Source organism: Corynebacterium urealyticum DSM 7109 (assembly GCF_000069945.1).
In the GTDB taxonomy this organism is placed as follows: domain Bacteria; phylum Actinomycetota; class Actinomycetes; order Mycobacteriales; family Mycobacteriaceae; genus Corynebacterium; species Corynebacterium urealyticum.
Genome location: NC_010545.1, coordinates 1,036,734 through 1,094,404 on the forward strand (window position 1 = coordinate 1,036,734; position 57,671 = coordinate 1,094,404).

The 57,671-nt window shown below is 62.7% G+C and carries 53 protein-coding genes (2 of these 53 cut by a window edge); 33 read left to right on the forward strand and 20 right to left on the reverse strand.

All coding sequences use genetic code 11. The features are described from left to right. The 6 genes from CU_RS04335 to CU_RS04360 all read left to right on the forward strand — a co-directional run. Window positions 1–2,137: the 3' portion of a DNA translocase FtsK gene (locus tag CU_RS04335; protein ID WP_012360113.1), read on the forward strand. The gene continues 1,172 nt to the left of window position 1, outside the view; the window shows 2,137 of its 3,309 coding nt (coding positions 1,173–3,309); its start codon lies beyond the left edge, outside the window; it ends in the stop codon at window positions 2,135–2,137. Window positions 2,138–2,380: 243 nt separating this feature from the next. Then, window positions 2,381–3,496, forward strand: coding sequence for a TerC family protein (locus tag CU_RS04340; RefSeq protein ID WP_012360114.1), 1,116 nt, complete (start codon window positions 2,381–2,383; stop codon window positions 3,494–3,496). A 10-nt stretch (window positions 3,497–3,506) separates the two neighbouring features. Then, window positions 3,507–4,121 carry a CDP-diacylglycerol--glycerol-3-phosphate 3-phosphatidyltransferase gene (gene pgsA / locus CU_RS04345; RefSeq protein ID WP_012360115.1) on the forward strand — a complete coding sequence of 205 codons (615 nt, stop codon included), beginning with the start codon at window positions 3,507–3,509 and terminating at the stop codon, window positions 4,119–4,121. 21 nt (window positions 4,122–4,142) lie between these two features. Further along, a complete protein-coding gene (locus CU_RS04350; protein WP_012360116.1) occupies window positions 4,143–4,679 on the forward strand; it encodes a CinA family protein in 537 nt (178 codons plus the stop codon). 166 nt (window positions 4,680–4,845) lie between these two features. After that, the gene (locus CU_RS04355; RefSeq protein WP_231837780.1) at window positions 4,846–5,142 is read left to right on the forward strand and encodes a helix-turn-helix domain-containing protein; all 297 of its coding nucleotides are present in this window, start codon (window positions 4,846–4,848) and stop codon (window positions 5,140–5,142) included. Window positions 5,143–5,249: 107 nt separating this feature from the next. Then, window positions 5,250–6,116 carry a PspA/IM30 family protein gene (locus tag CU_RS04360; RefSeq protein WP_012360118.1) on the forward strand — a complete coding sequence of 289 codons (867 nt, stop codon included), beginning with the start codon at window positions 5,250–5,252 and terminating at the stop codon, window positions 6,114–6,116. Window positions 6,117–6,136: 20 nt separating this feature from the next. Here the strand turns inward: CU_RS04360 and CU_RS04365 are convergent, their stop codons facing one another. Genes CU_RS04365 through CU_RS04375 form a run of 3 tightly spaced genes read right to left on the reverse strand, consistent with a single transcriptional unit; the run spans window position 6,137 to window position 8,115 of the window. After that, the gene (locus CU_RS04365) at window positions 6,137–6,772 is read right to left on the reverse strand and encodes an energy-coupling factor transporter transmembrane component T family protein (RefSeq protein WP_012360119.1); all 636 of its coding nucleotides are present in this window, start codon (window positions 6,770–6,772) and stop codon (window positions 6,137–6,139) included. Further along, on the reverse strand, window positions 6,760–7,467 hold the full coding sequence (locus CU_RS04370) for an energy-coupling factor ABC transporter ATP-binding protein (RefSeq protein ID WP_012360120.1): 708 nt from the start codon (window positions 7,465–7,467) through the stop codon (window positions 6,760–6,762). Before CU_RS04370 ends, CU_RS04365 begins: the two co-directional genes overlap by 13 nt. 15 nt (window positions 7,468–7,482) lie before the next feature. Then, window positions 7,483–8,115: a biotin transporter BioY gene (locus tag CU_RS04375; protein WP_012360121.1), complete on the reverse strand. Its 633-nt coding sequence runs from the start codon at window positions 8,113–8,115 to the stop codon at window positions 7,483–7,485. A gap of 43 nt (window positions 8,116–8,158) precedes the next feature. On the opposite strand from CU_RS04375, the gene CU_RS04380 reads away from it, so the two are divergent. The 5 genes from CU_RS04380 to CU_RS04400 all read left to right on the forward strand — a co-directional run bounded on the left by CU_RS04380 (window position 8,159) and on the right by CU_RS04400 (window position 12,923). Further along, window positions 8,159–8,365, forward strand: a complete 207-nt coding sequence (locus CU_RS04380) for a DUF3046 domain-containing protein (RefSeq protein WP_012360122.1) — start codon at window positions 8,159–8,161, stop codon at window positions 8,363–8,365. A 410-nt stretch (window positions 8,366–8,775) separates the two neighbouring features. Further along, a complete protein-coding gene (recA, locus tag CU_RS04385) occupies window positions 8,776–9,891 on the forward strand; it encodes a recombinase RecA (RefSeq protein ID WP_012360123.1) in 1,116 nt (371 codons plus the stop codon). A gap of 8 nt (window positions 9,892–9,899) precedes the next feature. Continuing rightward, complete coding sequence (gene recX / locus CU_RS04390) at window positions 9,900–10,541, forward strand: recombination regulator RecX (RefSeq protein ID WP_012360124.1); 642 nt, start codon at window positions 9,900–9,902, stop codon at window positions 10,539–10,541. Between the two features lie 11 nt (window positions 10,542–10,552). Further along, a complete protein-coding gene (gene miaB, locus CU_RS04395) occupies window positions 10,553–12,175 on the forward strand; it encodes a tRNA (N6-isopentenyl adenosine(37)-C2)-methylthiotransferase MiaB (protein WP_012360125.1) in 1,623 nt (540 codons plus the stop codon). After that, entirely contained in the window at window positions 12,168–12,923 is a 756-nt protein-coding gene (locus tag CU_RS04400) for an Rv2732c family membrane protein (RefSeq protein WP_012360126.1), read from the forward strand. The genes miaB and CU_RS04400 overlap by 8 nt, the downstream gene beginning before the upstream one ends. 67 nt (window positions 12,924–12,990) lie before the next feature. Here CU_RS04400 and CU_RS04405 read toward each other — a convergent pair whose 3' ends face one another. Continuing rightward, on the reverse strand, window positions 12,991–14,373 hold the full coding sequence (locus CU_RS04405) for a DUF349 domain-containing protein (protein WP_012360127.1): 1,383 nt from the start codon (window positions 14,371–14,373) through the stop codon (window positions 12,991–12,993). Window positions 14,374–14,514: 141 nt separating this feature from the next. Between CU_RS04405 and miaA the strand changes: the two genes are divergently transcribed. Continuing rightward, window positions 14,515–15,507, forward strand: a complete 993-nt coding sequence (gene miaA, locus CU_RS04410; RefSeq protein ID WP_012360128.1) for a tRNA (adenosine(37)-N6)-dimethylallyltransferase MiaA — start codon at window positions 14,515–14,517, stop codon at window positions 15,505–15,507. On the opposite strand, the gene CU_RS04415 is transcribed toward miaA, so the two are convergent. Beyond that, the gene (locus tag CU_RS04415; protein ID WP_012360129.1) at window positions 15,504–16,415 is read right to left on the reverse strand and encodes a hypothetical protein; all 912 of its coding nucleotides are present in this window, start codon (window positions 16,413–16,415) and stop codon (window positions 15,504–15,506) included. The two genes, miaA and CU_RS04415, sit on opposite strands and share 4 nt — an antisense overlap. A 91-nt stretch (window positions 16,416–16,506) precedes the next feature. On the opposite strand from CU_RS04415, the gene hflX reads away from it, so the two are divergent. Both hflX and CU_RS04425 read left to right on the forward strand, forming a co-directional pair. Next, the gene (hflX, locus tag CU_RS04420) at window positions 16,507–18,027 is read left to right on the forward strand and encodes a GTPase HflX (RefSeq protein WP_012360130.1); all 1,521 of its coding nucleotides are present in this window, start codon (window positions 16,507–16,509) and stop codon (window positions 18,025–18,027) included. A gap of 63 nt (window positions 18,028–18,090) precedes the next feature. Then, entirely contained in the window at window positions 18,091–19,470 is a 1,380-nt protein-coding gene (locus CU_RS04425) for a uracil-xanthine permease family protein (protein WP_012360131.1), read from the forward strand. Between the two features lie 144 nt (window positions 19,471–19,614). On the opposite strand, the gene CU_RS04430 is transcribed toward CU_RS04425, so the two are convergent. Next, entirely contained in the window at window positions 19,615–20,415 is an 801-nt protein-coding gene (locus CU_RS04430) for a DeoR/GlpR family DNA-binding transcription regulator (RefSeq protein WP_012360132.1), read from the reverse strand. Window positions 20,416–20,448: 33 nt separating this feature from the next. Next, window positions 20,449–21,240 (reverse strand): transcriptional repressor LexA, encoded by a 792-nt coding sequence (gene lexA, locus CU_RS04435; RefSeq protein WP_173362343.1) that lies wholly within the window; start codon window positions 21,238–21,240, stop codon window positions 20,449–20,451. A 589-nt stretch (window positions 21,241–21,829) separates the two neighbouring features. On the opposite strand from lexA, the gene CU_RS10925 reads away from it, so the two are divergent. Beyond that, the gene (locus tag CU_RS10925) at window positions 21,830–21,985 is read left to right on the forward strand and encodes a hypothetical protein (RefSeq protein ID WP_231837760.1); all 156 of its coding nucleotides are present in this window, start codon (window positions 21,830–21,832) and stop codon (window positions 21,983–21,985) included. Window positions 21,986–22,113: 128 nt separating this feature from the next. Then, the gene (nrdR, locus tag CU_RS04445) at window positions 22,114–22,587 is read left to right on the forward strand and encodes a transcriptional regulator NrdR (protein ID WP_012360135.1); all 474 of its coding nucleotides are present in this window, start codon (window positions 22,114–22,116) and stop codon (window positions 22,585–22,587) included. Window positions 22,588–22,641: 54 nt separating this feature from the next. Here nrdR and hrpA read toward each other — a convergent pair whose 3' ends face one another. Next, on the reverse strand, window positions 22,642–26,754 hold the full coding sequence (gene hrpA / locus CU_RS04450; RefSeq protein ID WP_012360136.1) for an ATP-dependent RNA helicase HrpA: 4,113 nt from the start codon (window positions 26,752–26,754) through the stop codon (window positions 22,642–22,644). A gap of 130 nt (window positions 26,755–26,884) precedes the next feature. Between hrpA and CU_RS04455 the strand changes: the two genes are divergently transcribed. Beyond that, window positions 26,885–27,853, forward strand: a complete 969-nt coding sequence (locus CU_RS04455) for a hydrogen peroxide-inducible genes activator (RefSeq protein WP_012360137.1) — start codon at window positions 26,885–26,887, stop codon at window positions 27,851–27,853. Here CU_RS04455 and CU_RS04460 read toward each other — a convergent pair. Continuing rightward, window positions 27,837–30,395 carry a DEAD/DEAH box helicase gene (locus CU_RS04460; RefSeq protein WP_012360138.1) on the reverse strand — a complete coding sequence of 853 codons (2,559 nt, stop codon included), beginning with the start codon at window positions 30,393–30,395 and terminating at the stop codon, window positions 27,837–27,839. The two genes, CU_RS04455 and CU_RS04460, sit on opposite strands and share 17 nt — an antisense overlap. Continuing rightward, window positions 30,395–31,429: a PAC2 family protein gene (locus CU_RS04465; protein WP_012360139.1), complete on the reverse strand. Its 1,035-nt coding sequence runs from the start codon at window positions 31,427–31,429 to the stop codon at window positions 30,395–30,397. Before CU_RS04465 ends, CU_RS04460 begins: the two co-directional genes overlap by 1 nt. Before the next feature lie 212 nt (window positions 31,430–31,641). On the opposite strand from CU_RS04465, the gene CU_RS04470 reads away from it, so the two are divergent. Further along, window positions 31,642–32,958, forward strand: a complete 1,317-nt coding sequence (locus CU_RS04470) for a DUF4192 domain-containing protein (protein WP_262368135.1) — start codon at window positions 31,642–31,644, stop codon at window positions 32,956–32,958. On the opposite strand, the gene galE is transcribed toward CU_RS04470, so the two are convergent. The 6 genes from galE to CU_RS04500 all read right to left on the reverse strand — a co-directional run bounded on the left by galE (window position 32,955) and on the right by CU_RS04500 (window position 38,838). Continuing rightward, on the reverse strand, window positions 32,955–33,971 hold the full coding sequence (gene galE / locus CU_RS04475) for a UDP-glucose 4-epimerase GalE (RefSeq protein ID WP_050816643.1): 1,017 nt from the start codon (window positions 33,969–33,971) through the stop codon (window positions 32,955–32,957). The genes CU_RS04470 and galE overlap by 4 nt on opposite strands. A gap of 63 nt (window positions 33,972–34,034) precedes the next feature. Continuing rightward, complete coding sequence (locus CU_RS04480) at window positions 34,035–34,754, reverse strand: metal-dependent transcriptional regulator (protein ID WP_012360142.1); 720 nt, start codon at window positions 34,752–34,754, stop codon at window positions 34,035–34,037. Between the two features lie 91 nt (window positions 34,755–34,845). Beyond that, window positions 34,846–35,868 (reverse strand): sigma-70 family RNA polymerase sigma factor, encoded by a 1,023-nt coding sequence (locus CU_RS04485; protein ID WP_012360143.1) that lies wholly within the window; start codon window positions 35,866–35,868, stop codon window positions 34,846–34,848. Window positions 35,869–36,042: 174 nt separating this feature from the next. Beyond that, window positions 36,043–36,510 (reverse strand): D-aminoacyl-tRNA deacylase, encoded by a 468-nt coding sequence (dtd, locus tag CU_RS04490; RefSeq protein WP_012360144.1) that lies wholly within the window; start codon window positions 36,508–36,510, stop codon window positions 36,043–36,045. Window positions 36,511–36,520: 10 nt separating this feature from the next. After that, window positions 36,521–38,218 carry a DUF7782 domain-containing protein gene (locus tag CU_RS04495; RefSeq protein WP_231837761.1) on the reverse strand — a complete coding sequence of 566 codons (1,698 nt, stop codon included), beginning with the start codon at window positions 38,216–38,218 and terminating at the stop codon, window positions 36,521–36,523. 149 nt (window positions 38,219–38,367) lie between these two features. Next, on the reverse strand, window positions 38,368–38,838 hold the full coding sequence (locus tag CU_RS04500) for a DUF3099 domain-containing protein (RefSeq protein WP_012360146.1): 471 nt from the start codon (window positions 38,836–38,838) through the stop codon (window positions 38,368–38,370). 60 nt (window positions 38,839–38,898) lie between these two features. Between CU_RS04500 and CU_RS04505 the strand changes: the two genes are divergently transcribed. From CU_RS04505 to CU_RS04515, 3 genes are all read left to right on the forward strand, one after another. Further along, window positions 38,899–39,141 carry a DUF3039 domain-containing protein gene (locus CU_RS04505; protein WP_012360147.1) on the forward strand — a complete coding sequence of 81 codons (243 nt, stop codon included), beginning with the start codon at window positions 38,899–38,901 and terminating at the stop codon, window positions 39,139–39,141. Window positions 39,142–39,153: 12 nt separating this feature from the next. Beyond that, window positions 39,154–40,890 carry a DEAD/DEAH box helicase gene (locus tag CU_RS04510; RefSeq protein WP_012360148.1) on the forward strand — a complete coding sequence of 579 codons (1,737 nt, stop codon included), beginning with the start codon at window positions 39,154–39,156 and terminating at the stop codon, window positions 40,888–40,890. A 79-nt stretch (window positions 40,891–40,969) separates the two neighbouring features. Then, a complete protein-coding gene (locus CU_RS04515; RefSeq protein ID WP_231837762.1) occupies window positions 40,970–41,329 on the forward strand; it encodes a DUF308 domain-containing protein in 360 nt (119 codons plus the stop codon). Window positions 41,330–41,466: 137 nt separating this feature from the next. On the opposite strand, the gene CU_RS04520 is transcribed toward CU_RS04515, so the two are convergent. Further along, the gene (locus CU_RS04520; RefSeq protein WP_012360150.1) at window positions 41,467–43,104 is read right to left on the reverse strand and encodes an RNA polymerase sigma factor; all 1,638 of its coding nucleotides are present in this window, start codon (window positions 43,102–43,104) and stop codon (window positions 41,467–41,469) included. Window positions 43,105–43,456: 352 nt separating this feature from the next. Next, a complete protein-coding gene (locus CU_RS04525; protein ID WP_012360151.1) occupies window positions 43,457–44,362 on the reverse strand; it encodes an ROK family protein in 906 nt (301 codons plus the stop codon). Between the two features lie 8 nt (window positions 44,363–44,370). Between CU_RS04525 and CU_RS04530 the strand changes: the two genes are divergently transcribed. Next, window positions 44,371–45,408 (forward strand): inositol monophosphatase family protein, encoded by a 1,038-nt coding sequence (locus CU_RS04530; protein WP_012360152.1) that lies wholly within the window; start codon window positions 44,371–44,373, stop codon window positions 45,406–45,408. A 185-nt stretch (window positions 45,409–45,593) separates the two neighbouring features. Beyond that, window positions 45,594–45,893: a DUF4193 domain-containing protein gene (locus CU_RS04535; protein WP_012360153.1), complete on the forward strand. Its 300-nt coding sequence runs from the start codon at window positions 45,594–45,596 to the stop codon at window positions 45,891–45,893. Window positions 45,894–45,959: 66 nt separating this feature from the next. On the opposite strand, the gene CU_RS04540 is transcribed toward CU_RS04535, so the two are convergent. Then, window positions 45,960–46,484: a DUF3093 domain-containing protein gene (locus tag CU_RS04540; RefSeq protein WP_012360154.1), complete on the reverse strand. Its 525-nt coding sequence runs from the start codon at window positions 46,482–46,484 to the stop codon at window positions 45,960–45,962. Window positions 46,485–46,705: 221 nt separating this feature from the next. Between CU_RS04540 and dut the strand changes: the two genes are divergently transcribed. The 8 genes from dut to CU_RS04580 all read left to right on the forward strand — a co-directional run bounded on the left by dut (window position 46,706) and on the right by CU_RS04580 (window position 55,471). Next, window positions 46,706–47,155, forward strand: coding sequence for a dUTP diphosphatase (gene dut / locus CU_RS04545; RefSeq protein WP_012360155.1), 450 nt, complete (start codon window positions 46,706–46,708; stop codon window positions 47,153–47,155). Between the two features lie 116 nt (window positions 47,156–47,271). Beyond that, a complete protein-coding gene (locus tag CU_RS04550) occupies window positions 47,272–48,018 on the forward strand; it encodes a DUF3710 domain-containing protein (RefSeq protein WP_012360156.1) in 747 nt (248 codons plus the stop codon). Next, window positions 48,011–49,261: a class I SAM-dependent RNA methyltransferase gene (locus tag CU_RS04555; protein ID WP_012360157.1), complete on the forward strand. Its 1,251-nt coding sequence runs from the start codon at window positions 48,011–48,013 to the stop codon at window positions 49,259–49,261. Before CU_RS04550 ends, CU_RS04555 begins: the two co-directional genes overlap by 8 nt. A gap of 70 nt (window positions 49,262–49,331) precedes the next feature. Continuing rightward, entirely contained in the window at window positions 49,332–51,221 is a 1,890-nt protein-coding gene (dxs, locus tag CU_RS04560) for a 1-deoxy-D-xylulose-5-phosphate synthase (protein ID WP_173362311.1), read from the forward strand. 284 nt (window positions 51,222–51,505) lie between these two features. Next, a complete protein-coding gene (locus CU_RS04565; RefSeq protein ID WP_231837764.1) occupies window positions 51,506–52,465 on the forward strand; it encodes a siderophore ABC transporter substrate-binding protein in 960 nt (319 codons plus the stop codon). 87 nt (window positions 52,466–52,552) lie between these two features. Continuing rightward, window positions 52,553–53,698 (forward strand): iron chelate uptake ABC transporter family permease subunit, encoded by a 1,146-nt coding sequence (locus tag CU_RS04570; protein ID WP_012360160.1) that lies wholly within the window; start codon window positions 52,553–52,555, stop codon window positions 53,696–53,698. 22 nt (window positions 53,699–53,720) lie between these two features. Then, the gene (locus tag CU_RS04575) at window positions 53,721–54,719 is read left to right on the forward strand and encodes an iron chelate uptake ABC transporter family permease subunit (RefSeq protein WP_012360161.1); all 999 of its coding nucleotides are present in this window, start codon (window positions 53,721–53,723) and stop codon (window positions 54,717–54,719) included. Further along, window positions 54,716–55,471 carry an iron ABC transporter ATP-binding protein gene (locus CU_RS04580; RefSeq protein WP_012360162.1) on the forward strand — a complete coding sequence of 252 codons (756 nt, stop codon included), beginning with the start codon at window positions 54,716–54,718 and terminating at the stop codon, window positions 55,469–55,471. The genes CU_RS04575 and CU_RS04580 overlap by 4 nt, the downstream gene beginning before the upstream one ends. 114 nt (window positions 55,472–55,585) lie before the next feature. Here CU_RS04580 and CU_RS04585 read toward each other — a convergent pair whose 3' ends face one another. Next, complete coding sequence (locus tag CU_RS04585; protein ID WP_392389734.1) at window positions 55,586–56,254, reverse strand: DUF3000 domain-containing protein; 669 nt, start codon at window positions 56,252–56,254, stop codon at window positions 55,586–55,588. 116 nt (window positions 56,255–56,370) lie between these two features. Between CU_RS04585 and hemE the strand changes: the two genes are divergently transcribed. Both hemE and hemG read left to right on the forward strand, forming a co-directional pair. Next, window positions 56,371–57,492 carry a uroporphyrinogen decarboxylase gene (hemE, locus tag CU_RS04590; protein WP_012360164.1) on the forward strand — a complete coding sequence of 374 codons (1,122 nt, stop codon included), beginning with the start codon at window positions 56,371–56,373 and terminating at the stop codon, window positions 57,490–57,492. Beyond that, window positions 57,489–57,671, forward strand: partial view of a protoporphyrinogen oxidase gene (gene hemG, locus CU_RS04595; protein WP_012360165.1) — the 5' portion only. It continues 1,221 nt past the right edge of the window; only the first 183 of its 1,404 coding nucleotides appear in the window; its start codon is at window positions 57,489–57,491; the stop codon falls past the right edge of the window. The genes hemE and hemG overlap by 4 nt, the downstream gene beginning before the upstream one ends.

The following is a 57,671-nucleotide window of genomic DNA, read 5'->3' on the forward strand; positions in this document are numbered from 1 at the left end:
CCCGGTGGAGGAGGAGCCTGCGCGGCCTGCCCGTCGTGCCCGTCGCCGCAATGCCCCGGCTCCACGAGCAGCCGCGCCACGGCAGCCGGAGCCACGTGCCGTCGACGACGTCGATGAGCCGCTCCCGCTTGTCTCCGATACCGATGAGACCGCGGTGCTCGACGTGGCCACTAGTCCGGAACAATCGACGCCGAGCCGCCAGGCTGCACGGACCCAGCAGCGCTCCGCGATCCCCACGCCGCGTGAGGATTCCCCGCAGGCTGAGCCTGCTACCCGACGGGACCGGGCAGAAGAGCCCGCTACCCGGCGACAGGCCGAGGAGCGCGCCGCAGGAGACAAGGCTGTCAACCAGACCCGCGAGGCCATGCGCCAGGCTATCGTCGCTCGCTCCGGCATCGATGCTGCCGCACTCGCCGCTGACAAGGCCGAAGGGCAGAACGAGAACGGGGACGCCACTGCGTCGGGGGCGTCTTCGTCCCCAGCCACGCAGCATGGAGCGGAAGGCCGCTACGTCCTGCCGTCCACCGAACTGCTGATCCCGGGCGAGCCGGCGAAGGAGCGCAGCGACGCCAACGACCGGATGATCGACGCGATCACGGAGGTCTTCGAGGAATTCAACGTCGACGCCCACGTCACCGGTTTCCAGCGAGGCCCGACGGTCACCCGCTACGAGATCGAGCTCGGCCCCGGCGTGAAGGTCTCTAAGATTACGAATCTGCAGTCCAACCTCGCCTACGCGGTGGCCACGGATAACGTCCGGCTGCTGACCCCGATCCCGGGCAAGTCCGCCGTCGGCATCGAGGTGCCGAACTCCGACCGCGAGATGGTTCGCCTCGGCGACGTGCTGGGCTCCGCGGACGTCGTGGCGAACCAGGACCCGATGCTCATCGGCCTCGGCAAGAACATCGAGGGCGACTTCGTGGGGCACTCCTTGCAGAAGATGCCACACCTGCTGGTTGCCGGTTCCACCGGCTCCGGTAAGTCCGCGTTCGTGAACTCTATGCTGGTCTCCCTGCTCACCCGCGCCACACCAGAGGACGTCCGCCTCATTCTCATCGACCCGAAGATGGTGGAGCTGACGCCATACGAGGGCATCCCGCACCTCATCACTCCGATCATCACCCAGCCGAAGAAGGCAGCCGCCGCGCTGACCTGGCTGGTGGAGGAGATGGAGCAGCGGTACATGGACATGAAGGCCACCCGCGTGCGTCACATCAAGGACTTCAACCGCAAGGTCAAGTCCGGGGAGATCACCACCCCGCTGGGCTCGGAGCGCGAATACCGCCCGTACCCGTACATCGTCTGTGTGGTTGACGAGCTCGCGGACCTCATGATGACCGCCCCGCGCGAGATCGAGGACGCCATCGTCCGCATCACCCAGAAGGCGCGAGCCGCCGGTATCCACCTGGTCCTGGCGACCCAACGCCCGTCCGTGGACGTCGTCACGGGTCTGATCAAGACGAACGTGCCGTCCCGACTGGCCTTCGCGACGAGCTCCCTGACCGACTCCCGCGTGATCCTCGATCAGGCAGGCGCCGAGAAGCTCATCGGCATGGGCGACGGGCTGTTCATCCCTCAGGGTGCTCCTCGTCCGATTCGCATGCAGGGAGCCTTCGTCACCGACGAGGAGATCTTCGACGTCGTCGAGGCCGCCAAGGCGCAGGCAGAGCCGGACTACACCGAGGGAGTCACCGAGGATAAGTCCGCCGAAGCGAAGAAGAACATCGACGCCGACATCGGCGACGACCTCGAGGACCTCATCCAGGCAGTCGAGCTGGTCGTGACGTCTCAGTTCGGCTCGACGTCCATGTTGCAGCGTAAGCTCCGCATCGGTTTCGCCAAGGCCGGCCGACTGATGGATCTCATGGAGACCCGCGGAGTTGTGGGCCCCTCCGAGGGATCCAAGGCCCGCGAGGTGCTGGTCAAGCCGGAGGAACTCGACACCATCATCTGGATGATCAAGGGCGCCGATCCGGAAGACGCCCCGAAGGAGATCGTCGAGGAGGACAAGGGCCTCGAAGATTCCGATGACTCGGGACCGGCGGCTTCGTCCACCATCGACTCGGCCGACGACGGTGGCGACGAAGACACCCAGACGCGCGTTATTCCCGCCAACCCGCCCTCGGGGGCCTTCTAAGACCTGCACTCGCGGTGGCCTGAGCTGGGGTTTCCGTCCCCGGTCTGGTCGCTGGTGTAGCATTACACTTGATGGAGGGGAGTACCCCATTCCACGGAGTCGGTCGTCAACACGGCGGAGCGGCGGCGAGCAGGGGATCAACCCTGCCGGCGCGGAACTCACCCGGCCACTCCGGTCAGGCTCGTTAAGCCTGGCGGGGGAGACCTCCGGTCATTGAACACGCTTTAAGGGCCGGAGGGACCAATGGAAGTTAATGCTTTAACCTGGGGCATCACGATTGTGGTGGTGCTCGGATTCTTTGTTTTCGATTTCTTCACTCACGTGCGCACGCCGCATGAGCCGACGCTGAAGGAATCCGCACTCTGGTCGGCGTTTTACGTTGGCCTGGCGATGGTCTTCGGGGTGTTCCTCTGGTTCACCTGGGGTGAGCCGGGCAACCCCCACCAGCACGGGCTGGAATTCTTTGCCGGCTACATCACCGAGAAGGCACTCAGCATCGATAACCTGTTCATCTTCTCGCTGATCCTCACCACGTTTAAGATCCCACGTAAGTACCAACAGAAGGTGCTGCTCGCCGGCATCCTCATGGCGCTTTTCCTGCGCGGTATTTTTATCTGGCTCGGTGCGGCGGCGATCGCCCGCTGGTCCGATGTGTTCTACCTCTTCGGCATCTTCCTTCTATGGACCGCCGCGAAGCTGGCCTACGACGAGGTCACCGGCGCCGATGAGACTGACCTCAACGACATGAAGATCATCCGGATCCTGCGCAAAGCAGTGCCGGTGACAGACAAGGTTGACTCAGACCGCCTCTTCGTTCGGAAGGACGGTGCGACCGGCGCCGTCGACGGAAAGAAGAAGTCTTCCGGCAAGGGGCGCCTCGTGGTGACCCCGCTGTTCGTCGCGCTGCTGGCCATCGGCTTCATCGATGTGCTCTTCGCGCTGGATTCGATCCCCGCGATCTACGGCATCACCAGCGAGCCCTACATCGTCTTCACCGCCAATGCATTGGCCCTGATGGGGCTGCGGCAGCTGTTCTTCCTGCTGGACGGGCTGCTGGAAAAGCTGGTCTACCTCTCTTACGGGCTGTCCATCATCCTGGCCTTCATCGGCGTGAAGCTGGTGCTGCACGCGTTGCACGAGAACAACCTGCCGTTTATCAACGGCGGGGGCAACGTCTCCGTCCCGGAGGTTTCCGTAGAGTTCTCCCTGATTTTCATCGTCTTGACGCTGGTCGTCACGACCGTGCTGAGCCTCACGGTGGGGAAGAAGGCCCAGCAGGATCAGCCTTCGGTGACAGAGGATTCCGAGCCCGAACATGCCGGCGATGCCGGTTTCGGTAAAGATCCTGCAGGTAGGTAGAATTACCAGCGTGAAGACAACAGTGGAGCGGAACACGCAACCAGATACGCTGAGCGCATTTGGTCGTTTTGTGCGTCGCTTTAACGTCCCGAACGTCCTCACGACCATCCGCATCCTGCTGATCCCCATCTTCTTGTGGACGATCGCAGGAACGGGGGCGTGGCAGGATGTCGACGCCGCACGGGCGGACCGTTGGTGGGCGCTCGTCGTCTTTTTGCTGCTGATGGTGACCGACCAGCTGGACGGTTACCTTGCCCGCAAGTACGAGGTGATCACCGACTTCGGTAAGCTCGCTGATCCGATTGCGGACAAGCTACTGATGCTTGCGGCGTTCATCAGCCTGAACCTGCTGGGCGAGCTGTGGTGGACGGTTACCGCTGTGATCGTCGTTCGCGAGCTCGGCATCACGCTGTGGCGGCTGGTTCTCGCTCGGCGGGGGCTGGTGGTTCCGGCCTCCAAGGGTGGGAAGCTCAAAACCGTGCTGCAGACGCTTGCCGTCGCGCTGTACATCATGCCGCTGGCAGGTGTGGTCGCCTGGATTGGGCACGGGGTCATGGCCCTGGCTGTCGCGGTCACCGTGGTGACTGGACTGCAGTACCTGGTGGACTCCCGGAAACAGAACTAGTCGAGAGGGCTGGGCAGGATCGTGGAGCAGGTTGGGGAAGACTCGCTGGAAGCGCTCCGCGCGCAGGCTGCGGAGCTATCCGCCCAGGTGATCGACACCTGCCGAGAACGAGGCTGGACGCTAGCCACCGCTGAATCCCTCACTGCGGGGATGCTCGCCGCATGCATCGCCGATACTCCGGGGGCCTCAGCCGTGCTGCGCGGTGGTCTGGTGGTGTACGCGACGGACCTCAAAGCCACGCTGGCGGGGGTGGACCGGGAGCTGCTGCACAAGCGCGGCCCCGTCGATCCCGCCGTGGCGGTCCAGCTGTCCAAGGGTGCGGCGCAGCGTTGCGGGGCGAGCATTGGCATCGGGCTGACCGGTGTGGCGGGGCCGGATGGACAGGACGGCCATTCGGTCGGCGAGGTGCATATTGGAATGACGGTACCTGCGGGAGCTGGGGGAACGACGGTACGTACCCTGGATCTCGGAACCCGGCCACGCGCCGTGATCCGGCAGCTCGCTGTGAATGGTGCGCTGGAGATGATCCTCGGGATTGCCGGCGACGGGAACAAATAGTTCGCCAGGATCGTTAGAGGTAGTGATGGTAGAAAATATTTTGCTGCTAGATTCCCCCTCGCGCAGTCCAGAGGCTTCCCGCGGGAGCGCTCAGCGACCTTATTCCTCGGAGAAGCTGGATGACTTCAGCGCGGAACACGTGTTGGAGCAGAACTGGGATGCGTCCATGCCGATGGCGCCCAGTGACGAGCCGTTGCTACGAGAAGCTCTCGGTGCGACGCTGCGTGACACGCGTCGACAGACAGGGTTCACCCTCCGCGAGCTTGCCAAGCTCGCCAATGTCAGCCCCGGTTATCTTTCGGAGCTGGAGCGGGGGCGCAAGGAAGTATCTTCTGAGCTGCTCGCAAGCGTGTGCCACGCCATGGGGATTAGCGTCGCTTCGGCGATCCTCGAGGCAGCGTCCATGATGACCCTTGATGCGGCAGCAGCTGAACTGGCTTCGTCGATGGCGCGCGTGAACTAACCGATATTCGCAGCCCAGATGCTGCTAAAATTAGCGCAGATGAGGCTCGTCTCCCATGGGGCGGGCAAAACTTTTGTCGATAGTTATCCCCAAGGAGTGCAGTCCGCATGGCAAATCCCTTCACTAAGGCGTGGAAGTACCTCATGGCTCTCTTCGACTCCAAGATTGAAGAGAATGCGGATCCGAAGATCCAGATTGAGCAGGCCATCCAGGAAGCTCAGCGCCAGCACCAGGCGCTGTCTCAGCAGGCAGCAGCGGTCATCGGTAACCAGCGTCAACTGGAAATGAAGCTCAACCGCCAGCTGGCTGAGGTGGAGAAGCTCCAGGACAACACGCGCCAGGCGCTGAAGCTCGCGGATGATGCGCAGAGCAACGGTGACGCCGCGAAGGCTGCTGAATATAACAACGCAGCAGAAGCTTTCGCCGCCCAGCTGGTGACAGCGGAGCAGTCCGTGGAGGACCTCAAGGGCCTTCACGACCAGTCGCTGCAGCAGGCTAACCAGGCGAAGCAGGCCGTTGAGCGCAACGCTATGCAGCTGCAGCAGAAGGTGGCCGAGCGGACCAAGCTGCTCAGCCAGCTGGAGCAGGCCAAGATGCAGGAGAAGGTAGCGGAATCTCTGCAGGCGATGAACCAGTCCGTCTCCGGCTCTTCGCCGAACCTTGACCAGGTGCGGGAGAAGATCGAGGGCCGCTACGCGCGTGCGTTGGGCCAGGCGGAGCTTGCCCAGAACTCGGTGCAGGGGCGCATGGCGGACATCAACCAGGCCAGCACCCAGCTCGCGGGGCATTCCCGCCTCGAGCAGATCCGCTCGGAGATGCGTAAGGAGCAGGGCCAGCTCAGCGATTCGCCCCAGAAGTCCATCGACGCCGGTTCCACCGGGGCTGCTGGCGCTGCACAGTCTGCCGACCAGCAGGCACAGCCGAATGCGGACGCTGTTGCCGAGCGTATGCGCCAACTGCGCGAAGGGAACTAAGCCTTTCTTCAGCCGGGCGACTAGTCGCCCACCCCGCGCGCCTGCAGCGCCTCGCCGACTTCCCGGCCGCGAAGCAACGTGCGGATCACCAGGGGGATCCCCAAGGCCCGGGCGGAGAACTTTCCGCCTCGGGCCTGTTGTGCTTCTACCACCTCATTGATGGTGCGCAGCTGGAGGGGGATCATGTGGATCGTCAGGCTGATTGCCAGGGAAATCTTGTCCACTGGCAGACCGACGGCAGCTGCCGGGGCGAGCGCCCGCTCCACGGCTCGTTGGAGGTCGGAGACCTTGGTGGTCATCGTCAACATGATTGCGACGGAGACCGAGGCCCAGAGCACCAGGAAACGCACCAGGGCCTCATCCAGCCCGCTGCGCCACCACGTCAATGCGCCGAAGGCGAGCAGAATGATGAGAACCGGGGTGAGCTGGCGCACTGCGGTGCGCCAGGGGATTCTTGCCAGTGCGTAGGCGATCACCGCTGCCACCACACAACCCGCGCCAGCCTCTAACGTCTTCGCGAAAATTGCAGCGAGCACGAGAAAGGCAATGAGCCCCGTCAGTTTCACACCGGCGGGCAGCCTATGGATGAGCGATCCCGTCGGGATGTAGAGAACCGGGGCAGCCGTGTTGATGCGGGGCAGTCTCACAGCATGCACGTCCGGTAGTCCGAGAGCACAGTAGTGACAGAACCACCGTCGGCACTATCAGCCCGGATACGGCCCTCGTCGATCCAGATGACCCTATCGAAACCCTCGAAAAGCTCTAGATCATGCGAGACCACGATCAGCTGTTGCTCCAAGGCAGCGAGAGTGCGAGCGATACGTTGGCGGTTGCGCAGGTCGAGCAGTGTGGTTGGCTCGTCGGCGATGATGAGGTGCGGGCGCATCACGAGGATCGATGCCAACCCCAGGAGTTGTTTTTCTCCACCGGAAAGGGTGTGGGGTGACTGGTTTTCCTTGCCCGCCAGCCCCAACTGGTCGAGGATCTCGCCCACTGCCGCGCGCTTGTCCTGGCGGCTCAGCTTCTTGCCCCGTAGAGAGAACCCGACGTCCTCGGCGACGGTAGGCATGATGATCTGGTTATCCGCGTTGGAAAACAGGAAGCCCACCTGGCGGCGGATCTCGCCGGCGCGCTTCGCCGTGGAGAGCCCATCGACGGTGACTTCGCCTTCGTCGGGAATGTTGAGCCCGTTAATGCACCGCACCAGTGAGGACTTCCCGGAGCCGTTGGCGCCGATGATGCCGATGCGGTGCTCAGAGAGGTGGAGGTTGATCGAATCAAGAATCGGCGGGGCATCGGGAGAGCGGCCGATACCCCGCAACGTGAGGTCACGGAACTCGATGAGTGGCATGGGCTGAGGGGAAAACTAGTTGCGAGAACGCAGGTTGGCGGCCGGAACCAGATGAGGCACTGCGCGGAAGACACCGAAGGCGATGACCGCCGCGGCGATGCACTTAATCAGATCGGGCAGGATAAACGGCGTGTTAGACACCAGGGCGCCCGGGAAATCCAGGCCCAGCCGGAACATCAGGCCGACGGAGCCGAAGAGGTACATCACGGCCACGCCGAGCACACCAGCAAGAGTCAGCCCAACGATGGAAGCCCAGCTCTGGCCGGGCTGGGCAGCGCGGTTTTGGCGGCCAAGGATTGTCTGAGAGATTGCACCGACGATGAAGGCTGCGAAAATATAGCCCACGATATAGCCGATGCTCGGGCCGGAAATCGCGGAAATCGTGGGGCTCCAGCCAGCGAGGTTGGGCACGCCCACGAGGCCGACGCCGACGAAAAGACTGATGGATAGCCCACCACGGAGGCAGCCGAGAATCATGGCGGTGAGGATAACGCCCATGTTCTGGAGAACGATCGGCACACCGGTGAAGCCGACTGGAATGGATACGGCGCCGAGCGCGATGGTCAGGGCGGCAAATGCGACGATCGCGCCGAGATCGCGGACATTGAGAGTTTTCATCGATGGACATATTAACAAGTCATTGAACAAAACTTCCCGTTTTGTTCAACTATTTTTGTGCTAGCGTCCGGGCATGAGAAGAACCGAGTTTGACCGGCTTATCGCGGGCGAGTTTGGCGCCACCTACGGTGGCTGGATCGTGGAAAGCCACGTCTTGTCCAGGCTTGGCAGGACTGCCGAAGAGGCGATCGAGGCAGGCGAAGAGCCACGAAATGTGTGGTGGGAGCTCTGCCGCGACTTTGAAATTCCCGAAGAGCGGATGCTCGGGGAGGATGACTGAAGCATCCTGGGGGGGGCTAGATTGTTGCCACATTTGCGTTGTTAGCACGCGGGATGAGGGGGCGGGGAGCCCGGGAAAGATCGTGGCGTGCCGTTCGGATAAATCGAACAAAGGTTCGTGTAATCTGGGGCGAGGTAATGGGTGGCGCGATGTGTGTCTGCCCAGTGTCCTATAACTAAACCCCAACAACGTGCCAGTACTTCATGCTCCTGTGGATAGCCACGATCGCTGCCCACAGCGAGTCCAGGTGGACGAGACGATGTCCGCTGCGGGTGATAGAACTAGCCCCAAGCGGAAGGCGCGAGCTTTCGTCCCAGCCACGCGGATGCGCGGCGAGGTGACGCCACGTTGGCGGCTTGAATTTATAAAGACCAGAACGAAAATACAGACGCGAAAACAAGGAGAGTGTCATGGCACCAAAGAAGAAGGCCACCACGGCGGCACAGAAGGATCGATCCAAGGCTCTCGATCTGGCAATGGCCCAGATCGAGAAGGATTTCGGTAAGGGGGCGATCATGCGTCTGGGCGATGAAAATCGCCCACCCATTAGCGCAATCCCGTCGGGCAATATCGCCATCAATGTTGCTCTGGGTATTGGAGGGTTCCCGCGTGGCCGTGTCGTAGAGATTTACGGGCCAGAGTCCTCGGGTAAGACCACCGTCGCGCTGCACGCCATTGCTGAAGCCCAGAAGGGCGGCGGCATTGCAGCCTTCATTGATGCCGAGCACGCGCTCGACCCGGAGTACGCCAAGGCGCTGGGCGTGGATACGGATGCGCTATTGGTCTCCCAGCCGGATACGGGTGAACAGGCCCTCGAGATTGCGGACATGCTGGTGCGCTCTGGCGCGATCGATATGGTCGTCATTGACTCCGTTGCAGCGCTGACCCCCAAGGCGGAGATCGACGGCGAAATGGGAGACTCTCACGTGGGTCTCCAGGCTCGACTGATGAGCCAGGCCCTTCGCAAGATGACCAGCGCGCTGTACCAGACCGGTACGACTGCGATCTTTATTAACCAGCTGCGTGAGAAGATCGGCGTGATGTTCGGCTCCCCGGAGACGACCACCGGCGGTAAGGCCCTGAAGTTCTACGCCTCCGTTCGCTGCGACATCCGCCGCATCCAGGCGTTGAAGGATGGCCAGGATGTGGTGGGTAACCGCACCCGCTTGAAGATCGTCAAGAATAAGGTCTCGCCGCCGTTCAAAATCGCCGAGTTCGACATCCTCTACGGTGAGGGAATCTCCCGAGAGGGCTCGATCCTCGACCTCGGCGTGGACGCCGGGATTATTAAGAAGTCGGGATCTTGGTTCACCTATGAGGGCGAACAGCTCGGTCAGGGCAAGGAAAAGGCTCGAGACTTCCTGAAGTCGAACCCCGAGCTGGCCGAACAGCTGGATGACCGCATCATGCAGGAGCTCAAGGTTGGCCCCTACGCCAAGGCGAAGGACGAGCCGATCGCCGATGAGGATCAGCCAATCGACGTGGTGCCCAATTTTGATGACCAAGACGTCGAGCCGCAGAACTAGGCCCTGCCGTGACTAAAGGCAACACAGCCGACCACGTGACAACGGCCGGGGATACTCCGGATAACCGGGAACAAAAGATCGCCGCGCTGCGGCAGGCAATTGAATCCTGGACGCAGGGGAGCGGTAGCCAGCTCATCGATCGAGAGAAGGAGGAGGCTCTCGCCCCGGTGATCAACCGGGCGCAAAGCCTCATTAACCACCGTCCGCGCTCTGTGGCGGAGCTCGAGGAGCGGCTGCTTAAACAGGATTATGCTCCGGAACTCGTCAGGGAAGTCGTCGACCGCTGCCAGCGCAACGGCATGCTTAATGACGGCGAGTTCGCGCGGCTCTGGGTCGAGCAAAGAAGCAGGAACCAAAAGAAATCTGTCGCTGTGCTGCGCCGTGAGCTCCGGGACAAGGGGGTCGCCGAGCGCCACATCGACGCCGCTGTGGAACTCGTCGATGCGGAAGATCAGGACGCGATTATGCGTGGCCTGATCGATAAGAAGGCCGCGAGCATCCGTGCTGTGCCTGCTGACCGCGCGGAATACAATAAATTCCTCAAGCGAGTGGTAGGGGTCGCTGCCCGCCGCGGTTTTCCCGCGGGGACCAGCCTGGCATACGCCCGTGAGGCGCTGGACCAGCAGCTCGCAGAGCTTAAATCTGGTTAGCCTGGGGGCCGGTGTGCCGGGCTGTGGCGGGCGTGACACGGTTCGTGTTCACTCTCGCCCTGGGGGTAGGATCTGCACACGTGACTCACGCTATGAAGAAGAAAACTTCAGTATCCGAGCAGCCCGAACAGCGCACCTATGAGGTCCGCACCTTCGGCTGCCAGATGAACGTTCATGATTCCGAGCGCCTCTCCGGGCTCCTCGAGGACTCGGGCTACCAGCCTGCGGCCAACGGTGAGGAACCCGACGTCCTCGTCTTCAACACCTGCGCGGTGCGGGAAAACGCGGACAACCGGCTCTACGGAACCCTCGCCATGGTCAAGCCTATGAAGGACCGCAATCCCGGCATGCAGATCGCCGTTGGCGGCTGTATGGCGCAGAAGGATAAGGATGCGGTGGTCGACCGCGCGCCTTGGGTGGACGTCGTGTTCGGCACCCACAATATCGGCTCGCTGCCCACACTGCTGGAGCGTTCCGCGCACAACCAGCGGGCAGAGGTCGAGATCCTCGACTCCCTCGAGGAGTTCCCTTCCGTGCTCCCGGCAAAGCGGGAATCCGCTTACTCGGGTTGGGTATCGGTCTCTGTTGGCTGCAATAACACCTGCACGTTCTGCATCGTGCCCTCGCTGCGAGGCAAGGAGCAGGATCGTCGGCCAGGGGAGATCCTGGCTGAGGTTCAGGCCCTGGTTGACCAGGGCGTGCAGGAGGTGACCCTGCTGGGGCAGAACGTCAATGCCTACGGCGTGAATTTCGCCGACGAGGACCTGCCGCGGGATAGGGGCGCTTTTGCCAAGCTGTTGCGCGCTTGCGGTGAGATTGAGGGGCTCGAGAGGCTGCGTTTCACCAGCCCACACCCTGCTGAGTTCACCGACGACGTCATTGATGCGATGGCCGAGACTCCCAACGTCTGCCCTCAGCTTCACATGCCGCTGCAGTCCGGCTCCGACCGCATCCTCAAGGAGATGCGTCGCTCCTACCGCTCGAAGAAATTCCTGGGAATCTTGGACAAGGTCCGCGAGCGTATTCCGCACGCAGCCATCACCACTGACATCATTGTGGGATTCCCCGGCGAAACGGAAGAGGACTTTCAGGCGACCCTCGACGTCGTCGAGAAGGCGCGCTTCTCATGCGCGTTTACCTTCCAGTACTCGCCACGCCCCGGTACCCCGGCAGCTACCATGCCAGACCAGATTCCAAAGGCCGTCGTCCAGGAGCGTTACGAACGCCTCATCGCACTGCAAGAGCGCATTCAGGCTGAGGACAACAAGGAACTGGTTGGCACGACTCAGGAACTGCTGGTCCAGGAGACCGGTGGGCGCAAGGACGCCCAGCGCCACCGCATGTCTGGCCGTGCCCGGGACGGCAGGCTCGTGCACTTCACCCCAAGCGAAGACGTTCGTCCTGGCGATATAGTTGAAGTCACGATTACCGACGCCCGTCCGTTCTTCCTGATTGCGGACGGTCCACTTGTCAACCACCGGTTGACCAAGGCCGGCGACATGTCTGGTGCTGGCCAGACCCCGACCACCGCGCCGATCGGGGTGAGCCTCGGCGTACCCACCATCGGTATTAAGCCCCAGGCTGATGCAACCGCGGCGCCCAAAAACGTCCACGAAGGGTGTGGCTGTGACTAAAAAGAACGACGCGAATTCCGTCGATGTAACGCAAGGGAGCAAAGCCGGCGTAGGCCGAAATACCGAGGAAACTCGGCGCAAGGACCCGCTGGCCGCCTACCGAGGCGACCTCACCGCTGCCGAGGAGAAGGCCGCGAAGATGGTCGACTACCGCCAGCAGCTGCCGGGCATGGCCCTCGGCCTCATGTTGGTGCTCGTCTCTCTTTTCCTACCGCACTCCCGCGACGTGCTGGGTATCGACGTGCTTTTCAACTCGCCGACCGCACAGAAGTTCCAGATCACCATGCCGGAACGGGTGTACGTCACTCTCGCCGTTCTGGGCGGCATCATGCTGACCATCGGCACAATCGTCTCTCGATCCTGGCTGGTGGCCTGGGTCAACTGGGCTTTCGCAGGTGTTGGCTGGTGGTATAGCGTGTTCGCGATTTGGATGCGCCAATCTCGCCCGGTCACTGACCCCGCCGGACCGCCTTCTTATGGCTTGGTTATTGGTGCGATCGGCATGACGATCCTGTTTGTGATGATTACGTGGGTACTGTTCCGCCGCAACCCGTTGCAGCGCGCGCTCGCGGCCGCTCGCCGCGAGGAGGCACACCGTTCCGCTGAGGCGCAGGCTGCCCAGCAGCGCCTGCGCACAGGCGTCGAGGAATGGCCGAAGGCTGAACTCGAGGACATCGTTGATGATCGCCGCGCTCGTGCAAAGCAACGCCGCCGCACAACCGACGGTGATCAGAACACCGAGGGCTAGCGAGCTAAAGACAAGCCCTCGGTCTTGACGTAGAACATTGGCTGAAGGGGGGCTTAGGCCCCCTCTTTTAGTTTTCCTCGGAATCGGACTTGGTGGAGGCCTGCGCGGTTTCCGCCCACTGCCGCCACTGATCGGCCTGCTCTTGCAGCGTAGCGGCGAGCTTATCCTTCGCAGCCTCCTTGGCCTCATTGGCTTGCTGCTGCAGATCCTTTGCCTTGGCGAAGAACTGGTCGACGCGAGCCTGCAGCTCCGGATCAGTCTGGCGCCACTTTTCCTCAACGGTGTCCGTGACGCGCTTCTCGATAGCCCCGATCTTGCCCTCGAATTCGCGGATCTTCCCCCGTGGTACGAAGCCAATCTCGTCCCACTTCTCCTGTAGCTCGCGTAGCAGGCGCTGGGCATTTTCGAGGTGCGCCTTGGGGTCGATCAAAGAGGAATATTCGTCGAGCAGCTGCTGCTTCTTGGCCGCATTCTCCTCGAACTCCTCGTCGCGGGCATCCTGGTCTGCCTTGCGGGCGCTGAAGAACACCTCGCGGGCAGCGCGGAAGCGTTCCCACAGTTCGTCGTCGACGTTGCGCGGGGCGTGCCCGGCGGCCTTCCACTCGTCCATGAGGTCGCGGTAGGCTGCCGACGTCTCCGCCCAGCGGGTGGAGTGCTGGAGTTCCTCCGCGGCGACGATCAGCTCCTCCTTCTTTCGGCGAGCCACCTCGCGCTGCTTATCGAGGTCCGCGAAGTGAGCCCCACGACGCTTATTGAACTGCTCGCGAGCCCGGGAGAAACGCTCCCACAACTCATCGTCGGTCTTCTGGTCAAGGCCGCGGAAGCCTCGCCACTCGTCGACCATCGCGCGGAAACGGTCTCCCGTTGCCTTCCACTCGGTGGAGCTTTCACCCAGCTTCTCAGCCTCCGCGGCAAGCGCCTGCTTACCTTGGAGGGCCCGGTCCTTTCGCTCTGCCTTGGCCCGCGCGACGTCCTGCTGAGCCTTCTCACAATCCCGCAGCAACGCCTCAAGCTTGGTTTGCAGGGCATTGAGATCACCCACGACCTCGGCATGATCCAAGCCGTCGAGCAGCTCGGTGGCCGAGGCCTTGATGGTGGCGGCCTGCTCCGGCTGGGTGTTCAGTCGCGTCTCGAGAGTGGCGACCTGCGTGGCGATGTCATCAAATTTTGCCCCGAAGTGCTTGAGCCCCTCCTCGGGGGCGCCTGCCTGCCACTGACCGACTACGCGATCCTCGTGGCCTTCCCGGCGCAGCCACACTGCACCGTCGGCGTCGATTCGGCCGAAGTCGGCAGGCGTGGACTTGACTGGATGCACTGCCACAGGAGCTTGCGTCTTCATCCCCGGGGAGGGCGTCACCTTTTTGGGCATGGCGCCCGGGCCGGGGCGTGGACCCGGCTTCGGGCGGGCGGCCCCGGTGTGGGGCTGGGAACTCTGCTGCTTGTCGGTCATGCTTTCTTCCTTTGCACGTCAGTCACCGGCTCCGCGAGCGAATACACTCGTTGCGGTCTCATTATGGCAGATGCCCCGGCCAAGACCGCGGCCAACCGAGGCTTTATGGCGCCCGGAGACTAAGATTTGGCGGTGATAGCCATGGATTATTCTCACTCAGATTCTCCGTCGACCGCACCCGCCGGGAAAACCCCTGTGGACCAGCTGCGTCCACTATTAATCGTGGGGCCCACGGGCGCCGGCAAATCCGATCTTTCCCTCGAAGTCGCACGCAGACTGGATCAGCCGGTCGAGATTATTAACGGTGATTCGATGCAGATGTACCGCGGCATGGATATCGGCACCGCGAAGTTATCCCGCGCTGAACGCGCCGAGTTCCCACACCACCTCTTCGATTGTTTGGACGTCGACGACACTGCCAGCGTGGCTGCCTACCGCGACCTGGCGGGGGAGACGGTGGAACAGATCCAGGCCCGCGGCGCCCGTCCGATCATCGTCGGCGGGTCGATGATGTACCTACAGGCGCTGGTCGATGACTGGCAGTTCCCACCGACCGACGCGGCGGTGCGGGCGAAGTGGATGGCCGAACAGGATCGCATCGGGGTGGAAGCGCTCCATGAGGTGTTGCGTTCCAAGGATCCTGATGCGGCAGACATCATTGAGGAAAAGGACCCTCGGCGTATTGTCCGCGCCTTGGAGGTCATCGAGCTTACGGGCAAACCCTTCGCGGCCTCTCAACCTCCGAAAAACGTCCCCACCCGGTGGGGGACGAGGATCTTCGGGCTCAAAGCCCCGGGGAACTGGCTCAATCCCCGATTGGAGGCTCGGGTTGATCGGATGTTTGCCGCTGGACTCGTCGCAGAGGTCGAGGGCCTGGCCACAGCTGGGCTGAGTCGGGAATCCACGGCCGGCAAAGCGATTGGCTATGCCCAGGTCTTAAGTGCGCTGGCGGGTGAGTGCAGCATGGAGCAGGCCCGGGAGGACACGGTCGTGGGAACCCGTCGCTATGCCCGCCGCCAGCGCAGCTGGTTCCGCCGTGACCCGCGTATTCACTGGTTGGACGCCACCGTCGCCGACCCCGGCCTGCTCGCGGGCCAGGTCATCGACGAGCTGCGGGAAACCACACAGGGCTAGTGGCCGCCGCAGCCACAGTCCCCGCTGCCGCAGCCGCCGGGGCTGCAGGCGCCAGGGTCATTAATGCTGATGGCGAACTGGACGTCTCCGCTGATGACAGCGCCAGGTGCAGCGAACGGTGGGTGAGTAGCGTCCGTCGGAAGGTCAGGGTGATCTGCGGCGACCGCGACGCAGAACTCGAACGGGTGGCGGCACGTCAACGCCCAGAATTGTTGGCCGTTAAGCTCATTCGTCTTCAACTCCGCCTCGGACACTTCGACGGCGACCGTGGCCTGGGCGTGCGGGGAAGTAGATCCGTTGTTGAGCTTGGACAGTCCCCGGGAGGTCACGGAGCCGACCTCGGTGCCGCCGGACTCGGCGAAGGCGATAGCGTCCGGGAAGATCCGGACGTCCGTGGCCAACGCGGAGATCGAGAGCGGCTGATACTCCAGCGGTTCCTGCTCAGCGATCATGGGGCCTTGCCCAACCGTCGCGGTGAACGAGGTGATCACTGGGGCACTCGCCCCGCTGACCTGCAGCATCGGGCTATCAGCGACGATGTCCACGATTCCGATGAGGTCGTTGACCATCGTCACGTGCCCCGTCGTGGATAACTGACCTGCCGGGTGCAGACCCACGAAGGAGCCATAGGGCGGGGCAGCGAGGATCGTCAGCGTCGCCCCGGAGGTGTCCGCGTACTGGAGCACCTGGCCACCTGATACCTCCCCGATGACGGAAAGCTGGCCGGAGGCATAAGCGGCCTCGAGGGCATCCTGCCACTGGGGATAGACCAATCCAACGCTGCTGAGCTCGGGAATCGCCTTCTGGGATGCAGTAGCCATGGGAAACCAACGCCTTAAAAATCGGGGAGCGGGATAGCGGGGTTGACACGTGCTCGGCGTCCCGGCCCACAGCCGGTGAAGGAGCATGAGCGAGTGGGGACACCGCCGGGGTTTACGCCCCGAATAAGCCCGCTATTTACTTTCTTTTATGCAGGTGACAGTGTAGAACTGGAAGGCAATGGCTTCAAATTCAGATAATGTTGTCGATCTTTTTTCAGACTCGTCGGAAGGCGAGGATTTCGACCTCGAATCTCAGCAGAGTCCGACCATCGGTGAGCTCGATCTGGAGGCGCGTTCCAGCCTCCGGCGGCTGACCAGAGGGGTCAGCAGCTACACGGACGATCAGTCCGAGATCACTGAGGTCGAGTACCGCCAGCTTCGCCTGGAGAAGGTCATCCTCGTGGGGGTGTGGACCGAGGGAACAATCGCGCAGATCGAAGCGAGCCTGGAGGAGCTGGTCGCCCTCGCCGAGACCGCTGGCTCCGAGGTCCTCGAGACGGTCTATCAGAAGCGCGATAAGCCGGACCCGGGCACCTATATCGGCCGCGGCAAAGTCAGCGAGCTCGCGGAGATCATCCAATCCACGGGCGCGGATACCGTGATCTGCGATGGCGAGCTGAGCCCGGGCCAGATGATCGCCCTGGAGAACGCGCTGAACGCGAAGGTCATCGACCGCACCATGCTGATCCTCGATATCTTCGCGCAGCACGCGAAGTCCCGCGAGGGCAAAGCGCAGGTCTCCCTGGCCCAGATGGAGTACCTCATCAACCGGGTTCGCGGCTGGGGTACTTCGCTGTCGCGACAGACCGGTGGCCGGGCTGGCTCCAATGGTGGCGTCGGTCTGCGTGGCCCGGGTGAGACGAAGATCGAGGCCGACCGTCGCCGCCTGCGCGCCGAGATGGCCCGCCTGCGCAAGGAAATCGCGGCGATGAAGACCTCCCGCGATACCAAGCGCCAGCGCCGCGACGCCTCTGCGGTTCCCCAGGTCGCAATCGCCGGGTACACCAACGCAGGAAAGTCCTCGCTGATTAATGCGCTGACTGGCGCGGGTGTGCTCGTCGAGGACGCGCTGTTCGCCACCCTGGACCCCACGACCCGCAGGGCGGAACTCGCCGATGGGCGCAGCGTGATTTTCAGCGACACCGTGGGCTTCGTCCGCCACCTGCCGACGCAGCTGGTCGAAGCCTTCCGCTCCACATTGGAGGAGGTCATGGCCGCGGACGTCGTTCTGCACGTCGTCGACGGCTCCGACCCCTTCCCACTCGAACAGATCCGTTCGGTGAACACGGTGATCAGCGAGATCGTCGCCGAGAGTGGCCAGGACGCCCCGCCAGAGATCATGGTGGTCAACAAGATCGACAAGGCGGATCCGCTGGTCCTCGCCGAGCTGCGCCACAAGCTCAACGACGTGGTGTTCGTCTCCGCGCACACCGGGGAGGGCATCGACGAGCTGGAGACCAGGCTCGAGCTCTTCTTGAACTCACTGGACGAGACGGGAGTGTTCGCGGTCCCGTTCGACCGGGGCGACGTCGTCTCCCGCATTCACGACCTGGGTACCGTCACACAGGAGGAATACGACGCCACCGGCACCGTCCTCACCGCTCGCGTCCCGAAGAAGCTCGCCCGGGAGCTGGACGCCTTCCGCGTGACTGACCGAGAGCATGACGATCTGGACGTCGACGGCGCCGCGACCAGCTAATCCGCCCGTTGCGTGCGGGACGCGGAGCTGACGCACTGAACCCTCCTTAGCTGCAGTATTGTTATGGCCGTGACTAAGGACAATGGGGCGCTAAGCGCGCGAAACAACGCAGCAGGTAGTTCGGAGCCGGGCACGCCGGGGCCAGGAGAGAAGACGGAGCACCGCGGCTCGTTTTTCGGCTGGGATTTGCACGGCAACGGCCGCGACATTGAACCGGGCGGGGTCGTTAAGCCTGAGGAGCGCCTCTCGTGGCCGCGCACCATCGGCGTGGGTATGCAGCACGTCATCGCGATGTTCGGTGCGACCCTCCTGGTGCCGACGATCACGGGATTCCCAGTGAACACCACCCTGCTGTTCTCCGGACTCGGGACGATTCTCTTCCTGTTGGTGACCCGCAACCGACTGCCGTCCTACCTCGGTTCCTCCTTCGCCTTCTTGGCCCCGCTGGCGGCAACCCAGGCGGAGGGCTTCGCGGCACAGCTCGGCGGAATCGTGGCCACTGGTGCGCTGCTGTTCGTGGTCGGTCTCGTGGTTCAGCTCGCCGGTCGGCAGGTGCTGGATGCCGTGATGCCACCGGCCGTGACTGGTGCGATCGTGGCCCTGATTGGGTTGAATCTCGCGCCCACCTCGACGGGCAATGTGCAGGAGCAACCACTGATTGCCGGGGTGACCCTCGTGGGGATTCTCCTGTTCACAGTGATGGGCCGCGGGATGGTGGCCCGACTCGGAATTCTCCTGGGTGTGCTGACGGGTTGGGGTTTTGCCTTCCTTTCGGGCGGTGTCTCGGAGGAGGCGCGGCAGCATGTGGGCGAGGCCGCGTGGATCGGTTTCCCTCATTTCGAAACCCCGGAATTCACGGTGACCGCCGTGACCATCACGCTGCCGGTGGTTGTCGTCCTCATCGCTGAGAACGTTGGCCACGTGAAGGCCGTGTCGACGATGACGAACCGTAACCTCGATGACCTTGCGGGCAAGGCGCTGATGGCCGACGGCATGTCGACGGTCCTAGCTGGATCCGGTGGTGGCTCCGGTACTACGACCTATGCGGAGAATATTGGAGTGATGGCGGCGACGAAGGTGTACTCTTCGGCCGCGTACTGGGTGGCCGCTGCAACGGCGATGGTGCTGGCCTTCATTCCGAAGTTTGGTGCCGCGATCCTCACGATCCCGGTGGGTGTGTTGGGCGGGGCAACGCTCGTGCTCTACGGCATGATCGGCCTGCTCGGGGTGCGCATTTGGATGGATAACGAGGTCTCGCTGACGGACCCGGTGAACCTCACCGCTGCTGCGGTGGCGATGATCGTCGGCATCGGTAACCTGACGCTGAACGTGGGTTCCATCCCGATGGAGGGCATTGCTTGGGGCTCGGTGGGCATCATCCTGGGCTACCCGGTGCTGCGCTACCTCTACGACAACTTCGGCGAGGGGCGCTACATTTCTTAGCGCTATTTCCAGTAAAGGGGGGCTGGGTGGAGGCTCGCCATTGGTAATGTCGGCCGCCTGCGGGAGGGAAAGGGAAACCGGGCTTGAGCGCAGCGAGGGGCAGTGGGAACTGCCGGCCCGGTCGGGGCTCGGCAGCTTCCAGTGCTATCCCTGCTCGTCGACGACCACCGTGTGAATGCCAGTGTCGTTGAGCTGGGCGACGAAGCCCTTGGGGGCGGAGTTATCGGTGATGACCACATCGATCTTCTCGGGCTCAGCAAAACTCACGATGTAGTCGAGCCCGAATTTCGTCGAATCGCACAGCGTCACCACCTTGTCGGAGTAGGCAATCATCGCGCGCTTAATGGCAGCCTCGGCCGCGTCGTGGGTAGACAGCCCGTGAGTGAGGGTAAACGCATCGGTACCGATGAAGGCCACGTCCGCGTGTAGCAGCGCCAATGTCTGTAGTGCAACATCCCCAACCACTGCCTGAGATTGGGCACGGATCTTGCCACCCAGCAGCTGGACTTTGATCCGGGGGTCGGTAGAAAGCAGCAGTGCATTGTGCGGCGAGTTCGTCACGACGGACAGGGAGTAGTTCTTGTCGATACTCTCGGCGTGTTCGACGATTGCCTCGGCAATCATTGCGGTGGTGGTTCCCGAGTCCAGGAAAATGGTTCCGCCGTCGAGGGGGACGAACTGTACTGCAGCTCTGCCGATCGCCTGCTTGGCGAGCGCGGCGGAGTGCTTCCGAGTCTCCAGGGGAACATAGTCGGTCTGGAATTGGCGAGCCGGGACGGCTCCGCCGTGGACCCGGTAGAGCTTGCCCTCGGCGGTGAGCTGGGCCAAGTCCCGTCGGATGGTTTCGGCCGTGACCCCAAACTGGGCCGCGAGCTCGGTGACGGTGACCTTGCCCTGCACGGCGGCAAGCGAGGTGATTTGTCGACGACGCTGAGCTGAAAGCACGCTTAGTTACCCACTTAATCCAAAAAACTTGGGTTAGATTTTGCGCAGAACCGCGGAAACCTTGCCGAGGATCTGAGCTTCATTGCCGGCGATTGGTTCGAAGAGGTCATTGTGGGGGAGCAGCCACACGCCGTCCTCATCATGATGCAGTTCCTTGACCGTGGCCTCCCCGTCGATCATGGCGGCAACGAAGTCGCCCTGATCCGCGGTCGGCTGCGAGCGGACCACGACCCAATCGGAGTCGTAAATGCCTGCGTCGCGCATGGACTCACCCACGACCTGGAGGAGGAAAAGCTCGTCGGAGGTGCCGACCAGCTCGGCAGGGAGCGGGAACTGTGCTTCGATGTTTTGCTCCGCCAGGATCGGATTGCCGGCGGCGATTTGGCCGACGACGGGCACGTACGTGGCCGCGGGGCGGTCGTCGGACACGGGAGCCGGGGTCGGCTTGGGCTGCTTCCGTGGCACAGGAGTCACAAGGCCAGGGTTGGTGTGATCCTCGTATCCACGAACGTCAAAGGCGCGAGGCTTGTTGTCCTCCCGGCGCAGATACCCCTTCTCCTCAAGCTGCTTGAGTTGGTAAGACACCGAGGATGTGGACTGGAGACCAACGGCATCTGCGATTTCGCGAATGCTTGGTGGATAGCCGCGAAGAACCGTGGAGTCCTTGATGACTTCCAGGATCCGGCGCTGGCGAGAGCTCAGGTTGCCCTTTGTCTTCGCATCTGCAGAGCTCTTTTTGGGGCGGCCTGGGCGCCGGCGGGGGGACTCGGGGGAAGTCGTCACAGTGAACTCTCCTAGCGGCCCGGGCGGCAGACAGCTGCGCATGCTGCCCGGCGTGTGATCGAAAAACATGTTCCCGCGCTCGATGTGGTCTCGACCGCGTTTCACCTCACTGTATCACCTGCATGTTCGATATTTGCGATAAAGCACTCGACTTCCTTCGAACGTGCGTGCTATATTTTCAGCATAGCCACCTAGAACACCCGTTCGATAGATGTGAGGCGGCGTAGGGACTATGTCCCCGGCGGATGGTTCACTCCAATCCAACGGCTGGTTACCTGTGATGATTCGGGGGTGATCAGCGCTGATGATCGAAATTCGAACGAGGAAGGAAATCATTATGACTCTCGTTAAGAGCGTTTCGCGCGTCCCTGCGGCTACATCGCGTGCTGGTCGGCGGATCCCTCGTCAAACTGAGCGGGTCTTGTTCGATGGTTCTCAGTCGCTGTCCGGGCGCAAGTTCCGGCAGGGTGGGGGGAATGTACGTTCGAATACCTCCGGGCAGGGGAGGGCCTTCACTCCTAACCTGGTGCAGCAGCGCCGCTTTGCCCACCCAGTTGCAAGTGCTCGCGTTGACCGGCCCGCTACGGCACAGCCTTCCGCGCTTCGCCGCGGAGTGGACATCGCCAGCCGGGTGGCTACCTCTCGCGGCGGGGTCCTGTTGAGCGGGATTGCCCTGGTTCTCAGTCTGGGACTGTCCCCGTTGGTGATGGGCCACGATAGCGAGGAGCCGACTTCTGCCACCGCCGTGGCTGCGTCCGAGGTCGAGTCAGCCGCGGTGGCGGACTAGCAGTCCGCCATTGCGACAGGGCACGCTAGCGCGCTGGACAACGTCGCGCTGCTGGATCACATCGCCGTGGCGCATTTGGAACTCAGCGCCGTGGCGCTTTTTCTGAGCGCTGGGCATAAACTAGTGGCGTGCTGTGCCCAAGTTGTCGCTGTGAAGATTCCCGTGTTGTGGACTCCCGGGTCGTCGAGGGCGGAATCGCTATCCGCCGCCGCCGGGAGTGCCTGCAATGCCTTACCCGGTTCACCACCATGGAACGCTCCGTCCTTCTCGTGACGAAGCGCAATGGGGTGACGGAGGAGTTCAGCCGCGAGAAGGTCATCAAGGGTGTGAAACAAGCCTGCCAGGGACGCGATGTGTCAGACGATGACCTCAAGCTGCTCGCCCACGAGGTTGAGCAGAGCGTCCGGGCGGACTATGGATCCCAGGTCAACGCCCACGATATTGGCCTAGCGATCCTGCCTCCGCTGCGCCGACTCGACGAAGTCGCCTATCTGCGCTTCGCGTCTGTGTATAAGTCCTTCAGTTCTTCTGAGGATTTCGAGGCAGAGATTGCATTGTTGCGCCGGCAGCACCAGGGCAACGCCCCGAGCTCGGGCAGCTAAGAACCCTGCCCATAGCGTTGTCCCCTTCGCTCGCGCCGGCCGTCCGGGCGTGGGCTAGCGGATCTGGCCAGCGGCCTTGCGAACCCGCTGCAGGGACGCGCTGCGGGCAGTGCCCAAGTGTTGGGCAAAAAGAGCCACCATGAGCTCCTCGATTAGCCAACGCAGATCCTTGACCTGGGGTGAGGCCTGTCGGGCGCTGGGCAGTCGCTCCACCGTCTGCTGATAAATCTTCATCGCTTCCGCCAGCTCCTCCGCCAGCTCCGCTTCGCGATCAGGATCTCGCTCCAACAGTGTCAGCCTCTCCTTCATTGCCTCGACATACCGAGGGACGTGCCGAAGGCGCTGGATGCCCCACGTCACCAGGCTATGGTCCGCAGCGTACAACTGCACTTGCTTCTTCATCTCCGCAATCGCAGGGCCATCCCAGTTCTCGAGCTCTGTAGAGATGTCCTGGATCGCCAGTGCTGCAGGGGCAAACGCCACAAGGATCTGTCGCACCAACCCGGGCGCCTGCTGACGCGCCGTCTGGCAGGCCCGTTCACACTCGTCAGGGGTTCTAATCACTGGGCCGATCTTCTCCAAAAGCTGGCGGCACGCCGCGGTACGCGCGTCGTCAACCAACGCTTCAACGCCGCCGTTCGGATAGTTTTCCAGCGCCACACGCTGGCGCAACGGCAGTCCCTTGAGCATCTGACCAGTGGACAGCGGAGTGGCCTCGGCCATCAGCCCCAACACCGTAGAGAACTGCTGTGCCTTTGCAGCCTGCTCGGTGGGGAAAGCCTTGAGCTCGAAACGCGCGCTCCGGTGGCCTGTCTTGCCAGCCGAGAAGCTGACAACCAGCGCGGGGAAAGCGTTCACGGCCTGGCCATCGACGACCGTTTCGATGGACTCGGGAATATCGCCGATGCTGTCGGCAGACCACTCGTCAGCGTGCTGCAGCACGCCGCCCACACCGGCCCCGCCCTGAGCCTTCTTCTGCTTTCCGCCAGCACCACGGCCCTTGTTGCCCGCTGCGCCCCTCTGGTGCACCTTGGCATCCAGCGGGCTGGCAGCCGTGGAGCCCTGGCCACCACGCAGAGAACGAGCACTTGCCGCCGCAATTGCCTGGCGGACATCGCCGGCCAGCTCTCGCTGGAGAGCCACGATGTCCCGGCCGGTGCGTACCACATTGCCGCGGCGGTCAATAACCGCAAAGTTCATGCGCAGGTGGTCGGGTACCTTGGCCCAGACAAAGTCGGTGGAATTGATGCCCCGACCGCCCAACGAGCGCAGCGCATCGGCCAGCGACTCATCGATCGCCCCATCGTAAGGAGTGATGAGCTCCAACGCCCGTGCTGCGAAATCCGTCGCCGGTACCACCGACTTACGGATCGCCTTGGGCAGTGAACGGATGAGCGCCACCGCTAGCTCTTGACGCATGCCCGGAACCAACCACTGCGTGATTTCCGGGTCAATGTTTGCCAGCAGGGGGAGTGGAACCTGCATGGTGATGCCGTCGCGCGGGTCGGTGGGGTCGAAGACATACTCCAGGTCGAACTCCAGGCTGCCCTGCCTCCAGGTGTCCGGAAACTCGTTGGCCTGCGCAGCTCCTTCATGCGAATCAATGAGCGCGTCAAGCGAAAAATCCAGCAGATCCGGCTTCTTGTGCCGAGCCTTCTTCCACCAGGAATCAAAGTGCCGGCTGGAGATGATATCTGCGGGCAGGCGGGCGTCGTAAAAAGAAAACAAGGCATCGTCGTCGATCACGATGTCTCGGCGACGGGCCTTATCCTCCAGCTTCTCGGCCTGCTCCAGCAGCTCCTGATTGTGGCGGTAGAACTTGTGGCGCGTCTCCCAATCGCCTTCGACCAGTGCCTTGCGGATGAACATATCCCGCGCCAGCTCTGGGTCAATCCGGCCCAGATTGACGCGGCGTTCCGTGACGATGGGGAGACCAAGCAACAGGGCCTTCTCGTAGACCAACGCCGCACCCCGCTTCGAGGACCAGTGTGGTTCCGAGTGGGTGTACTTCACCATGTGCGGTGCGATTGATTCCACCCACTCCGGGCGGATTGGGCCCACTGTGCGGGCGAAGATTCGGGACGTCTCCACCAGTTCCGCGGCCATGATCCACTGTGGTGGCTTTTTCGCCACATGGGAGCTCGGGTGCACCACAAAGTGGGAGTTGCGGGGGCCCGTGAATTGGCGGCTTTCGCCCTCCCGCATACCGATGTGGCTGATCAACCCGGACAGCAGGGCGCGGTGGACATCATCCTCGGCGATTGGCTCGCCGTCGAAGGTCAGCTGCCGGACATGCTGAATATTCGGCACGGACCAGCGCAGTTCCTTGGCGATATTGAGCAGTTGGCGAACCAGGTCAGCCCACTCCAGGACGCGCAGATAGTGGATGAACTCCCGCTGGCAGAGCTTGCGGAACTGGTTGCCGCTGAGCTCGGCGCGCTGCTGTTGCAGGTAGCTCCACAGCTTCAGCGTGGAGATGAAGTCCGAGTTCGCCTTGAAACGCGCGTGGAGCTCATCGGCCTGTTGCTGCTTCTCCAAGGGCCGTTCCCGGACGTCCTGGATGGATAGTGCAGCGACGATGACGGTGACCTGGTCCAGGATGTTCAAGCGGTGGGCGGCTACCATCATGCGCGCCAAGCGGGGGTCGGTTGGGATGCGGGACATGTCGTGGCCCACATCCGTCAACGCATGTCGGTCGCCGCCGGCGATGGCGCCCAGCTCACTAAGCAGTGCCACGCCATCGCGCACCGCGCGGGAGTCTGGGGCCTGCAGGAAGGGGAACTTCTGGATGTCTCCGAGTCCCAGCGCGAGCATAGCCAGGATCACGCTGGCAAGGTGGGTGCGCAGAATTTCGGGATCGGTGAACTCCGGTCGGGCCTCGAAATTTTCTTCCGAATACAGCCGGATCGCAATACCGTCGGCGACACGGCCGCAACGGCCCGAACGCTGCTTCGCGGAGGCCTGGCTGATCTCCTCCACCGGCAGGCGCTGCACCTTCGTGCGGTTGGAGTAGCGGGAGATGCGCGCATAGCCGGTATCCACGACGAAGCGGATGCCCGGCACTGTCAGGGAAGTCTCGGCAATATTCGTGGCGAGCACGATTCGGCGGCGTTGGCCAGGGTTGAACACGCGGTGCTGTTCGGCGTTCGACAGTCGCCCGAACAGGGGAAGGATATCCACGCGCGCCCCGCGCCGGTCGCGGTTCAAATGCTTATCCAGCGCCTCGGCGGCGTCCCGGATCTCGCGCTCCCCGGAGAAGAAACACAGAATGTCGCCGCTACCGAAGCTCCATAGCTCGTCGACGGCCTCGATCAGCCCGTCCAGCGGATCCATGACATGGGTTGTGATCTCCCCGCTGTCCGGGTCGGTATAGCTTCGCTCCAGCGGGCGGTACAGCACCCCAACCGGGTAAGTGCGGCCCGATACCTCGACGATCGGTGCGGGCGTGCCGTCGGCGCTGGCGAAGTGCTCCGCGAAGCTTTCCGGGTCAATCGTTGCGGAGGTGATGATCAGCTTGAGATCCGGGCGCTTTGGCAGCAGATTCTTCAGATACCCCAGCAGGAAGTCGATGTTCAGGCTGCGCTCGTGAGCCTCATCGATGATGATCGTGTCGTACTCGCGGAGTAGCCGGTCGCGCTGAATCTCGTTGAGCAGCACACCGTCGGTCATGAGCTTGACTGCGGTGTTCTCGCTAGTCTTATCGTCGAAGCGGATCTTGTAACCGACCAGGGAATCCGGCTTATCCGTGCTTGAGCCGAGCTCCTCTGCGATTCGGTCTGCCACGCTGCGGGCCGCGATGCGCCGGGGCTGGGTATGCCCGATGCGCTGTCGCTTGCCGCGGCCAAGGTTCAGGCACATCTTCGGGATCTGCGTGGTTTTACCGGAACCAGTCTCACCGGCGATGATGACAACTTGGTTTTCAGCGATAGCCTTTTCGATATCCGACTGGCGTTCCGAGACGGGCAGTTCGGTGGGGAAGTGGATCCGGGGGAAGACTCGGTCCTTCTTTGGCAGAGTGACCGGGGCTGTGCGTTCCCGGCGCTGTTGGCCGTTGCGTCCCCGACGGCGTTGCTTGCCCCCGCGGCTGCGGTGGCGTCCGTTGCTGGCACGCCGCGAAGGCTGCTGCGGTGAATTTTGAGTGCTCTTATCGCTATTTTCCCTGCTCATTAGGGCTCCAGCTTAACAATACTGTGACTGTCAGCTGTAGCCGGGAGCCATTCATAGCTTTTGGCTAAAACCACCCGGCCAGCTCGCGTAGGATAAAGCATCAGCATTGTTGAAACATTGATAGGTAGCTGTGACCCACAAAGAGTATCGGCCGACCATTGCGCAGGTCCGGACCTTCGCGACGATCGCGGAACACGGCCACTTCGGCACCGCCGCGGCGCACCTGGGCATTTCCCAGCCCTCGCTCTCGCAGGCACTCGCGACCCTCGAGCAGGGGCTCGGAGTGCAGCTGATCGAGCGCTCCACCCGAAAAGTCATCGTGACGCCGATGGGGCGGTCGCTGTTGCCTTTTGCCCACGCCACCCTGGAGAGCGTGGACGCGCTCGTCGATCATGCCAACTCTGTGAAAGGCGGGCTGGGGAGCGCACTGGTGGTGGGGATGATTCCGACGATCGCGCCATTCCTTCTTCCGGATTTCTTGCGCGCCCTCGACGAGCCACAGGCTGGGGATACTCCCCGCATCGTGGAGGAGAAGACCCACCACCTGGTCGATGCCCTCCGGCAAGGGCGTATCGACGTCGCAGTCCTGGGCCTTCCCTTTGAGGACGCCGGGCTGACCACGATTCCCCTCTACGACGAGGAGTTCGTGGTGGTCGTCCCGGAAGGCCACCCGATGGCCGGACGCCGTGATCTGCGGGTCACCGACCTCGAAAAGCTTGACCTTCTGCTCCTCGATGAGGGGCACTGCTTGCGGGACCAGGTGATGGACCTGTGCCGCAGGGTGAATATGAGCCATGATCCCCGGCTGGCGGTGACCCGGGCAACGAGTCTGTCCACCGTGGTGCATCTCGTGGCCGCCGGGCAGGGTGCGACTCTCGTCCCGCTGAGCGCGGTGCCCAGTGAGTGCCAGCGCCCGGGCATCGGCCTGGCGACCTTTGACCCCGAGGAGAAGGCGGCGGGTCGCACCGTGGGGATTGCCTACCGCTCCAGCAGCGTGCGCACCGAGGATTACGAAGAGCTTGGGCGGGTCCTCTCCGAGGCGTATGAGGTGGTACAGAAGACTGCTCGAGCGGAGCTGGCCGCTAGCCTTGGTGAATAATCAGGCTCGCTAGCCGTACCTCGCCGGCCTCGTCTGTAGCGGCCAGGTCCACCATGCCTTCGAAGGCCCATCCGTGGTCCTTTTCCGGGTCGTCCAGAATCTGGCGCACGCGCCACTGGCCCGGCGCCCCCTCCGGAGCCTCGTCGATGAGCACCATCGAGTTGGAACGGGCGTCGGCGTCGACCCCCAGGTCCGCATACTCCTCGAAGTAGTCGTCCATGGCGGCCGGCCAATCGGGTGTTTCCTCCAAGTAGGAGTCCAGTTCTGCCAGCTGATCCTCTTTCTCGAAGGCGAAGAGTTCGACGTGGCGGAACATGTGGTTGCGCACCATGCGCCGCAGTGCTCGCTTGTTGGCCGAGAGAGCGGAACTATCGGTGACCCCGAAGGCGTGTTCCGTGACCTGCTCCTCAGTGAGCGGGGCATCAGGGTCGGAGAGGGTGGCCCACTCGTCCAATAGGGAGGAGTCCACCTGGCGGATGAGCTCGCCTAGCCACTCGATGATGTCCTCGAGCTCCTCCGTGCGGTAGCTCTGTGGCACCGAATGATCCAGGGTGCGCCACGCGTCGGTGAGGTAGCGCAGCACCACGCCCTCGGAACGCCCCAGCTGGTAGGTCGCGATGAGGTCCGAGAAAGTCATGCCCTTTTCGATCATGTCCCGCAGAACTGACTTCGGGGAGATGTCGAAGTCCTTCGCCCAAGGGTTGGATTCGCAGAAGATCTCGAAGGCATTGTCGAGGGAATCGGCCAGCGGCTGCGGATAGGTGACGTCCTCGAGGATGTTCATCCGCTCGGTGTAGTCCACGCCTTCCGCCTTGAGCGCGGCGAGCTCCTCATCGCGGGCCGCGCGCTGCTGGCCGCTGAGAACCTGGCGGGGATCGTCGAGGACCGCCTCGAAGGTGGAAATCACGTCCAGGGTGAATTCTGGGGACTCCGGGTCGAGCAGGTCCAGGGCAGCCAGCGCGAACGGGGCTAGAGGTTGGTTGAGTGCGAAGTCGCGCTGCAATTCCTGGGTCAGGCGGGCGTCCTTACCGGATGGCGTGTCCGCATCGAATTCCTCGACCACCTCAGAACGGAGAAGGCCACGGTAGAGCTCAATCGTGGTGCGGATATGCGCGTTCTGCTTCGCGCGTGTTTCGTGGCTGCTGCGGAGCAACCGCTTCAGGGCAGCGAAGGTCCATTCATCGCGGGCGATGATGTTCAGCAGCATCGAGTTGCTCATCGTGAACTGGCTGACCAGCTCCTCTGGCTCCGCGGTGAGCAGGCGTTCGTACGTGCTCTCGGACCAGGTGGTTCGGCCCTGTGGTGCGGATTTCTTGCGCAGCCGCTTGAGTTTCTTCGGGTCCGTTCCGGCCCGCTGGCGGAGCCGGAAGTTCTCGATCTCGTGTTCCGGTGCCTGGACGACGACGGTGCCTTCCGTGTCGTAGCCCGCGCGTCCCGCCCGTCCGGCAATCTGGTGGAACTCCCGCGACTTCAGGATGCGGTGGCGTTCGCCGTCGAACTTGGCTAGCTCCGTCATGAGTACCGAGCGGATCGGGACGTTGATTCCCACGCCCAGGGTGTCGGTGCCACAAATGACGGTCAGTAGGCCCTGCTGGGCAAGCTGCTCCACCAGGCGCCGGTATTTCGGCAGCAGGCCGGCGTGGTGGACACCAATCCCGCGGCGCAGCAGCTTGGACAGGGTTTTGCCGAAGTTAGTGGTGAACTTGAAATTTCCGATGGCTTCCGCGATCGCCTTCTTCTTCTCCTCGCCGACCAAGCTCAGGCTCGTCAGGGCCTGAGCGCGCTCAATGGCCTCGCGCTGGGTGAAGTGCACGACGTAGACCGGGGCTTTGCCGTCCTTGACCAGCTCTTCGATGGTCTCGTGCACCGGGGTGTAGACGTAGTCGAAGCTCAGCGGCACCGGTCGCACCGAGCCTGCGACGTGGGTGCAGGGCCTGCCGGTGCGGTCGGTCAGGTCATTCTCAAGCCACGTGGTGTCGCCCAGGGTGGCGCTCATCAGCAGGAACTGGGCGTGGGGCAGTTCTAGGAGGGGGACCTGCCAAGCCCAGCCGCGGTCGGGTTCGGAGTAGTAGTGGAACTCGTCCATGACCACTTGGTCGACCTGTGCATTCTTGCCGTCGCGAAGGGCGATATTGGCGAGGATCTCGGCGGTGGCACAGATGATGGGGGCGCCGCCGTTGACGGTGGCATCACCGGTCATCATGCCGACGTTTTCTGGACCGAAGGTCGCGCACAGGTCGAAGAACTTTTCGCTGACCAGCGCCTTGATTGGGGCAGTGTAGAAACTGCGCTGCCCGCGTGCCAGTGCCACGAAGTGGGCAGCCAAAGCCACCATGGACTTTCCGGAGCCCGTGGGGGTCGCCAGGATGACGTGATCCTGGGCGACCAGCGCTGTGGCGGCCTCCTTCTGCGCCTCGTAGAGGCTGATCCCACGATCTTCCGTCCACCGCAGGAACGACGCCAAGACGGCGTCGTCGACGAGTCCTTCAGGGACCTCGTCGAGGTCGGGGAGTAGGTCGGCCAGCTGGGCAGCGATTCCCACTACTGTGTGTCTCCTTCACCGTCGTCGTGTGGGTCGTTGCTATCGCCGGGCTTCTTCGGATCCTCCCCATCTGCCTCGGAATCGGTATCCGCCGCGTCATTCATCCGGGCTAGGAATGCCTCGAACTCGGCGCCCAGCTCCTCGCCAGTGGGGATGTCCTGTCCTGGTTCGAGCAACGAACTCTTCTTCTTTTGAAGCCTACGGACTTCCTTGTCGTACTGCTGCTCGAGGGCACCAACGACGGTGGCGATCTCGTGGGAGTCCTGCGTCTGCTGTGCGAGCTGCTGCTGCACCCGGGACATATCCTTCTCGAGCGTCTTCAACGGAAGCTCGCGGTCGGCAAGGTCTGCGAAGGCCTTCAGCAGCGCGTAGCTTGCCTCCGGGTACTCCGAACCGGCGATGTAGTGAGGCACATGGGCGGTAAGCCCAATGGCGTCGAATCCTGCGGCGGACAGCTGCATTTCGGTCTCGAGCGCTGCAGCCCCGGGGACCACCAGCCGTGCGTCCCACGTGTGGTAGTCCCGCACCAGCGACGGTTCCGAGGCATGCGCGGAAACCACCAGCGGGCGGGTGTGCGGCACCGTCATCGGGGCAGAGTAGAAAGAAATCGCTCGGGAGACGTTTGCTCTCTGCGCCAACTCCACGATCGCGTGCCCAAAAGCCTCCCACTTCAGATCCGGCTCAGGGCCGGCGACCAGCAGGAAGGGCCGGTCGTTGACATCCTTGACGATGCGTACGTCCAGGCTGAGCTTGTCGGACTTAGTGATCCGGTTCTCGTCGATCGTGATGCTGGGGCGCCGTGCGCGGTAATCCAGCAGATCATCGAGGTTGAAGCTAGCGACAACCGAGCTTTCCAGTGCCTCCAGGAGATGATTTCCACTGACTGCGATGGCCTGGCCCGCATCGGCATAGCCCTGGAGAGCGATGAGCATCGGAATACCTTCGTCCGGAGAATCCGCCTCTAGCGGGACGGGGTATTCCATTTCGTACATGGCGTTCCGGGGACGGCGACCAAAAGAATTATCCTGAGGCATCGTCTTCGCGCTCCCTTCCTTAACAACGACAGCGGGCCAGCAGGGCCGGGGCCAGGGTTTCAACCGAGTCCAGGTCAGCGAAAACACGTGGCGGGCACCGACGTGGGGAAGTTATCCACAGTCCCTGCGTGTCCACAGGGTCCTGGCTGTTCTCCTCCGCCGACCAACGCTACTGCGTCGGGGCTGGCCGAGTGATCGAGCACACTTTACTCATGAGATCACATCATTCACGTCATTCTAACCACAACGACCACCGGAATATTCCCCACGAGACCAGCGCCGCGCAGGCCCAGTCATCCGGCAGTAGGCTACGGGGCGCCCGAGAACACAGCGCAGCTCCAACCGGGCAACCCAGCATCTCCTTGGGAGCCGACCCCGGGGCTCTTTTGGCGGGTCTGCCGGCCATGCTCGGCTTCACACCGCACGACTCCCTGGTGCTCATCGGCCTCCAGCCGGCCAGCAAGGACAGGTCGCCTCGGGATAGCAGCCCGGGCACCCGGGCCGCCATACACCGCACCGTCACCTTTCAGGTAGGCCCCGTCGTGAGAGCAGACTTGGGCGGAGATAGCACCGGGGAGGCCATCGAGACCTTCTGTGCCGCCCTGGGCGCGCCCATCTTGGACACCGTGCCGACGGACCAATGCCCGCAAGCGATCATCCTCGTTATCGGCGACACCCCGGCCCGTGGCGTCGACGTGTTCACGGACACACGAACTCAACTCGCTCTGGCAGGAATCCCGGTGTACACCAGCCACTGGGCCCAGGAGATCGCAGATCATCAAAAGTGGGCGACATACGACCTCCACACACAACTATGGGTGGATGAGGGCACCATCCCGGTACAGAGTGCCAACCCAGTAGTTCTCCACGCGGGGGTGACCAACGCCCTGAACTTCGCAGCCCGCGAGGACATGGAATGCTGGCTGGACGAACAGGACCCACCCTTGGCAGGACATCTGAACCCGCAGTGCCTGGACGCCGCCCTCAACCAGTTGTTGGCAAAAACAGAAGAGATACTCGATGGACTCACCACGGTGGAGGACGCAATGGCGGACCAGCAGCTCCTCGGCGTGATCGCTGGGCTCTGTGCAGACCCGCGCAGTCAGGCCTTTGTTATCACCGCATCAATCGGCATGCCCTCGCCCGTAATCCGGTCACTTCTCGCGGCCACCGCTCGCCACTGTGTCGGCGACGTGAGAAGCAACGTGCTCTACGTGCTTACACAGGTACTCGTCGGGAATGGGGAAGGGGTAGTCGCGTTCCACACCGCGCGCCGGGCAGTCTGCGAAGCGACCAGCGCTAGGGGATGGAAGGATAATCAGGTGCTCGTCATAGCCCTGAAAACCGGCCTCGCGCTCCAAATCGTCAAGGATAAGGTCGCAATCGCCACAGAGGTCCTGAACGGGAAGAACCCCCACGAAGACATCTCGGGCGACACGAGGAAAATATTCACGCGGGTACTCGACTGGGATGCGGTAGGGCACCTTCGCCTCCTCGACAGCGAGGGGCGCGAGCTTGAGAACCCCTAAGGACGGGGAGCGGAGTGGGCCGCGTCACCCAGCGCGGAAGTAAACCGCCAAGCGTCCGACACCACCGTCGTCAGGTCCGAGAGTTTCGGCTCCCAACCCAGTTCAGCGATGGCCTTCGCACTCGAGGCGATGAGCACTGCAGGGTCACCGGCGCGCCGAGGAGCCTCGATTGCAGGGATCTCTGCTCCGGTGACCTCCCGGCAGGTGTCGATGACCTCCCGGACGCTGAACCCATCACCGCTACCGAGATTGAAGATCCGGTGCTCGCCGGCCACGTTGGAGGTTGCGGCCAGCACGTGGGCGTCCGCGAGGTCCTTGATATGGATGTAGTCGCGCACCGCGGTGCCGTCCTTGGTAGGCCAATCGGAGCCGAAGATACTGATCGACTCACGGTGCCCCAGAGCGACCTGCAGGACGATGGGGATCAGGTGGGTCTCCACCTCGCGGTTTTCACCGAACTGCTGATAGGCACCCGCGACGTTGAAGTAGCGCAGGCTCGTTGCCGCCAGATCGTAGGCCTTGGCGTAGGAGGTGAGCATGTAGTCGATCGTCAGCTTCGAGGCACCGTAGGGGTTCGTCGGGGCCGTGGGCATATCCTCCGTGATCGGCACCTGTTCCGGTTCGCCGTAGCAGGCGGCGGTGGAGGAGAAGACGATGTTCTTCACACCCGCTTCGCGCATCGCGTCCAGCAGTGTGAGGGTCGTGACGACATTGTGGTGCCAGTAGGCATCCGGCTGCTCCACGGATTCGCCCACGAGCGATCGAGCAGCAAAGTGAAACACGGCGGCGAAATCGCCATCCGCCAAAACCTCGCTGGCCACATCGGCAATGTCTCCTTCCACAAAGTTCGCCTTGGGGTGGATCGCGGACCGATTGCCGGTGCTCAGATTATCCACGACGGTGACGTGGAACCCATTTTCGATGAGGACAGCGGTGCACACGCTGCCCACGTAGCCCGCGCCACCGGTGACGAGGACGTTGCTGCCAGGTTCAATTGCGTTGTGTTCAGTCACTGTGGGGGCTTTCTTCAATAGAAGGAACGCGAGGTGTGAGGGGCCGCCGGACCCCAAAAATGGTTAAACGTCTGAGACGCTGCGGACGCGGACAGCGTGCGCCAACTCGCTGGGGATGGCGACCTCGGCAGAGCCGATACGCAGAATAAGGTGATCCTCAGCCGGAATCACAGTGACCGTGACACCCGGGAGAATGCCAGCCTTGCGCAGCCGCTTCATCAACGAGCCCTCGACCTGGACAATCTCGTTGAAGCTGGCGACCACGGCCTCATGCTCCTCACCGGCGGCAAGGTCGGCGGCACGAACCGAATTCGGATCCTCCGCCACCGCCGTCTGGGAAAAATCCGTGCTGTCCGCTGCCTGCTCGGTGAGGAAATTCAGCCCCGGGATAGGGTTGCCGAAGGGGGAGGTGTCGTGCTCATCGAGAACCTCGACCAGGCGCTGTTCGACCTCGTCACTCATGACGTGCTCCCACCGGCAGGCTTCGTCGTGGACCTTGTCCCACGGCAGCCCGATGACGTCGGTCAACAGACGCTCCGCGAGGCGGTGCTTGCGCATGACAGCGGTCGCGAGTGCCCGGCCCTCAGCGGAGAGCTTCAGGGAGCGGTCCTTCTCAACAGAGAGCAGACCATCGCGCTCCATGCGGGCCACCGTCTGGCTTACCGTCGGGCCGGACTGCTCAAGCCGTTCGGCGATCCGGGCGCGCAGCGGCGGGATGCCCTCTTCCTCGAGCTCGTAAATCGTCCGGAGGTACATCTCCGTTGTGTCTACTAGATCGCGCACCCTACTGGCCCTTTCTCACCTTTCGAGCTGATGGAAGCCTCGAAAAAATCAACGCCTCAACCATACATCCCCGATCCAGGGGAGTGGCGCACTATACCGCGTATTCGCGGAGTTTGTCCGCGCGCTGGCCCTCCCGCAGCTTCGCCATGACCTCGCGCTCGATCTGGCGCACCCGCTCACGGGAAAGACCGAACTGACGACCGATCTGGTCCAACGTCCGGGGAAGGCCATCATCTAGTCCATAGCGCAGGGTGATGACATCCTGCTCTCGCTGCTCCAAAGTCGCCAGGACGGAGCGGATATCGGAGTGGCGCAGGCTGGCGACAACAGCAGCCTCGGCATCCTCCGCCTCAGAGTCCTCGATGAAGTCGCCCAGCGGGGCTTCCTCGTCGGTGCCGACCGGCATGTCGAGGCTCACCGGGTCGCGGGACTGCTTCATCAGCATCTCGATCCGATCCTCCGGGATCCCCGACTCTTCAGCCAGCTCCTCGTACGTCGCCTCACGACCCAGGTGCTGGTACATTTCGCGCTTGATGCGGGAGAGCTTATTAACCTGCTCCACCAGGTGAACCGGCAGGCGAATAGTGCGCGACTGGTCGGCCATACCGCGGGTGATGGCCTGACGGATCCACCAGGTGGCATAGGTGGAAAACTTGAAGCCCTTCTTGTAATCGAACTTCTCCATCGCGCGGATCAGACCCAGGTTGCCCTCCTGGATCAGGTCCAGCAGAGGCATGCCACGGCCGGTATAGCGCTTGGCCAACGAGACCACGAGACGCAGATTCGCCTCCAGCAGGTGAGTGCGTGCGGCCTTGCCCTCACGGGCGAGAATCTTCACATCGCGCTTCTTCGCACGCGTCAATGGCTCGCCACTCTTGAGCAGCTGCTCCGCATACAGCCCAGCCTCGATGCGTTGGGAAAGTTCAACCTCGTCCTCAGCAGTCAGAAGGGCAGTCTTGCCAATGCCGTTGAGATACACCCGGACGAGGTCGGCCGAAGGGTTTTCGTTATTGCCTCGGCGCCGACGGCGGTCAGTATTCTGCTCCTGCTGCGAAGAATCGTCCTTCGTAGACGTCGCGGGGGCAGAATCGCTGCCGTTGGTGGACTTGCTCATGCAGTTCGGTCTCCTCTTGAGCTCACGATGGGCATCCGACGGGGCGCTATTTTTGAGGCGCTAATACTACCAACGGCCGAGGTCCGGGTTTTGTTCCCAGACCCAGGTTCACCGTCGGGGCGAGGAATGCGTACACCCCACAAACGGGGGCTACTCACCCCACGCTTCGCCGACCTAACACTCAACCAGCACGGTATAAGGGCCCTCGTTCACGGAGCTGACCTGCATATCCGCCCCAAACTCGCCAGTTTCAACATGGATCCCACGGTTCCGGAGCCCGTGGACGATCTTCTCAATCACCGGCTCAGCAGCCGGACCCGGCATCGCCTCCGACCAGCTGGGGCGCCGACCCCGCTTCGTTTTACCCATCAGGGTGAACTGGCTAACCACCAGCACGGAACCGCCCACCTCCTCAACCGACAGGTCCCGTTGGCCACCCCACGGCTCACCCGAGGCGGGGAACAACCGAAGCTCGGCGATCTTGCGCACCATCGTCTCCCACGCGTCGGCGTCGTCGTCCCTACCGCTGCCGATGAGCGCAAGCAACGCCGGACCGGAGACCTCACCGACTCGACGGACCTCACCGGAATCATCCCGGACGTCGACGCTGGCCTGACTCACCGTGCTGATAACTGCCTTCATGATCCTCCACTTACCTTTCTGCCCAGTCGACCAGACTGCTCGGCAATACGATGCCGTGACGAACGAGGTCGACGATGATCCCCAGCATCCTCTCCATCAGGACCTCCTCATAATCAACGTGCGACTCGTCTTCGGAAGGCCCCGTCACAGCCGCATAAAGCCCCAGCACATCTTCCAGGGCCAACCCCTCCGGATTCAGACCGGCGAGGATGGACTCCACCGCGGCGTCGATCTCATGCGTCCAAGCCGGACCATCTGTCCGAGCCAGGCGGAGAGATAGTTCCCGGAAACCCTGGCCGGCCTCCGCATCGGCCTGCCGCACCAACTCGGTGGCCACCCCAGGACGAACGGCAAAACGCTCGGCCAGGACATCCTCGGCGGATACGTCGGCCAGCCACTGACTGCGGATGAACCACTCAGCCACCTCCGCGCCCAGCGGGCTGCCCGGCACCATGGTGTCGGGCAGCTGTTCTACGGTGACCTCAGTGGAGCCATCGATAGCTCGAAGGTGCGCAAAACCCAGCGCAATATGGCTCACACCGTTGTCAGCCAGGTAGTGAAGCCACTGCCCGGCCTTCCTCCGCCCCTCTGGGGATCGTGGGTCGATCCCTTCGTCGCTCAGCCACGTCGTCACATAGGTCTCCGGGTCCACATACTCCCGCACCAAGCCGTAGGCACGCACCCCTTCCGCCGGCAGCCAACGCCCCATCTTCGACGCCACCGAATCCTCAGCAGACACCGCCCAAGAACACAGAATATGCGCCGTTCCGCCGGGCGCGAGGTGCTCAGGAGCACGAGAGACGACCAGCTCGGTCGCACGGTCCAAGCCCAGCCCAGAATCACGGTAGACATGTCCGACCTCCGGGGGTTGGACCACAAAAGGCGGATTGGACACGATGAGATCGAAGCGCTCACCCGCCACTGGCTCGAACCAGGAGCCCTCCCGCCACTCGATGCAGCTCTCGGGAGCTGCCACACCTGTAGATAGCTGACCCTGGGCCTGTGCAAGCTGCGTGCCATTGATGGCGGCGAAGTCCAACGCCCGGCCACTAATATCCGTTCCCACCACGTGCGCCTCAGGGTAGGCCAATTGCAAGGCCAAGCTCAGCGCCCCACCACCGCAACCCAGGTCGAGGATCCGCCTCGGGGACGGCAGCCACGGATTGTCCGCCGGCGGGATGGCTCGAAGCAGCGACCGGGGAGCGTTACCCAGGCCCGGTACGTGATCATCCGGGGTGGGTTCCTGCGGCCACAGGCCAGCATCCGGATCCGACGCGAGCAAGAATTCGCCGCCAAGGCTGGGTGCATCGCCATCCGCACCACCGAACAAGTGTGGGAAGGAATAAGGGCGGATATCCACCCGCAGCTGCAACTCATCCGCACTGCCGGGCAGGGATGCGATCAAGCGGGCGTCGATGGCGCGCCGGGTGAGGTCAGTGCCGATGAGTTCCTGCCACCTCGCCCGGGTTGCTGGTTCCCGTAAGACGAAGAGCTCCACCAGTTCGGCTGCGCCTGTGTCGCGATTGGAGTGGCCCCGGCTATAGCTGCGGACTGAGCGCAGCGCTCCGGCTGGGTTGGCAAGGTTGAGGGAGCGAAGGCCGGCCTCGCCCAGGACGTCCTCGAGCAGGGTAGTGCTGAGACCGCGCTCACGGGAAGCGGCGAGAAGGCTGCTGAGGGCCTCGCGGGCGGGCTGGGAAGTGAGCTGCATGCTGGAAGGTTGGGTTGTCACTGTGGGGATTGCCTTCTTTTCTCGGTCGTGGTTGGGAAACTGGCTCTGCATGCCGCCGGGAAATCACTGTTCTTTTTATGGGCGCTGGGGCAGTGGCATGCTGCACGTCCACCCTGATGATGGCCGAGCTAGTCTTCTGACTTGTGGTCAATGACGGGGTGGCGGCCGGCAGAGTCTACGTGGCTGGGCTCCAGCTGTCGCTGCGGGCTCGTCGCCTGGGAGAGCTGAGAATTGGCCAGTGCCTCCCGGTTCGCCCGCACGAGGCCGGGCTTGTAGACCTTTTCCGACTCCTTGGTGGCCTCTCCCGACTCGTTGGCGAGCATGACCGCAACCCAGGGCAGCGGAACACTGATGAACGCCACCACCGCGCCCAGCATGAGGTTATTGGTGACCCACAGCAGGATCACGGCCAAGACAAGCACCGGGATGCGGGCGATCTGGAGCCCCAAATATAGGCGACGCCGGTGGTGCCAGTCCTCCAGCTGCGACTTCTTTGCGTCGGTGATCCGGTCAACCCGCTTGCCAGGACGGCGGAAACGGCGCGCTCCGGTGGCCGAAGTGCCCCGGGTACGACCGGCACGTTTCTCTGCTGCTGACATACCGTCTACGGTAGTACGAGAGTCAATTGTGGGAAGCCCCCAGGGGCAAGATGGAGGATTGTGAGCGCCACGAGCACCAGCACGCTGGAACGTCCGAAGGTTGATGAGCGGGAGCAGACTCAGGACGACACCCCAAAGTTTTTCCACTACGTCAAGAAGGACCAGATCGTGGAGTCGGCGGTCATGGGCCGATTGGTGGTTGCACTGTGCGGTGAAACCTTCCCGGTGACGAAGCAGGCAAAACCGGGTTCCCCGGTGTGCCCGGAGTGCGAGGAAATTTACCAGAGCCTGCGTAAGAAGTAGGTCCGATACAAGGTGAAAAGAACCCTCCGTGCCTGGCAGCAGGAGGCCCTGGACCTCTATCAGGAGCAGCAGCCGCGGGATTTCCTGGCGGTTGCAACCCCGGGTGCCGGTAAGACCACCTTCGCCCTGACGCTGGCGTCGATGTTGCTGGAGAAGCGCGTTGTCCAGCGACTCGTCATCGTGGTTCCCACCGAGCACTTGAAGGTCCAGTGGGCGCTCTCCGCCGCTGCCATGGGGATTGCCCTCGACGCCGAGTTTTCTAACTCCTCGCCATTCAACAACGCCTTCGACGGCGTGGCCGTGACCTATGCCCAGGTTGGTATGAAGCCCACCAAGCACTATCAGGTGGCCACAGCTCAGAAGACCCTAGTGATCCTCGATGAGATCCACCACGCGGGTGACGCGAAGAGTTGGGGAGACGGCGTGCGCTTGGCCTATGCCCACGCTGAGCGCCGGCTGGCGCTGACCGGTACCCCGTTCCGCTCCGATGACGCCCAGATCCCTTTCGTGGACTATATCGAGGTCCCGGGCACCGACGGTGCGCTGGAGTCTCGAGCGGACTACACCTACGGATACTCGGAGGCGCTTCGCGACGGCGTGGTCCGGCCGGTGGTCTTCATGGCCTACTCCGGCCACGCCCGGTGGCGTTCCAGCGCGGGCGAGGAGTTCGAGGCCCGGTTGGGTGAGACCCTCACTCCGGAACAGACCGCCCGCGCGTGGCGGACGGCGCTGGACCCGAAGGGGGAGTGGATCCCCGCGGTACTGAAGGCTGCTCACACTCGCCTGCTGAAGCTGCGCACCCACATCCCGGATGCTGGCGGTCTGGTCATCGCGACCGATAAGACGACTGCCCGCGCCTACGCCAAGATCCTGTCGACGATCAGCAGCACTCCGGTTACCGTCGTCCTTTCCGATGAGGTCGGTGCCTCCGACCGCATTAAGGAATTCTCCGCCAGCCAGGATGAATGGATGGTTGCGGTGCGCATGGTCTCGGAGGGTGTGGACGTGCCCCGCTTAGCGGTGGGTGTTTATGCCACGAGCGCGGCGACTCCGCTGTTCTTCGCCCAGGCAATCGGCCGCTTCGTGCGCTCCCGCCGCAAGGGTGAGTCCGCCAGCGTGTTCCTGCCCAGCGTGCCGGTGCTGTTGGATCTGGCGTCCAAGCTGGAAAAGCAGCGCAACCACGTGCTTGGCGTTCCTAAGAAGGACGAGGAAGGCTGGGACGATGAGCTGCTGGCTCAGGCTAACCGCGAGGAGAACGAGCCAGATGAGCTGACGACCTACGAGTCCATCGGTGCGGAGGCCGAACTGGATTCTTTGATTTACGACGGCTCGACCTACGGTACGACCACTCTGGCCGGTTCCGCGGAGGAACAGGATTATCTGGGTCTACCAGGCTTGTTGGACGCGGAACAGATGCGCACCCTGTTGCAGCAGCGACAGGCCGACCAGGTCGAGGCACGAGCCCGAGAAGCCGAGGAGCGTAAGCGCCGGGAGGCCGAAGCACGACGCAACGGTAGTGCTGCCGGTGGAATGAGCGGCGCGGAGGCGCACCGTCGCCGGGTGGCCAGCGAGGAGCTGCCGGCGTTGCGCAAGGAGCTCAACGCGCTCGTGAACATGACGGCGGCACGGACCGGTAGACCACAGGGGTCGATCCACAACGAGGCTCGCCGCAACTGTGGTGGACCTCCGACCGCGTTGTGCACCGCTGAGCAGCTGCGAGACCGTATCGCCTACCTGCGCGACTGGTAGGCTGTGCCCTCATGCCGGGTACACCGCAGCCCGGGTCAGGGATATGAGAAAAATTCCGAGAAAGGATCGTTGAGGCGAGATGGCGAAGAAGAATCCAGCTGGTGGCCAGCCGGCCGTACAGCCCCGCGCGCCCCAGGTAGCCAGCCGGATGTCGCTGGCCGCGCTGATCCTGGGTGTGCTCGCCCTACCGGCGGGCCTGCTCCCGCTGATCGGCATCTTTGTGGCGATGATCGCGCTGGTGGTGGCGATCATCGCGTTGGTCCGCGCGAACCGCCACGCCACGGCGCGAACCTACCCCATCGTGGGGCTCGTGCTCGCAATTCTCGCGATGGGCCTTGCACTGATCACAACGAAGGTAGCTACCGAGTTTCCGGAGCAGTGCCAGGGACTCAGCGACGACAAGCTAACCCAATGCGTCAAGGAGCACCGAGGAAACTAGCTCCACGCTGGTTGGTGTTGTGGTTGCCGAAAAAGAACGCTCCTCGAACAAGGGGCAGATAACGAGAAAACAACCGCCGGGACACCCGGCGGTTGTTTTGCTTTTCCGGCTCCGCATAAGCCGGTTAGACGTGCGCTTTAGTCCAAGTAGTCCCGCAGAACCTGGGAGCGGGATGGGTGGCGCAGCTTGGACATCGTCTTCGACTCGATCTGGCGGATGCGCTCACGGGTCACACCGTAAACCTGTCCGATCTCGTCCAGGGTGCGCGGCATGCCATCGGTCAGACCGAAGCGGAGCTTTACCACGCCGGCCTCACGCTCGGAGAGGGTATGCAAGACGTCCTGCAGCTGGTCCTGCAGCAGTGTGAAGGACACCGCGTCCACGGCGATGACAGCTTCGGAGTCCTCGATGAAGTCTCCCAGCTGGGAATCGCCCTCGTCGCCGATGGTCTGATCCAGGGAGATTGGCTCGCGGGCGTACTGCTGGATCTCCAGCACCTTGTCGACCGTGATGTCCATCTCGCGGGCTAGCTCTTCTGGCGTCGGCTCTCGGCCCAGGTCCTGCAGCAGCTCGCGCTGAATGCGACCGAGCTTGTTGATGACTTCCACCATGTGAACCGGGATGCGGATCGTGCGTGCCTGGTCAGCCATCGCACGCGTGATCGCTTGGCGGATCCACCAGGTGGCGTAGGTGGAGAACTTATATCCCTTGGAATAGTCGAACTTCTCCACCGCACGGATCAGGCCCAGGTTGCCCTCCTGGATCAGGTCCAGGAAGGCCATGCCGCGCCCGGTGTAGCGCTTGGCCAGCGAGACCACGAGGCGCAGGTTTGCCTCCAGCAGGTGGTTCTTTGCCTTGCGGCCGTCTCGGTCAATCTCGCGCAGGTCGCGGCGGTTCATTGGGGAGAGGCGCTCACCGGACTCCTTGATCTGCTTGAGCCGGTAGTTTGCGTACAGGCCAGCCTCGATGCGCTTTGCCAGCGAGACCTCCTGCTCCGCGTTCAGCAGGGCGACCTTACCGATCTGCTTCAGATAGGCGCGGACGGAGTCTGCAGATGCGGTGAGGGCAGCGTCGCGGCGGGCCTGGCGCAGAGCGGCGGACTCGTCCTCGTCCCACACGCTGTCGTCGCGTCCGTCCTTGGAGGTCGAGGACTCCTCTTCGTCGTCCTCGTCTTCTTCCTCCTCGTCGGCGTCCTCATCCTCATCCTCGAGGTCGTCGCCGAGGTCGTCATCGAGATCCTCGTCCAGGTCCTCGTTGATGTCCTCCAGATCCGGCTCGACATCGTGATCGAACTCTTCGTCGACGTCCTCCGGATCCTCGTTGGCGGTGATCTCGGCGTCCTTGCTCTTCGCTTCGAGCTGTTCCTGCGTCTTCGCAGCAGCCGTCGCCTTGGTAGCCTTCCGTGCGGTCTTCTTGGCAGCCTTCTTGGCGGTCTTTTTCGCCGTCTTTTTAGCGGTCTTCTTGGCGGTCTTTTTCGCCGTCTTCTTCGCGACCTTGCGGGTGGCCTTCTTAGCCGCCTTCTTCGCCGTCTTCTTCGCGATCTTCTTTGGCTCCTCGACTGCATCTTCAGACGCAGACGCTGCTACGTCTGCTGCGTCTGTTGCGGCAGCTGCGGACGCCGTCTTCTTCGCGGCAGTGGCGCTTGTTACCTTGCGGGCCGTGCGCTTGACTGCCTTGCGAGCCGTCTTCTTGGCGACTTTCCGTGCAGCAGTGCCAGTCGTCCCGCTTGCGTCCTGGACGCTATCACCGCTGGTGGTTGAGTCTTGAGAAGCCACAGAAGCCCTTTCGGTCGGGGATTGTTGCAACGTACGGCTGTGGCCGCCGGGCAAAGCCGGCGACCTCGTTGTACGTTTAGGAAGGTTCCCCGCTCGGGGTGTCCCTACCAGTCGCTATCCAAACTACGTTTGCTCGCCGATTCCTGGTGGATAGCGACCAGGAATTGACGCATTTTGTTCTACTCGCCAGCATACGTCCGCCAACGAATTCGTGTCGGTGACGTCAGTCCGACCCGGCCTGCAGGGCGGTGTTCTGCTGCGGAGTAGTTTCTCTGAGCAGCCGGAATGCTGCTCCTGGCGCCCAAGCGCCCAACGGCCGACCATTATAGCCAAGCTTTATTGCTCATGCCGGTTAGGGGCGTAGCCCCCAAGAAGCGGCGAGTCCCGCCCCAATGACGCCCGCGCTGTTGAAGTGTCGCGCGATGCTCACACGGACCGAAGGCTCTTCGAGCTCAAGCTTGGGCAACCACCGGTCTGATTCGGCGGAGATCCCGCCGCCGAGGATCAGCTCCTGGGGCCGCAGCAACGCGACATAGGTGTTGAGCACCGTGCTCACCCGGGCTGCCCACTCGGGGAAAGAAAGGTGCTGCCGAGCCTTCACCGCCGCCGAGGCCCAATGCTCTGCAGCGCTGGGGGAGCCGTCGTCCGTCAACACGGTTAGGTGCCCCAGCTCGGTATTGGGGTACAACCTGCTTCCGCGGAAGAGAGCAGAGCCGATCCCTGTGCCAAAGGTCAGGAAGAGCCGACTGTATTCCGGGTCAGCAGCCTCGCCGGCGGCGCACGGGCCGCATTCAGAAATGCCGGCAGCGTCGGCGTCGTTGAGGAAGAACCACTCTACCTGGAGGGCGGAACGATCCGACGGGCCGTACGACAACGCCTTCCTCAGGGCGTCGTCGAACACCGCGGCGGGTCGGGTACCGATCCAGGAATGCGCGATATTCGCTGCGGTGCGTGCCTGCTGGTTGGCTACCACGCTGGGAATGGCTACGCCGATCCGGAGGTTCTGAACCCTGCTGAGGGAAGATGCCCCGGGGAGGCCCGTGCCAAGTTCTTGGGCGAGTACCTGTGTTGCGAGGGTCGCGACGGCACCCGCGACGGCTTCTGGGGTTGCTGGTTGGGGAGTGGGGGCGGTGAATCTTTCCCCAACGAGACAGTGGTTGCGGGTGTCGACGAAGCCCGCCTTGATTGCGGAGCCTCCGACGTCGACGCCCACGGTGATGCCCGCCCATTCAGCGCTATTCGCCTGCTCGGTGCTCATGGGTCTGAATGCTACACATCAGTGGTATCTGTGGAGGCATGACCGAGACCTTGTTGCTTGATAAATCCACCACTAACTATGTCCCCGAGGAGATCCCGGGCGCAGCGAACGTACGCGAGCTGCAGGCTGCTGCTGAATATGTTGCCGCACGCGCTGCCGCCTTGGTGCTGCGCATCCGCCGGGAACGCACTGAAGGTGAGGCGGTGGCGGGCTCCGTCATCGAGCTGATGGGTTCGGCGATGCCGGTGGCGCAGACCAAGTCTTCCGCAGTCGACCCTGTTACCGAAGCGGATCGTGCCGCGGAGAATTTTATCCGCGAGTGGCTGCACGCCCAGTTCCCGCAGGCCACCGTCGTCGGCGAGGAGGAAGGGGCGGATGACCCTGCCCCCGATTCCAGCCTCGCTGAGGCAGCTGGGGCACGGCTGGAGTGGATCGTCGATCCGATCGACGGCACCGTCAACTTCGTCTACGGGATTCCTGCTTTTTCGGTGTCGGTGGCTGCTGCCTTCAACGGAGTGCCGGTGGCCGGTGCGGTTGTGGACGCTGCCCACAGCCACGTTTTTGGGGCCTGTGTCGGTGGCCCAGCGACTGTCGCCCCCATTGATTTGAAGGGCGAGGGAGTAGTCGTCGGTGAGCATAAGAATATTAGCCGACAGGAAGGACGGAAGGACGCTGCGCAGGCACTCGTAGCGACCGGCTTTTCCTATGACGCCGAGCGCCGTCAGCGGCAGGCACACGTGTTGGGAAACGTCCTGCCCCACGTGCGAGACATCCGACGCTTGGGCTCCGCCGCACTCGACCTCTGCATGGTGGCTAGCGGTCAGGTGGATGGCTACTACGAGCACGGGCTTAACGGCTGGGACTACGCTGCCGGCGCGTTGATTGCTGCTCGAGCGGGAGCGACCGTTGTTATCCCCACGCTTGACTACACGGCGGAGAGCGGATTGCCCATCATCGCAGGCGTACCGGGGGTGCAGGAAGAACTCGAAAAAATGCTGTTGAGCCAGGGTGCAGGGGGTAGCATCGAGCAGCTTTCTTTGCCATGAGTAGGGGGGAGGTGACAAGTATGCACCTCATGGCCTAATATCCGCCTTCAGCACGCATGAGGCGCCCTCAAATAAGCGCCGAATGGCTGCCGCGAAGAATGGGCTTGTGACCCTTAAGGCGGCAGGTGGCGGGGATCCCGCCCAATAATCAATGAGCATCATCCGAGGAGTGTGGGAGGACAACGATGGCCACGGACTACGATGCACCGCGGCGGAGCGCTGAGGAAGAGCTGGAGACTGACTCTCTCGAAGGCCTGAAGGCCGCAGAGAAGGCAGAGCCAGCGATCTCGGACACCGATGATGGCGAAATTGTGGAGCCCTTCGAATTGCCGATGGAGGAAGTCTCCGGGGAGGAGCTATCCACCACGGTTACGCCGAAGCAGAACGACGAGTTCACCTGCTCCGAGTGCTTCCTCGTCCAGCACCGAAGCCGTGTTGGTGAGAAGCTCAGCGATACCGAGTTTATCTGTGTCGACTGCGTTTAAGGCATAAAGGGACCCGGCCTGCGGGGAAAGCTGAGCAGGCCGGGTATGCGGAGGCGCTGGGATCCCTTAGTAAATGGGCCTTCCCAGCGCCTCCAGCAGTTTCTGGGGGTTCTTGCTGGAGACTAGCCAGTACGGGGTGGGGTCCAGTGGATCATCGAGCACGAGCATCGCCATCGTAGGAATCCACCCCTTGTGAATAACGAAGGCCGCAGGGTCGAGCTGGCGACCTAACGCAGCCTGCTTCGCGGTGGGTGGGATGACCAGCGTGCGGTCGACTACGGAGGCGGGGAGTTGTGCGTCGCCCGCGCGGATAATTCTTTCACCCTGGGAGTTCTCGAACACCTCGATCTTTGTGCGGGATAGTGCGATAAGCCCCCACGCCGCAGGGGCAGCCGCGATCACCCCGGCGACGAGCAACCACCACCAGTCGCGCCCCATTTGCGCCTGCCAGGCGATGATGGCGACCACGCCGATGGCAGCGAGCCACCAGGACAGCGGTACCCGCTGGGACTCGCTGTACAGCACCCGCGTTCCGGCCGCCTCGCCGGGCCTCGCCGGTGGTGGGGTCGATGCTCCGTTCGCAGCGTCCATGACTCGCAGAGTGCTCCTCGTCTACCTGTGCTTCTTTACCCAGGCTCTGCCGCGCAGGCGCATACGTGCCGCGCCGAGCCTTTATTGGGTGGCATTTACCGGCCACCATCATACCCACACACCAGCGGGTTCTTCGAAGCCGCCGCTGCTCCCAGCACACGGGAGCTATTCGTGCATTGGGTCCAAAAAGGTGAAGTGGCGACCTTGTAGAGTGGAGCCTCATGAGCAGTCCGTTGGAAATTTTTCAGATTGACCCATCTCTCCCGCTCCCGAACCGGGCACACCCCGAAGACGCGGGCATCGATCTCTACTCTGCCGAGGACATCACCTTGAAGCCGGGGCAGCGCAGTCTGGTGGGTACGGGAATCGCCATGGCGGTGCCGGTTGGCAAGGTCGGCTTGGTGCACCCGCGTAGTGGACTGGCGGTAAAGAAGGGGCTGTCGATCGTTAACGCGCCCGGCACAATCGATGCTGGGTACCGCGGGGAGGTCAAGGTCAATCTGATCAACCTTGACCCCGAAGAGACAATCAACATCAGCCGCGGCGAACGCATCGCGCAGGTGCTGATTCAGAACGTCAGCCTCTGCGAGGTCGTCACGGTGGACAGCATCGACCAACTCGGGGAAACCACCCGAGGAAGCGGTGGCCACGGCTCCACCGGTACACGCTGAGACGTGGTCGGGCAGTCGAATCAGATAGTCGATTAAATTTAGTTACTAGCATTTAAAGACCAGCGGTGACACAGGCGAGCCTCTCATTAGTGAGTGCGGAAGGACAGTTGTTAAAAATGTGGCCCTTTTCTAAGAAGAAGAACGAGCCCAGTGGTGTAGAACCAAGCACACCTCATAGCCAGGCCGAGCAGGAGGTCCCAGGCGCGGCTGACGGTGCTGCGGCCGGCCCAACGGAAAATGAGCACCCCGTGCAGGGTGAGGATTTCGGCCCCTTCGACGGGGACACGCTGGACTACCGCGAATACAATTTCAGCGATTTCGCCAAGGGCGGGCTCGACCTGGGGTCCATGATGATTCCGGTTCCGCACGAGGCCGAGGTGCAAGTGGAAATGGGTGACGATGGCCCGCAAATGCTCCACATTCTCACCCCCTTCGGCCGGGTCACACCGGTCGCTTTCGCCGCCCCAACCACCGGCGAACTCTGGGATAACACGGTGCCGACGCTCATCGAAGGCATGGCAGCTGACGGGCTGGAGGCAACCACCGAGGAAGGGCCATGGGGCGCCGAGATCGTTGCCCAGTCCGGCGACGGCACACTTCGGGTTATTGGGGCCACGGGCCCGCGATGGATGCTGCGGATGACCCTCGCCGGACCACAGGAATCGGCTGAGCAGATGGCCGCCTTGGGGCGCGAGATTATCGCCCGCACTTTCGTCGTTCGAGGCACTGACCCGATCCCTGCCGGCGATCCGTTGCCGGTTCAGCTCCCGCAGGCCATGGTTGAGGAACTGGCACGACACCTGCAGGAAAAGCAGAACACCCCGGCGCAGCCGCAAATGCCCAACAAGGATGGCAATGACTAGCCCGGAAACTATCACTCTGGATCTGGACCAGCCTGGCCACCGCGGCGTAGTCATCGGCCAGCACGATGGTCAGATCGTCTTCGTCCGTGGCGGACTGCCCGGGGAGAAAGGTGTCGAGGTTGCACTGGACGCAGCGAAAAAGAATGGCAAACAAAGATTCCGCACGGGTGAAGCACTGACTATTGACCAGCCGAGCCCGCACCGCGTGCCAGGTCAGTGCGACGCCGCAGCTGTAGGAGCGGGTTGCTGCGACCTCGACTTCGTTGATGCCGAGGGCTCGCTGGACTTTAAGCAGGCGGTAGTCATCGACCAGTTCCGCCGCCTCGGCAAGTTCGAACTGCCGCAGGCTTTCCTCGATGCTCATGTCCGTGCGGCAAGCCTGTGGCCTTTTACCCATTACCGCCACCGCGTGCGCCTCGGAGTCGACGCGGAAGGGCAAACTGGTCTGCGGAAACCTAAAAGCAACGATATCGTCCCGGTAGACGAGGTCGATTGCGCTCAGTGGCTGCCCGGGCTGGCGGACGGCGTTGCCAGTCTGAACCCAAGCCCAGGCAGCGAAGTCGTGGTTGGCGTCGGCCGCGACGGTAAGCGCTCTGTTGTGGAGCTTAAAAAGACCCGCCGGGGCCGGAAGCGCCGTGTACTCGACGGCGAAGGCGAGGTGACTCATTCGCACTTCGGCGTGACTTGGAAGGTGCCGGTGGATGCGTTCTGGCAATCCCACATCTCTGCCAGCGCCTATTACGCCCGCTGGGTTGCCGACCGGCTGAACGGTGATTTGCATACCGTGTGGGATCTTTATGGTGGCTGCGGGGCGTTGTCCGCCGGCCTGCTGGGCTCTGCGCGCAACATTGAGATCGTGGACGTCGCAAGCAGCGCAACACATGCTGGACGGGACGCCTTCGCGGCAGACCGGGAGTCTCGTGCTGAAGGGGCGGGTACGGCCGTACGTTTCCGCAGCAGCGACGTCGGCGCGTGGCTGGAGAAGCTCGACGAGGTCGCGGATCTGGACGCCGTCGTCCTCGACCCACCGCGTACGGGCGCGGGGGCGGACGTCATTCAGAACGTCGCGCAGCACCGCCCACCGCGGGTGATTCACATCGGCTGCGATCCCGCCACGGCAGCCCGCGACGCGGGTATGTGGCGAGATGCGGGTTATGAGCTGCGTGAGATGGAGATCGTCGACGCCTTTGGGCTGACCCATCACGTCGAGACGTTGATGTACTTCGAGGCGGCGGGCGAATAACGCTGAAGGCGGTGTCCCCACTAGGATGGGGCGTGCACAAAGAATGTGGGATGGAGAGAAACTGAGTTCAATGGGAATCCTTGAAAATATTTCCTCACCAGCGGATCTGAAGTTGCTCGAAGAGGGCAAGCTTGATCAGCTGGCGCAGGAGATTCGGGAATTTTTGATTGAAAAAGTTTCCGCGACCGGCGGACACTTGGGGCCTAACCTCGGTGTCGTCGAGCTCACGATGGCGCTGCACCGCGTCTTCGACTCGCCGTCCGACCCTCTGATCTTCGACACGGGCCACCAGGCGTACGTCCACAAGATTTTGACGGGTCGTCGCGACCTCTTTGACACGCTGCGGCAGAAGGACGGCCTGTCGGGCTACCCCGACCGTGCGGAAAGCCCGCACGACTGGACTGAATCTTCCCACGCCTCGGCGTCCCTTTCTTATGCCGACGGACTGGCTAAGGCTTTCGAGCTCAGCGGTCAGACGCACCGTCACGTCGCAGCTGTCGTTGGCGATGGTGCTCTCACAGGCGGCATGTGTTGGGAAGCACTGAACAACATCGCCACCGGTAAGAAGCGCTCGATCGTCATCGTGGTCAATGACAATGGGCGTTCCTATTCGCCGACGATCGGCGGGTTGGCGGAGAACCTCGCTGCGCTGCGCCTGCAGCCCGCCTATGACAAGGTCATGGAGTCCGGGAAGAACACCCTTGGTCGCATGGGCTGGGTTGGGGACCGCGCGTTCCAGCTGATCTCCGGGCTCAAGGAAGGGGTCAAGCACTCTATCCTCCCGCAGGAAATGTTCTCCGATCTGGGGCTGAAGTACATCGGTCCGGTTGACGGTCACGATATTGGCCAGGTAGAAAACGCGTTGCGTTATGCGAAGGACTACGGTGGCCCCGTCATCGTCCACACGATCACCCACAAGGGCAAGGGCTTCGACCCGGCGGAGAACGACGAAGCCGATCAGATGCACGCCACGGGCGTGATCGACCCCGTCACGGGTGTGCCGAAGGAAGCCTCGAAGCCCGGCTGGACGCAGGTGTTTTCCTCGCACCTCATCGAGCGGGCGGGGGAGAGGGATGACGTCGTGGCCATCACCGCCGCGATGGCCGGCCCCACTGGCCTTGCTGAGTTTGGTGAGGTGTATCCGCAGCGCACCTTCGACGTCGGCATCGCAGAGCAGCATGCCGTGACCTCGGCCGCCGGACTTGCCCTCGGTGGCTTGCACCCGGTTGTTGCGGTGTATTCGACTTTCCTTAACCGAGCTTTCGACCAGATGCTGATGGACGTCGGCCTGCTTGGTCTGGGCGTGACTTTCGTGCTGGATCGCGCTGGAATCACCGGCCCGGATGGTGCTAGCCACAACGGTATGTGGGACATGTCTATCACCGGAATTGTGCCGGGGATCCATGTCGCCGCCCCGCGTGACGGAGCGCAACTGCGCCTGGCGCTGGACCGGTGCCTTGATGTTGACGACGCTCCCACCGTCGTTCGCTTCCCGAAGGGCAGCGTTCCGGCGGACATCTCCGCAGTGCGCCAGGAGTCGAGCTACGACGTCTTGTTTGAGCACAGCGCGGACGACGGCGACGGCGCGAAGAAACTGCTGGTGATTAACTACGGCGCTCTCGTGGGTCAATCCCGGGCGGCCGCAGAGGCAGCCAAGTCCAAGGGCTGGGAGGCCGCGGTTGTAGATCCGCACTGGGTCTATCCGGTTTCTGAACAGCTGGTTGAGCTTGCCAATGACGCTGACCTGGTTGTGACAGTCGAGGATAACGGTATTCACGGAGGAGCCGGTTCTGCACTGCAGGCGGCGTTGAGTGCCGCAGAGGTGGATACGCCGGTGCGTTTGCTCGCCGTGCCTCAGGAATACTTGGCACACGCTTCAAGGGGCGAAGTGCTCGAAGAGATCGGCCTTGACGTCGCGACCGTGGAACGTCGCGTGACTGGGTGGCTCGACCGCTTTTAGGGGGATTTAGCGGTTCCGAGTCCGCCCAAGTGCGGGGGAGCGGGTCCACCGGGTTTAGGGGGGGGTGCCCCCCCCTGTTCACCCGGTAATGGGGGTAATTAACAACGAGAATGTTGTGTAAATACCCTGTGAGATCAAATTAGGCTTGCCTATCTTCAGTCTCTTTGACAGTATCTAGGGGGACTTAGGGCAAGCTAACCTTGCTTGTTCGGTCATTTTTCGGAATAATACCGGCCGTACCTCGGTGCAGAGGCTGGCCGGGACGAACTAGGAAGAGCAAAAGATTGAAGATCTCCCACGCACTCGTTGCGGCAGCCGCCGGATTCTCCCTGATCCTCACGGGCTGCGCAGCCGAGAATAACTCCGCCGAGAATAACTCCGCTTCCAGCCAGCAGAATAACGCCGACCGCACTTACACTCTCGAGGCTGAAAACGGCACCATCGAGCTGGAGTCCGAGCCGAAGCGCATCGTCGTCCTCGACTATGCCTCCCTCGACACCCTGGCTGCGCTGGGGGAGAAGGATCGCGTCGTGTCCACCGCCAAGGCTGCCACCATGCCGAAGGCTGCAGAGGGGATCGAGGCTAACGCCGGCTCTCTGAAGGAGCCGGACATGGAGGCCATTGCCGCAGCGGATCCGGATCTGATCCTCATCGGCGGGCGTCAGGCGAAGATGCTCAAGGAGTTCGAGAAGATCGCCCCGACCGCGAACATGACGATCAACTATGACCACTACACGATCGATAGCAGCCTGGAGCGCGTCGAGGCCCTGGGCAAGCTCTTCGGCAAGGAGGCCGAAGCTAAGGAGAAGGCCGACGAGATCCGCGATCGCGTAAAGAAGATTGCCGACTCCGTTCCGGCTGATAAGAAGGAAGCCGCAGTCCTGATGACCAGCGGTGGCGAGATTAGCCTCTATGGTGCGGACTCCCGCTTCGGCCTGGTCTTCAACGACCTCGGCTTCACCCCGGCAGGAAACATTGACAGCGATAGCGCCCACGGTGAGAACGCTTCCTTCGAGCTGCTGAAGAAGATCAACCCGAAGACCATCTTCGTCATCGACCGCGACGCGGCCATCGGACAGGAAGGCCACTCCGCAAAGGCCACTCTCGACAACGAGCTGGTCAAGCAGACCGATGCGGCCAAGGAGGACCGGATCTACATGCTGAGCGGTGCTGACTGGTACCTCAACGGAGGCGGCATCGACGGCCTGAACACCATGCTCGACGATATCGAGCAGGCACTCTAAGAAAACAACAGCCGCGCCACGGGCATCCGGGGCGCGGTTCAATCACGTAACTGGCGAACGAGACGGTAGTAGGAGAGTAGCGAGCAGATGGGTACCAACGGTTCCGTGAGCACCCTGACGAGGCAAGATGGGGCCCCCTTGTCACACGCCCCGCAGACCTCGTACCGGGATCAGGTCGGTGCCCAGAGCGTCGCTATCGATGCCGTGGCAGGAAACAATCCCGCGGCAACCGCCGAGCCCACAGACCGGACAACGCCTCGTTCGCGCGGCCCCGTCTATGCCATCATCCTCGCGGGCGTTCTCGTGGTGCTCTCGCTGCTCAGCTTGATGCTGGGGGCAGCGGATGCGGACTCCTCGGTTGTTGCTGTTTCCCGCATTCCACGCACCCTCGCCGCCTTGCTGGCTGGATCCGCGCTAGCCATGGGCGGGCTGATCATGCAGCTGCTGGCGCGCAACCGTTTCGTCGAGGCTTCGACCGTCGGCTCCACGGAATCCGCGATGGCTGGACTGCTGGTCGTCGCGCTGTTGCTCCCAGGCGCCCCGATGTGGGCGAAGCTCGGAATGGCCAGCCTTACCGCGCTCATCGGCACGATCGGATTCCTGGTCATCGTGTCCCGAATCAAGGTGCGAACCGGCTTCACGGTCCCGCTGGTGGGCATCATTTACGGCGGCATTATTGGCGCTGCCACCACGTTCTTTGCATATTCCTTCGACCTGCTGCAGAGCCTCGGCGCGTGGCAGCTCGGATCCTTTGCAGGTGTGCTCCGCGGCCGCTACGAGCTCCTCTGGCTCGTCGCAGTGCTTGCACTTGCAGCCTATGTCCTCGCTGACCGGTTGACCTTGCTTGGCCTGGGGCACGACCTGGCGAAGGGCGTGGGCGTCCGCGTGAAGGTCGTCGAGTATTCCGCGATCGTCATCGTGGCTGTCATCGCGGCTGTCACCGTCACCGTCGTGGGAGCCATCCCGTTCATCGGACTGATCGTCCCCAACCTGGTTCGCGCACGCATTGGTGACAACGCGCGCAAGGCACTGCCTTGGGTCGCGGCCTGTGGCGCAGCCATGACGCTGGGCGGGGACATTTTGAGCCGCATCATCCGCTACCCGTACGAGATCCCAGTTGGGACCGTTCTTGGAGTGTTGGGTGCTGCTGTATTCATCTACGTCTTGATTCGTGGGGCTCGCATCCAGAGCTCTACGAAACCCAAGCTGTTCCGTCGCGCTCGTCGCGGCTAGCGATAAAAGGAAAGGTTAGCTTTTGCTGGGACGCGTGACGCACGCATCGAGCACGAAGCGGGATGATTCGAAGAGGCCACGGCGCACGTTCGTGGCGGTGTTCCTCATTACCGTGGCGCTGGTAGGCCTGTTCATCTTGTGGCAGCTCCCCCGCGCCTGGGCTTTTGTACTGCCGATGCGGTTGACCACCGTGGGCGCGCTCGCGGTGGCTGGGATTACCGCCGGCATTTCCACCGTGGTCTTTCACACACTGACCCGGAACCATATTTTGACCCCAGGCCTGATCGGTTTCGATTCAATTTATGTGCTGATCAACACGCTGATCGTCTTTTTCCTCGGCAGCAGTGCGCTCAGTGGCATGCACCCCATCGCCGGGTTCGTGCTGAATACGGTGATCATGGTCGTTTTCGCCCTGGTTGTATTCAGTCCACTGGTCACATCGAAGACGATGACCCTGGATGTGCTGCTGCTCATCGGTGTGGTGTGCGGGATCTTCTTTAGGTCGCTGGCAGGCCTTCTGCAGAAGATGATCGACCCCAATGAATACCAGGTGTTGCAGGACGCCTTCTTCGCATCCTTCACCGGTATCGACCGCCCGCTGCTGGTCTTTACGCTATTAGTGACGCTCGTTGTTTCCGCCTGGATTTGGCATAAACGCCATGTGCTAGATGTCATGGCGCTGGGACAAGAGACGTCTGTTGGCTTGGGCGTGGGGTACCGCAAGGAAAGCCTGCTCATGCTCGCCGCCATCACCGTCCTGGTCGCGGCCTCCACTGCGCTGGTCGGGCCGATCCTGTTCTTAGGGCTCATTGTCGCGCACCTGGCTTATCGGTCTACGGGTACGACCCGGCATACATGGACCCTCCCGGTTGCTGCCCTGTTCGGCGTTTCCTCCCTCGTGGGCGCTCAGTTTATTCTGGGGCAGATCTTTGACTACGGGACCACCGTCTCCGTGCTGATTGAATTTGTGGGCGGTATTTTGTTCCTGTTCCTGCTCTTGCGTAAGGAGAAACTCAAGTGATTGAGACCAAGCAACTCAGCAAACGCTATGGTGATTCGCTGGTTCTGGATCACGTGGACCTTCGTATTCCCGAGGGCGGAGTTACCAGCATCATCGGAGCTAACGGAGCAGGAAAGTCCACCCTGCTGACTGCCATCGCGCGGCTCATTGACGCCGATGGTGGTACCGCGGAGGTCGCAGGGATGGATGTTTACGCCACGGACACCCGCGAGCTGGCTAAAATTCTTGCGGTCCTGCGGCAGGAAAACCACACCTTGAGTCGCATCCGCGTGCGTGAGCTTGTCGCTTTCGGACGTTTCCCCCATTCCCGGGGGCGGCTGACAGCCGAGTGCGAAGCAGCCGTGGACGCGGCGATTGACATGATGGAGCTCGGGGAGATCGCCGATAAATTCATCGACGAACTGTCCGGCGGCCAGCGCCAGCGCGCCTTCGTTGCGATGGTGCTCGCCCAGGACACCGAATACATCCTGCTCGATGAGCCACTGAATAACCTCGACATGAAACACTCCGTGTCGATGATGCGCACGATTAAGGCCGCTGCCCACGAGCAGGGGCGTACCGTCGTCATCGTCATTCACGACATCAACATGGCCGCAGCGTTTTCCGACCGGCTGGTCGCGATGAAGAACGGGAAGGTCCACACTACGGGGACGCCGGAGGAAGTGATGACCGAGGAGACGCTCAGCAGCCTCTATGACTTCCCCGTTGAGGTCGAGCAGATTCACGGTCGCCCGACCGCCATCTACTACTAGAGGAATATCGGATAGAAACAACCCCGGCCTTGCAGGGACAACCTGCAGGGGCCGGGGTTGAGTATTTTTATTCGCTCCCGCTGTGGGCGCGCGCGGGCCGAGTGTGAGGTGAGGCTAGACGCGCGGCAGCTGCGAAACGCCCTCGGGTGGAAGGCCTGCGACGTTAGCCAACACATTTGCGAAGGCCTGGACATGACCTACCAGGTCGACGCCCGTCGCAGTCCAGGATGCGCGCATCTCCAGCTGGAAAGCGCGCGGTGGGCCACCGATTTCGCCATAACGCACGGAGGCGGTGGAGGTGACGGTGCCACCGAGGTCGGAATACTCGGCGCCCGGGCCTCCGAGTTCCTCGGTGAGCCAGTCCCACGCGACCTCGGGGAGTAGCGGGTCGGAGGCGACGTCGGCGTCCATGTCGGCTTGGATATAGGCGACCATGCGCATCTTGGCGCCCTGCCACGGTTCCTCGCCGTGCGGGTCGTGGAGGAGAATGAGTCGGCCGAAGGCATCCCCGGCGGCCACTGTGCCATCTGGCTCCTCTTGCGAGGCGATGCGGTCGGCTAGATCCACCTGGCTGATCTCAAGTCCGATCGCGTGGCTCAGCGGCGCGAGGTTACGAGGGGGCCGAATCTCCGCGATGGTGATGCCTGAGCGCAGGGGCGCCTCGGACATCGACTTCACGGCGTGCTCGAAATACTCCGGCGTCTGTTCCGGCTCCGACTCGGGGGTGCGGACGCCAAGCGCGGTCGCTCCCGGGCGCTGGTGATTGTCTTTCGCGTTGTTCAGCTCATTCACAATGTCTAAACCTAGCCTTTAAGGTTTTTGGTGGGGCGCGCCACGCCGTTGGACACCCAATAAGGCAGCCATCGCCACCTGCCGGTTATTTGCTAATAGCTGGCATAATGGGGGCCATGACTAATGAGTTGTTGACGCCTGATCTCGCTGCAGCCTCCGCTGCCCGACGCGCCGATGCGGACGCCCCGTATCTGGCAGCCGTGCGCGGCGACAAGCCATCCCGCCGCCCCGTGTGGATGATGCGCCAAGCCGGCCGCTCCTTGCCGGAATACCGGAAGGTTCGCGAGGGCATCCCAATGCTTGATTCTTGCTTCATGCCAGACCTGCTTGCCGAGATCACGATGCAGCCAGTTATTCGCCACGATGCCGACGCCGCGATTCTGTTCAGCGACATCGTGGTCCCACTGAAGGCCGCCGGGATGGACGTCGAGATCGTCGCTGGGCGCGGTCCAGTCATGGGGGAGGCGGTTCGAACCAGCGAACAGATCGCGAATATCCCGGATCTCGAGCCCGACCAGCTCGGCCCGATTGTGGAGGGCATCGAACAGATCCTCGAGCGCCTGCGTACGGACCAGGTTCTCATTGGCTTTGCTGGGGCTCCGTTCACGGTGGCTAGCTACCTGATCGAGGGTGGGCCGTCGAAGAATCATGAGGTCACCAAGGCGATGATGTACGCCGAGCCACAGTTGTGGCATGCGCTCATGGAGAAGCTCAGCCCGATGATCGCCCACTTCCTCCAGGCCCAAATTGAGGCCGGTGTTGACGCGATCCAGCTTTTCGACTCCTGGGCAGGCTTCCTCACCGCCCGCGACTACCGGGAATACGTCGCCCCGTATTCCCAGAAGATCCTCGACGCAGTGCGGCCGTACGGGATCCCAATGACTCACTTCGGTGTGGGCACTGGCGAGTTGCTGGTCGACCTGGCGAAGGTTGGCCCGGATGTGGTGGGAGTGGATTGGCGCGTGCCAATGAACGTCGCCGCGAAGCGGGTGCAGCAAGCGCTGCCAGACCAGACTCCGAAGGCATATCAGGGAAACCTCGACCCGGCTGTGCTCTTTGCAGGCCGTGACGTGATCCGCGAGCACGTGAAGCGGATCGCCGCCGAGGCTTACGAGGCCATCGAACTGGGCTACTCCCGCGGCCACATCTTTAACCTTGGTCACGGAGTGATGCCCCACACGGACGCCGACGCCATCACCGCAGCCTTCGAGGAGGTTCACAACTCATGACCACGGCGCGAAAGCCACGCATTGCCGTCATCGGTGGCGGGATCGCCGGAGTCAGCGCGGCCTGGCAGCTCCGCCAACAGCTGGGGGATCGCGCCCAGCTGATGCTTGCTGAGGCTTATGGGCGCCTGGGCGGGAAGTTGAAGACGGTGCGTTTTTCCACCGGCCCCGTGGATATGGGC

Coding starts and splice junctions, on each gene's coding strand:
- hemE (WP_012360164.1), top strand. CDS start 56,371: ATGGGGGCCATGACTAATGAGTTGTTGACGCCTGATCTCGCTGCAGCC.
- CU_RS04550 (WP_012360156.1), top strand. CDS start 47,272: ATGTGGCCCTTTTCTAAGAAGAAGAACGAGCCCAGTGGTGTAGAACCA.
- CU_RS04570 (WP_012360160.1), top strand. CDS start 52,553: ATGGGTACCAACGGTTCCGTGAGCACCCTGACGAGGCAAGATGGGGCC.
- CU_RS04370 (WP_012360120.1), bottom strand. CDS start 7,467: ATGCCACTCATCGAGTTCCGTGACCTCACGTTGCGGGGTATCGGCCGC.
- lexA (WP_173362343.1), bottom strand. CDS start 21,240: ATGCGCAGCTGTCTGCCGCCCGGGCCGCTAGGAGAGTTCACTGTGACG.
- CU_RS04360 (WP_012360118.1), top strand. CDS start 5,250: ATGGCAAATCCCTTCACTAAGGCGTGGAAGTACCTCATGGCTCTCTTC.
- CU_RS04530 (WP_012360152.1), top strand. CDS start 44,371: ATGCTACACATCAGTGGTATCTGTGGAGGCATGACCGAGACCTTGTTG.
- CU_RS04500 (WP_012360146.1), bottom strand. CDS start 38,838: ATGTCAGCAGCAGAGAAACGTGCCGGTCGTACCCGGGGCACTTCGGCC.
- CU_RS04485 (WP_012360143.1), bottom strand. CDS start 35,868: ATGAGCAAGTCCACCAACGGCAGCGATTCTGCCCCCGCGACGTCTACG.
- CU_RS04380 (WP_012360122.1), top strand. CDS start 8,159: ATGAGAAGAACCGAGTTTGACCGGCTTATCGCGGGCGAGTTTGGCGCC.
- miaA (WP_012360128.1), top strand. CDS start 14,515: ATGGATTATTCTCACTCAGATTCTCCGTCGACCGCACCCGCCGGGAAA.
- hflX (WP_012360130.1), top strand. CDS start 16,507: ATGGCTTCAAATTCAGATAATGTTGTCGATCTTTTTTCAGACTCGTCG.
- CU_RS04515 (WP_231837762.1), top strand. CDS start 40,970: ATGGCGAAGAAGAATCCAGCTGGTGGCCAGCCGGCCGTACAGCCCCGC.
- dtd (WP_012360144.1), bottom strand. CDS start 36,510: ATGAAGGCAGTTATCAGCACGGTGAGTCAGGCCAGCGTCGACGTCCGG.
- CU_RS04355 (WP_231837780.1), top strand. CDS start 4,846: ATGCCGATGGCGCCCAGTGACGAGCCGTTGCTACGAGAAGCTCTCGGT.
- dut (WP_012360155.1), top strand. CDS start 46,706: ATGAGCAGTCCGTTGGAAATTTTTCAGATTGACCCATCTCTCCCGCTC.
- CU_RS04465 (WP_012360139.1), bottom strand. CDS start 31,429: ATGCCTCAGGATAATTCTTTTGGTCGCCGTCCCCGGAACGCCATGTAC.
- CU_RS04555 (WP_012360157.1), top strand. CDS start 48,011: ATGACTAGCCCGGAAACTATCACTCTGGATCTGGACCAGCCTGGCCAC.
- recA (WP_012360123.1), top strand. CDS start 8,776: ATGGCACCAAAGAAGAAGGCCACCACGGCGGCACAGAAGGATCGATCC.
- CU_RS04470 (WP_262368135.1), top strand. CDS start 31,642: ATGAGATCACATCATTCACGTCATTCTAACCACAACGACCACCGGAAT.
- CU_RS04535 (WP_012360153.1), top strand. CDS start 45,594: ATGGCCACGGACTACGATGCACCGCGGCGGAGCGCTGAGGAAGAGCTG.
- CU_RS04405 (WP_012360127.1), bottom strand. CDS start 14,373: ATGACCGACAAGCAGCAGAGTTCCCAGCCCCACACCGGGGCCGCCCGC.
- CU_RS04525 (WP_012360151.1), bottom strand. CDS start 44,362: ATGAGCACCGAGCAGGCGAATAGCGCTGAATGGGCGGGCATCACCGTG.
- CU_RS04495 (WP_231837761.1), bottom strand. CDS start 38,218: ATGCAGCTCACTTCCCAGCCCGCCCGCGAGGCCCTCAGCAGCCTTCTC.
- CU_RS04340 (WP_012360114.1), top strand. CDS start 2,381: ATGGAAGTTAATGCTTTAACCTGGGGCATCACGATTGTGGTGGTGCTC.
- hrpA (WP_012360136.1), bottom strand. CDS start 26,754: ATGAGCAGGGAAAATAGCGATAAGAGCACTCAAAATTCACCGCAGCAG.
- dxs (WP_173362311.1), top strand. CDS start 49,332: ATGGGAATCCTTGAAAATATTTCCTCACCAGCGGATCTGAAGTTGCTC.
- CU_RS04415 (WP_012360129.1), bottom strand. CDS start 16,415: ATGCTCCTTCACCGGCTGTGGGCCGGGACGCCGAGCACGTGTCAACCC.
- CU_RS04540 (WP_012360154.1), bottom strand. CDS start 46,484: ATGGACGCTGCGAACGGAGCATCGACCCCACCACCGGCGAGGCCCGGC.
- CU_RS04425 (WP_012360131.1), top strand. CDS start 18,091: ATGGCCGTGACTAAGGACAATGGGGCGCTAAGCGCGCGAAACAACGCA.